The following is a 54,671-nucleotide window of genomic DNA, read 5'->3' on the forward strand; positions in this document are numbered from 1 at the left end:
ATGTCGCGTGGGTGCAAAATGAGCTCAACGAAACACCCCGACAAATCCTCGGCGGCGCAACCCCACGTGAAATACTTAACGAACTATTCAAGCGTGGCGCATCCACCGCTTGATTCCGCCCCCCCCCTCACCCGCTTATTTGCTTTCAATAAAGTCGACGACGCTATCGGCGGTAAGGGGGTACCCTCTATAATTAATTCCCCAAACTAAGATGCAAACGGAAACCAAAAGTTCCCCCTCTAAATTGAACTGATCCCCATTAGTCGGACTGAGAAATCAGTTACCTACTAGTGGGGAGCAGTTGTATGCGCGCACGGTTGTCTGCAGGACAACAGGAAGACTTAGTGGCCCTTTTGAGAAGGGTTTTGGTCACCGAGCTGCAGCTCATCATGTTGGTGTTGGTGTTGATCCAGTTCGTGCTTTGTTTCGTCAGTTCTTGTTACATGGCAAGCTGTGCCTTGTGGAAAAGCCTTCAAAGCAGCAGTACTCCTTCGAGGTCAAAAGGAAGTTGTCCAACGACATCTCACCAGCGAGTCAAAGATGATTCTTGCCCGTGAGCTTGGCCCGTCGTCGGACCAAGTGGTCGAATATTGGTTACGAAAATGGCGCAAAGGCGACGATGACGCGTTAAGGCCGAAGTCGAAGGGCAGGCCTAAAGGTTCAGCTAAGCCGAAGATGCTTACTGAAGAAGACAAACTGCGTCGCGAAAACGAACGGTTGCGGGCCGAGAATGTCTACCTAAAAAATTGCGGAACTTGAGAAATCGGGGACGCGCCTGAAAGGCCAGGCGATCGTCATCCTCAAGTCGCAACACCGCTTGGAGTATCTCCTCGCGGCAGACGGTATGCCACGGGCGACATTCTTCTCCCACCAAAAGCGACTCGGTAAGCCGGATAAGCATGCCGCGGTAAAGCAAGCAATCCTAGAAAGCTTCGAGGCCAACAAGCATCGCTACGGCTACCGGCAACTGCTGCTGGACTTGCGCAACAAGGGCTGGGTGGGTCAACCACAACCTCGTCTACAAGCTCTCTGAGCCTCTCCGAAAGGCGATATCTGCTACTCCAACGCCAAGGATAGAAAGCTTTTAAGGCAAGCCACAGAACTCATTACCAACGATTTAAATCCAGTAATCACCGAGAATAGCCCCGAAAGTCGAACCTTTTACGACGTTGCGTACTGGATTGTTCAACATATTGAACCCCAACACAACCCTAAAACATTTTGCCAACGGAGACCGAGAAGAACAAACAATAACCTTCCCAGAGCTCATAGGAAACTCATTCACAGTTCCTGATCAGAAATACGAACTCGACGAAGATTACGCCGGTAGCGTCTTCAATCAGTTTCACCAAGGAAAGATTCAAGACTAGCTTCTTCTTCCAGAACTGTTGCCCCTACGTAGAGCACTTAAAAAGCAATCTCCCAAAATAAAGGGCACCACTCCTAGACAATAGAGTACACCCTATTGTTACACGTGCCTGCGGCGGAATGTTTGCTGTAAAATAGGGCCGTTCCTAGAATTGTTTTACACATGTCTAGCAGGGTCTAGGCCTTATGTTTACAGAAAGTGGTGAGTGTGGTGTTGTCGTCTGATGGTTTCCATATTGAAAGTCATATTGACTCTGTGCCCGCGTTGGCGCGGGTGAAAGATCTGCATGGTGGACTCTCGTCGGGGCAGCAGGCGTTGGGCAGGATTGTGCAATCCTTGCTTGCTGACGCTGATGCTCTCGACGGCATTCAGCTGTACGCCCTTACGGACGCAATCGAGTCGTATCGTGATGCGGTCATCGCCCAGGAGAATGCTGCCTTTACGCCCTCGCGGGGCGAAGACTAATGGCCAAAAGCTCTGGTTCGCGTGGGCAGCGGGTGGGCTATATCCGTGTTTCGACGGTGGAGCAGAATAATCAGCGCCAGAAAGAACTACTCAATGCTTCCGGCAGGATCGATCGGTTCTTTGAAGATAAGATTTCCGGCCGCACTAAGACTGCCCGCCCTGGGCTTGTCGAGTGTATGGCGTATGTGCGCGATGGTGACGAACTCGTCGTGTCATCGATTGATCGTCTCGCTCGCTCTCTGACAGATCTGCGCGGTATTGTTGATGAACTCACCGGCAAAGGTGTGACTGTTACTTTCTTGCATGAGAATCTCGCGTTTGCGAAAGACACCACGGATCCGCGCGCGGATTTAATGCTGGGCATTTTAGGTTCGTTTGCGGAGTTTGAGCGGGCCATTATCCGCGAGCGGCAGGCGGAGGGGATTGCGTTGGCGAAAAAGGCCGGCAAGTACAAAGGCCGCAAACCCGCGCTTAGCCCGCAACAGGTAGCGGAGATTAAGCGGCGTGCATTGGCGGGGGAGTCGAAAACAGCCTTGGCGCGGGAATTCGGAGTTACCCGACCTACGGTGTATCGGGCGTTGAAAAACGCCTAGATACGGCGGGGCGTGCGGGTGAATATACTCCCCACAGTATGTGCCGTATGGCAGGACATATGTGTAGGCATATGGTAAGACATACGCTTTACCATATGTCTGTCCATATGTAGTTCTACCTGCTGCTTTCCGCTCAAACCCGACGCCGGTTCCGAGAAAGCTGGAATTGGCGATGTGATTATGGCACCACAGTTGGGACCTGGCCAATGGTTGCTTTCGCAGGCGATTATCTTCTTCCGCTCGGACACGCCACCGCGTTGTGTGACGTGAAAGTAGTGTTGATCAAAATATCGCTGCGCCAGCGGGGTGCCAGCGCAGCGATATGCAGGAATACGGACGAGGATTAGTCGTCCTTCAGGCCGCCGATAACCTTGTTGGCCTTGTCCTTGATGCCGTCGGCAGCGTCGGACAGCTTGTCCTTAGCCTCGGAGGTGACCTGGTCGGCCTTGCCCTCGTTAGCTACGTCCTCGTTGCCGGTAGCTTCGCCGTAGGCTTCCTTTGCCTTGCCTACGAGGCCGTCCTTCTTGTTTTCCAAATCGCCCATAATCACTCCTTTGATTAGACGGATAATGTATGGGCACCAGTGTACGCACTTTCAACGCAGGTCGTCGAAAAATTTTCTGAGCAACGCGGCGCACTCTTCTTCGAGAACGCCGCCGCGAACCTGCGGGGTAAAGGGCGCAGTGGGGGCACGAAGGACATCGATTAGCGAGCCGCACGCGCCGGTCTTGGGTTCAAAAGCGCCGAAGACTACCGAACCCACACGCGCCGCCTGCAAGGCTCCGGCGCACATGGCGCAAGGCTCCAAGGTGACGACAAGCTCGCAGCCGGAAAGGCGCCAACCGTCTCCATAGACGCGCACTGCTTGCCGGATGGCCTCTACCTCGGCGTGGGCTGTGGGATCGGCGCGTTGCTCGCGACGGTTTACTCCGGTGGCGAGTTCTTTTCCGGCGGCATCAAAAAGCACCGCACCCACCGGCACATCGCCTGCCGGGGTGCACTTGGCGACGTCCAGGGCGCGGCGCATGCGGGCCTCTGCGCGCAGGAGGGGCTCAGGCGTTATCAATGATGTCTTCCAGTTCATCGCCGAAGCCGAGCTCGCCGGCGATGCGCAGCAACATATCAGAAGGCCAGTCTTCGTCATTGTCGATGATGTAGCCCACCTGATCCTCGGATAGGCCGAGATCGGCGAAGATATCGAAATCGCCCTCACCATAAGGGTCGGCCTCTTCAGGGTCCACATCCGGGATTTCATGGTCGTTGATATCCATGAAATCGGCCGCAAAGTCATCATCAACGCCATAGGTGGCATCCGAAATGAGCATCTTCACCCCGCCCGGCACGGGGCGCACGGCAATGAAATAGGCATCCTCCACACACAGCAGCGCGAACGCAGCGCCCTCAGAGCGCAGGCTGCGCACCGCATTAATGGAGGTCTGCGGATCCTCGAAGTCATCGTTGAAGCTGCGCACCAGCCACTGGCCCGCAGTGCGGGCGACGGTTACCGCGAAGGAGTAATTTTCGTTGCTCATACCTCGTGAGATTAGTCGTGTTGTGCCACAATTGTCACCGTGAGTTCTCAAGATGTTCAACGCCCTATCTGCATTATTGGCCTCGGCCTCATCGGCGGCTCTCTGCTGCGCGATCTAGCCGGATATAAACACCCCGTTTTTGGATATAACCACTCCACTTCTGGCGCCCGCACTGCAGTAAAGCAGGGCTTTGACGTCACCGATGATCTTCCCGCTATTTTGACCCGCGCGGAAGCGGAAAACGCGCTCATTGTGATTGCTGTTCCCATGACCGCAGTGGGCGAGGTCCTCGTTGCCATCCAGGAGCACGCGCCTAGCTGCGGCATTACAGATGTGGTTTCCGTGAAGACCGCGGTACGCCAGCAGGTCCTCGAACGCGGCATGGAATCGCGCTATGTGGGCGGCCACCCGATGGCGGGCACCTCCAAGTCCGGTTGGGATAACTCCCAGCGGGACCTCTTCCGCCGTGCGGCGTGGGGCATTACTTATGACTATGCCGCAGAGTGCGAGGCGCGTGGGGAAAAGATTCCTAAGCAGTGGATTGAGACCTTTACCGAGGTTGTACGCATGACGCAGATGGTGCACGCGGAGGCGGTTCCTATTCGCGTAGCTAACCACGATGCTGCGGTGGCGCGCATTTCCCACCTGCCGCATGTCTTCGCCGAAATTCTCGCCGTGGTGGGCGATAACGGCGGAATCTTGGCGCAGTCCCTGTCTGCCGGTTCCTTCAAGGACGCCACGCGCGTGGCCGGTACGCACCCGGAGCTAGTGCAGCAGATGTGCGAAACCAATGCCCCGGCGTTGGTGGAGGCTTTGGACGAGGCCTTGGATTTGCTTCGCGACGCCCGCGAGAAGCTCGACTCCCCCGAGCCTTCCATCGCCGAGCTTTCCGACGCCGGTTATCGCGCCCGCACCCGTATCGATGCCCGTTCTGGCGCGCGCAAGGAATCGGTTTCCCCGATCAAGATTTCTTCCCGCCCGGTGCTGCGCCTGCACCCAGGCGGCCCGAACTGGGTGGCGCAGCTGCGCCAGTCCGAGTCCCTGGGCGGGCGCATCGAGATTTTCTAGCGCTTGCGACCCCGCAGGCCAGGAATCCGGGATACTACCGCGGCGGCAATAAGACCTAGCACTGCTATTCCGGCATAAAACCAAGCGTGGTCGGCGCTGGTCTGCGGGGTTTTCGGCGGTTCGGGAGTGGTTTCCGCGGTGAGAATCGCTTCCTTATCGCGTCCGCTCACTACTCCCTCGATCCACTCCTTGGTGCCGGCCAGCGTGGTAATAGCCGCACTAGGTGAAGGCAAGTCTGGGTCCCCGTTCGCGGTGCCCGCCGTGGCGAGTCCGGCGAGCTTACCGTCTACAAAGAAGGGGCCGCCGGAGTCACCACCCTGCATGCCGGCTCGGCCGGTGGAGTGTACGTCGAGGATGGCGCTTTCAATGAGTGGCATCGGGCCATCTGGCGCCCCACCCGGCATCGCCTCGCTGGCTGGCACGCTTTCTGTACCCTCCGGCATTTTAAGTCCCGGCATGGCCTCGGCCGCGGGAACGCTTTCTCCGCCATCGGCATCCGCACCGGCGCTCGCGGCAGCGTCCGCGCCAGCAGGTTCGGCGGGGCTACCGCCGAGGAGCTCGGCCACTTCCATTTCCGCTTGGGGCAGCTGACCGCGGCGCGCCATAGAAGAGCTACTGCTCCAGCCGTAGAGTGTGCCGCGTTTGCCTGGTTCAGGAACTTGGGTGGAAATCTCTGCGGGGTTTGTATCGGTGACAGGGGTGGTGAGGTGGAGAAGGGCGGCGTCGGAAAGCGGGGATAGCGCCCACGAATCGGCGTCGTAGGTGGTGCCATTGATGCGGGCCTGCGTGCCCTCGTTGTTGACGGACTCGAGGCAGTGGCGGGCGGTGAGCACCCACTGGGCGGCCACGAGAGTACCAGTACAATCACCGAAGCTACCCACGCGTCCTATCTTGAGTTGGGCGACAGTATGGGCCTCCGGGGAGTCCGTAGCTGGATCGCCGTGTTCGAGAGCAGTGGCCGGGGCGGCAGTCAGTGCCACGATGCTGGCGGCGAGCAGGGCAGGGAAAATTTTGTGCTGCATGATTAATCCTTCTTTCCGGCAGGAACGGCGATGGAAATAGCTTTGGCGACGGCCCATTCGGCCGGCCCCTTTCCTATCAGGCGGCGCCACAGGGTTGCGATAACGAGGAAGAGGGCAATGAAAGCGCAGGCCCAGGCGGTGTTGTGCAGGGCGATGTGGCTTTGCCAGTAGTAAGCGGTGAGCACGTGCAAGATGTAGATGCTCAGCGACATCGCACCTAGCGCAGCAAAGGGATAGACCAGCTTAGGCGCAGCTCGACCAGCAAGCAGGCAGAGGTGTAGGACGACTGCAGCGACGGCAATGGACAGCACGATCTCACCCACGACGCCGGTGTGGCCGGTAAAACGTAGCCAACCAGGAATGTCCGTAGTAAAGCGGAAGTAAAAACCGATAGCGGCAACGATGCCGGCTATAGCAGTGGAAGCCCACTGCGCAGCTGCGCGTTGCTTGCGAATATAGATTTCATAGAGCAGCATGCCGGCGAAGAAATAAGCGATATAGGCCAGCAGTGGGTAGACCTGCGGTAGGGTCAGCGGAGCGTATTTCACGGTCGCGGCTACGGTGGCCGCAGCGAAAAGGATTAGCTTCCAGGCCCAGTGCAACGGGGGAACCCAGCACAGCAACATCATGGTGATGCCAATTACTACTAGGACGACCTGAATCTCTCCTCCAAGGGGCAGTAGAGCAAGGCCGATGAGTGTAATTATGCAGCCTCGGGCGAGGATGCGCCGAAGCGCCGTCACCGTGAAATTGCGGGCAATGATCATCAATGTGATGCCCGCCAAAATGGCAAAAAGCGCGGCGGGCAGGCCGTTGAGAATGACTTTGGTATGCCACACGAGGGAGGCCATGTGCAGGACTACCATGCCAATAATGGCAAGTGAGCGGGCTATATCAAGCCCAACGATGCGCGAAGATGCGGACACCGGGCGTTCTCCTTCAAGACAGAGGGGAGCGCGTTGCCGCAGTCCCCTTATTAATAAAGACTTTCTTTTTCTACTAAGTCTGTCTGGGAGGTTACTGTGAACGTTTTATACGTGTCCTGCATTTTATAAAGGGGTTACATATGACTTATTGCGGCAGTGAAAATCCGCCTAATCGCGGAAGCTATCATCGCGATATTTGCGCGACCGAGAGGGATCAGCAGCAAGCTTGAGAAGCGGGGCGCATATTAGACTAAGCACAACTCCGCCCAGAAGGAGCCACAGGCTCCCAGAACCGAGCCATAGTGCGAGGCCAAGGACAATGCCGGCAATGAGACCCGGCAGCAATGAGGAAGACTTCATAGACGGGCACCTGCGAAATAGATTAGATACAAGAAAAGCCGCCCGAAGGCGGCTCATTTTGTGCGCCCGGAGGGATTCGAACCCCCAACCTTCTGATCCGTAGTCAGATGCTCTATCCGTTGAGCTACGGGCGCAGACCGTTGGTAAGCAGTGCGTGTGCTCTGCTGTGCAACGAGAAGTAACTATACCCACGGTCTGGGAAACTACCAAATCCCCAGTTCACTTGGTGTTTACCCACGAGAAGCAGGAAGGCTTTAGGAAGGAATGAGGGCGGCAACTTCGGCGTCGGAAAGCAGGGCGTCCCGGAAAGCTTGCAGGGTGGCCTCGTGGTCGAAGTCAATGCCGATGAGAACAATTTCAGCACCAGGGGTCACGCCATTGGCCGCCCAGAGGGACGCGGGCATGATCTGGAGGTTCGGGCCGGCTTGCTGCCAGGCGTGCGCAACGCGCAGATCGGTATCGATCCAGCAATAACCCTTGGAACGCACAAGACCGGTGCTGGCCCGCAGGGCGGCAAGTAAGCGCTCGCGATTAAAGGGCCGATCCGCACGAAAGACCACCGAGGAGATGCCATATTCCTCGGTCTCGGGAGTATGTGGGTTGGCCAGTTCTTCGGCGTAGCCGTGATAGGCGGCAGCGGTAGCTGTGTCATACAAGTGGGCATCGAGGACGAGTCGCGGGTCGATGACACCGTTGGTAACAATCACGACGCGGGCACGGGGGTTCATGGCGCGCACGGTAGCGATGACCCGTTCGGTTTCGGCAGCATCAACCAAATCAGTCTTGGTGATGAGGATAAGGTCAGCAAACTCAACTTGGTCCACTAGGAGGTCAGCCACGGTGCGGTCGTCGCCAGGCGTGGCTTCGATGTTCTGGGACGCGAGACTCTTGCCGCGGCGTAAGTGCGTCAGGAAGGTCGAGGCGTCAACGAGGGAAACCATGGTGTCGATAGACGCGGCTTCGGCAAGCGTCGTGCCATCCTCAAACTCCCACTCAAAGGTGGCCGCAACGGGCATGGGTTCGGAAATGCCAGTGGACTCGATGACAATCTGCTCGAAGCGGCCGGAGCGGGCGAGTTTGCCCACGGATTCGATGAGATCCTCGCGCAAGGTGCAGCAGATGCAGCCATTGGATAGCTCGACAAAGCGATCCTCGCCGCGCTCAAGGTGGCCCTCGCCGGCAACGAGGGCGGCGTCAATATTGACCTCGGAGAAGTCATTGACAATGACGGCCAGCTTGCGCCCCTCGCGGTTAGCAAGCAGGTGGTTTAAAAGCGTGGTTTTTCCGCTGCCCAAAAATCCGGACAGCACGGTAACGGGTGTAGCCATTCCCTAATGATAACGTTTTTCATTAGGGAATGGCTATGTCGCCTAGATTGAGAGGCCGAAGATAGGCACTGCCAGCAGATACACCGTAAGGGTAATGAGGAAGATGCCGATGATATTGAGTCCGAGACCGCCCTTGATCATCTCGCCAATCTTGACGTAGCCAGAACCATAGGCAATGGCGTTCGGCGGGGTGGCCACGGGGAGCATAAATGCACAGGTTGCCGCGAGCGCCACCGGAATGGTGAGCAGAAGAACGTTGATATCTCCCTCCGCGGTCAGGCCAATACCCACGGCAACGCCGCCCATGATTGGAATGAAAGTGGCAGCCGTTGCGGTATTAGAGGTGATCTCAGTCAGGAAGAGCACCAGTGCGGCTACGGCGCCGACGATAAGGACAACTGGGAGGACGCTCAGTCCCTTAGCCATCTCACCAATCCACAGGGACAGTCCGGAAGAATTAAAGACCGAGGACAGCGACAGGCCGCCGCCGAAGAGCAAGAGAACGTCCCACGGCATCTCATTGGCAGTCTTCCAGTCGAGCAGTCGAGTGCGACGCTGATTATCCGCCGGAAGAATAAAGAGCACGATGCCGGCAGCGATACCCACGATGGCATCGTCATAGTTCTCAAATTCCTTAAGCACCAGCGGCAGGATTACCCACGCTGCGGCGGCCAGAACAAAGATGATGCCGGTCATAATCTGAGGGCGGGTCCAAGGGCCGAGGGCCTTAATCTCATCGTCGATAAGCTCACGGCCGCCCGGAATATCCTTCATCTCTGGCTTGAAAATGGTGATAAGTAGTGCCCAAGCAATCAGCAGGAAGATCACGGCGAGCGGCACACCGACCGCCATCCATCGACCAAAGCCAAGGGTAACGCCCCAGGTATCGGCCATATACGCGTTCAGGAAGGCATTCGGCGGGGTGCCAATGAGCGTGCCCAGCGAACCAATGGACGCGGAATAGGCAATGCCCAGCATGAGGGCCGTGGCAAATTTCTTTTGCTTCTCCCAGCCACCTACGGTCTCTGCGGTCAGCGCGAGCACCGAGGTACCAATAGGCAACATGACCACGGCCGTAGCCGTATTAGAAACCCACATGGACAAAAATCCGGTGGCCAGCATAAAGCCCAAGATAAGGCGCTTGGGAGAGGTACCAATCACCTTCACCACATAAAGGGCCAAGCGGCGGTGCAGGTTCCAGCGCTGCAGGGACAGCGCGATGAGGAAGCCACCCATGAACAAGTAAATGGTGGCGGAGGCATACGGGGCGCCTACTTCCTTGATTGATCCGACGCCAGCTAGAGGGAAAATAACCAACGGAAGCAGCGCGGTGGCAGCGAGCGGAATAGCTTCAGTCATCCACCACACGCCCATAAGGATCGTCACCGCTGCAACAGCGCGGATGGCACCAAGCGTGTACTCGGCTTCCGGATCTGCGCCAGAGGAGCCTTGGACTGTCTCAATGGCATTGGAGGGGAAAATAAAGAAGACAAGTACCGCCAATGCCAAGCCCGCGAAGAGGCCAATAAACTGCCGGCGCCATTCGCCGCGTGGGACTTTAGGGGCTTCGTCACCTTCGGTGTGGGCGGTGGATTCGTGAGTATGCGGGGTGGTCATACCGCGCGCTCCTTCACTAAGAGAGGACTGTGCTGAGGGATATGCTCCGTACTTCCCAGGTTATTAGCTGGCCTAGACAGCAAATAGAAAGTTATCTAATTCACTGCGAAGCATGCACTGACCATACAAAACATGTGACGCAGAAACCATATCCCGTCACAATAAACCACCCCCGCACCCCCGAATAGCACACACCACACCTGCCTAAAACCAGAAATGGTTCCACCACTCCTCCACCCCCGATCGATGAAGGATGGGTTAAATGCCCAGGACGGTCTTAGCAATGAGGAAGTAAATAATGAGGCCCGTAGCATCACAGAAGGTAGAGATAAACGGGTTAGAAAAGACCGCCGGATCGGCACCGATGGTCTTAGCCACGATGGGCATCAGCCCGCCTACGGTCGCAGAAATCGAGCAAATCAAAAACAGCGTCGAACCGATGACCAGGCCGATGCTCATGCCATAAACCAGCGTAGCCAGGCCCAGTCCCGCCAAGCCGAGCACGGCGCCTAACAACATGCCGACGCGTAGCTCGCGCCACAAAACGGCAACGAGGTCGCGGGTGCGGACATCGCCCAGCGCCAAAGCACGAGTCACAGTGGTGGCAGCCTGATTGCCGGTATTGCCACCGGTGCCGGTCAGCAGCGGGATAAATAGTGAGAGAACCACGGCCTTGGCCAGCGTGCCTTCAAAGGAGTCCAATACTTGCACAGTCAACAGCGCAGAAACTGCCAGCACGAGCAGCCATACGATGCGCGAGCGCACCAGCTTGAGCAAAGGCGTGGATAGGTACGGCTGTTGAAGGGCCTCGGTACCGCCAGCACGAGCGGAGTCCTCGCTATCTTCTTCCTCCACAATGTCCGTAGCATCGTCCCACGTCAGCAGACCAACCAAGCGGTGCGAATCATCCACGATTGGCAGCGCAAGAATGTCCAATGGGAGGAACCAACGCGCGGTTTCTTCCGCATCAGCACTAGCACGGGCAAAAATGGGGTCGTGCATAATATCGGCCATGGTCAGCGCGGCATCAGCGGTGAAGATTTCGCGCAGGCTCACCACCCCCACAAGACGCCTATCCTCGCGGGTAATGGGCACGGTGTAGATAGTTTCCAGCTCATGTGCGGTCTCCCGCAGTTTAAACAGCGCGTCCCTAACGCTCATGTCCGGGTGGATTCCAGGCACCTCGGGTGACATTCGGCGCCCCACCGAACCCTTGACATAGCCCAACACCACGCCCGTGACATCGCGCTTGGATTGAGTCAGTGAGCGCAGCAGCCGGTCCGCAATCTCCGCGGGCAGCTCATCCAGCAAAGCCACGCGGTCTTCCGGGTCAAGCTCGTCGAAGAACTCATAGACATCAGCATTGCCCAGCTCATCGATGATATCGGCCTGATGCTTTGCATCGAGGGCATCAAAGACGACGATTGATTTCTGGCGCGGCAGCAAGCGCAGGGCCAAGGCCGACCGGACGGCATTTTGCCGCTCGACGACGGCGATGAGTTCCTGCAGGGGCACCCTCTCCAGGAGTTCCTGGAGGCGCGGGGCCTTGGTGGGGTCAATGGCGTCTTCTTGTTTGAGCCATGCCTCGACAATATCGCTAGCCCGCTCGGTGGTCTCCGCCATGGCCTACCCGCCTTTCCAGCCCCAGGTTATTGACTTCAGCCTTCTTAGACTACGTCATTTGCCCAGAAAATCCGCCAGAGATCCTCCCTGGCCGCATGACGACGCCCAGAAGCCACCTCAATGACGACACCGGGATGACTACAGGAATAGACCCCACAGGGCGAAGGCTGCCAGCAAAGACACCAGACCGGCGGTACTGGCCAAAATGATTGCATGCGGAAGGGGAGCCTGGGAAGACAGGGCGACGTCGACAAGCGAGGCACGTTGCCACACCGCCAAGACCAGCGCCAGCACCCCGGCGGCAAGGAGGACGAGCGGCAAGAAGACGCGCACACTCACCGCCCGCATCACGCCTAGCAACACTAAGGAAAGCGCCAAAAGGGTGCGCTGCCAAGACAGGCGCGTGCGCTCTGGTTGCAGACCAGGATCAAAGGGCTGGTTAGACAAGGAACTCGCCTACCAAAAGCGCACCAGCCACCACCACGATTACAGCAACAAGGACCGGAAGGCCGAAACTAAACGGTAGCGATCGATTCTCTCGCATTGCGCGCTCTGATTGCTTCCAATGCCCCCACGCCACCACGGGCAAGATTATGGCGACTATCAGCATGAAGACCGATACCGCGGCACGCAGGGTGCCTGGCAGCGGAACGTCAAAGGCCTCAAGTGCTACTCCGCCAGCAATCAACGCCAGGGAAGTGCGAATCCACGCCAGGAACGTGCGCTCATTAGCGAGCGTGAAACGCGGATCAGGGTCGGTGCCAACTGCAAACACCGAACGGGGAAACCTCGAGTCACTCATGGGCACCACTTTATATTCATTTGTCTCTTGCGTCGCGACAAGCCCACGCAACGCTTCGCCTTTCCGTAGCCTCATAGGCACAGGCCAGCCCCCTGAGCAAAGGAGCACCCATCCCCTATGAACCTGCGCTTATGCAACTACGCGCCATCCTCCCCGAACGAGGACGAGTTTTTCAGCAAAGAGAACATCAAGCGCGTCAGCACCCCAAATACCCGCCCCGATGCCACCGGCTTGCGCGAGACCGTTTTTAACAACGGCCCGTGCCCCTCCAAGAACCATACGAAATTCGACTTCCTCTTCCGGCTCTTCCATATGGGTAGCATCGTAATTCTGGGGCTCTTCCCCTTTGCTCTTACCGGACTCGATTTCCGCATCGCTTTGCTCATCAGCCCGCCTATCATCGCATTCGGCATTTCCAAGCCCGTTCGCTGGCTGACCTCGACCCACAATGAGCGCACTCTGCTCCGCACAGCGTGGGCCAATAACTGGCTCGAGTTTTATCCGGTACTGGTGGGAAACTTCTACCACTTTGACACCAAGGAAGAAAAGAACCTTATAGGCGATGACCACTATTACTTCCACCAGGCGCGCATCATGGTGTTCTTTCCTGATGGCTCCACGGAAGTACTACCAGAGCTCGCAACCGTGAAAGCTGTCGACTATCCGCCTGAATTGATGAGGTCAGATGGCACTGCCATTGCGGAAAACCCCGACGCTCTGCGTGTGAGCCCCACCGTTAATAATGGCTGGGCACTACTGGCCGTGCTCGCCGGTGACCCGGTATCCGCCGGTACTCCCGACATCGGCTTGAAAGAGCAACAAATAGAAGCAGCGCTTGCCCAAGTGGAGCGCGAGTGGGCACCCGGCATTCTGAATTAAACCGCCGCAGCGAGTTATAGTCGGGCCCATGATTGAAGTTGCCGCCGTAGTTTTCCGTAATTCCTTTGGCCATATCCTCACCGTGCGCAAAGATTCTTCCACCAAGTTCCAGTTACCTGGCGGCAAACTTGAGGCTGGCGAAACCCCTGCACAGGCCGCAGCCCGCGAGGTCGCAGAGGAAATCGGTGTGGAGGTCCGCCTCCCGGAGCTTTCCCTGCTCGGCACCTTCGACGCGCCGGCCGCCAACGAACCCGGCGAAACCGTGCGCGGCCACATTTTTACCTATCCGCGCCCAGTCCTTGCCCGCGCAGCCGCAGAGATTGCCGAACTCGCATGGGTAGACCCCACCAACCCAAAGCGGGAGCTCGCCCACCTGCTGTGCGACGAGGTCTTTCCTGCCCTAGAATCCTAAGGCCCTGCTTGATCCCTTAAGAATTTCCTATTGCAGCTCCTGGGAGGGCAACCTAGAGTTATTTTCATCAGAATTGAGTGATGAAAGGACTGACCTCCATGCCGCAGCAGTCCACACCGGGACCTATCGTGACGATTACTTTCCTCGTCCTAGGAGTCATTAGCTCTGTTATCGCCATTCTCATGGTGCCTGCCCTCTTCCACGAGGTCACTTCCCTGCGCGCTGCGGCTTTTACCGGAAGCTTCATCTTCGGCGTTGGCATGCTCACGCTCTTCCGCCGCTGCGCCAAGTACCAGCGCAAATAGCAGATTTCTCCGCTTTACGGAGCCGACGAGAATAGAAAACGCGAATTAAAAAATCCCGAGCGTGCGCGCTCGGGATTAGATGGCGGAGATGAGAGGATTCGAACCTCCGGACCCCAGAAGGGTCAACTCCTTAGCAGGGAGCCCCATTCGGCCGCTCTGGCACATCTCCACGGTTCACAAGGAACCTCGTTTGAGAATACCTGCCTGCCCCGCCGCTGCCAAACTAGCCCCCTGCTTTCGCTCCCGCAACAAAGGCGCAGGCCCTACAGTGGTAGGCATGATTCGCCCCGATCTGAAAGCCATCCCTGCCTATGTCGCTGGTGCGCGCAACGATGACGCACTCAAGCTCTCCTCTAACGAGGCGGCTCACCCGCCCCTGCCAGAAGCGGCCGCGGCCATGGCGGAGGCAGCCGCACAGGCTAATCGCTACCCGGATATTGCGGCCACCGCACTGCGCGAGGACCTAGCCGCGCACCTGGGCGTGGATCAGCAGCAGGTAGCGGTGGGCACCGGCTCCTCCGCATTGTGCCAACAGCTGGTAGAAATTGCCGCCACCCCTGGCGAAGAAATCCTCTTCCCATGGCGCTCCTTCGAGGCCTACCCCATCTTCGCCCAAGTCGTGGGTGCCCACCCTATCCCGGTTCCGCTCAGTACAGATCAGCGCGTGGATCTTCCTGCCATGGCGAAGAAAATCACGGATAAAACCAGGCTCATCTTCGTGTGCAATCCCAATAACCCATCGGGCACCACGATTACCAAGGCCGAGTTCGCCGCATTCATGGATGCCGTGCCTGCCGACGTACTCGTAGCCCTCGACGAGGCCTATATCGAATACAACCGCGCCACCGACACCCCGCTGGGCACGGAGCTGGTGGGTACCTATCCCAACCTGGTGTGCCTGCGCACCTTCTCTAAGGCTTATGGCCTGGCCGGGGTCCGCATCGGTTATGCCTTCGGCCCGGAAAATATCATTGAAGCCCTCAATAAGGTGGCTATCCCCTTCTCCGCCAGCACCGTGGCACAGGTTGGCGCCCGCGCGGCACTGGCGGCGCAGGATTCGCTGCGGGAGCGTACCGAGGAGACCGTCGTCCAGCGCGAGCGCCTAGAAGCAGCCCTGAAGGACTGGGGCGTGCCGCATTCCGAGGCGAATCACGTGTGGCTGCCGGCTAAGAATCTTGCCAGTCTGGGCACTCCACAGGAGATAGCCGCCCACCTAGCTGAACGCGGCGTGCTCGTTCGTGCCTTTAGCGAGGGCATTCGTATTACCGTTACCACCAGGGAAGAAACCGACGCCTTACTGCAGGCGTGGAACGCAACCATAGGAGGCTAAATGCGATCGCTCATTAACTTCGCCCTGAATGTCTTTGCCATCGCGGTGGCGCTGTGGGCCGTGGTCACTGTCATTCCCGGAATCTCCATCACTCCGGCTGAAACCGGAAATTTCATCGCCATTGCCATCGTCTTCATCATCATTAATGCCGTAGTCACGCCGGTGCTGCGCATCCTCGGCGCACCGCTGACGTGCCTGACACTCGGGCTTTTCTCCCTCGTCATAAACGGCGCAGCGCTCATCATCGTGGAGTGGGCGCTCAATACGCTTGACCTCGGAATTGGCCACCTTGTCATCGACTCTTGGGGCGCCGCGATTATCGGCGCCATCGTGCTTTCCATTGTCAGCAGCGTCATCAATTTCTTTACCAGTCCGCTGCGCCAGCGCGATTAGCCGCCCGCAAAAGGCGGCAGGACGTCCACGCGGGTCACGCCGGCCAGGGGGGAATCCATGACGGTGTTCCCAGCGCCGTCGATAAGAAAGCTACAGCGCCCCAGCACTTCTTTCAGGCTCATGCCGGCCGCAGTGGTGCCGGTATGGTCCTTGCCCAGCTGCACTACCAAATCACCCAAGGTAGCGGGAGCGTCTACCTGCTCAGAAGCCACCCCCGCGGCGGCGCGTGCGGCAGCGAAATAGTGAACGGTCAACATGCCTTCTACTATGCCTACGCACCCCTGCCGTGTCGAGACCGTGGGTAAACTAACCGTCATGCGCACACCTGAAACCCACGCGCGCGAGGTCGCCGCGGCCCTGCCCGTACGTCACGTGACCACCGTGGCCCTCAATCAGGCACAGGATATGGTCTTAGCTGCGGATATCCGCGCTGATTTCCCTTCCCCGCGCTTTGATAATTCACAAATGGATGGCTACGCCCTTCCCCAGTGTGCGGCCGGGACTTACCAGGTAGGCCCCACCATCGCCGCCGGCACAGAGCCCGCCCAAGTGCTCCACGGCTCACTCAACGCGGCCTGCCCCATCATGACCGGCGCCAAAGTTCCGGAAGCAACTGCAGCCATCGTGCCTATTGAGCACTGCGAACCACAAGAATTCCTCGCCCCGGGTGACCGTGTCACCGTGCCGGAGACCTCACCTGGGCAATTCATCCGCCGCGCCGGCTCGGACTTAGAAGAAGGCGCCCTCCTGGCAGCCCAAGGCGATAAGCTCACACCGGTCCGCTTGGCCGCCCTTGCTTCCCAAGGCATCGCCGAGGTGGAGGTCTACCGCCCCGCCCGGATCCTCATCTGCACCGGCGGAGCAGAGATTGGCAGTGGTAGCGCGGCCATTCCTGACGCCAATGCGCCGCTATTGACGGCATTGGCCCACCGCGCCGGCATCGACGTCGCGGGCTTTATCACCACCGATGATGACCCGCAGGCCTTAACCCACGCTTTGACAGAAGCCATTGCGCAGCATCACCCAGACGCCATCATTACCTCGGGCGGAATCTCTGCTGGGAAGTTTGAAGTAGTACGCCAAGTGCTCGATGGCTGGTTTGGTCATGTGGATCAGCAGCCTGGCGGGCCACAGGGTATCGCTGCTTTCCACGGCACGCCGGTGATCTGTCTGCCGGGAAATCCCATTTCCACGTTGGTATGTTTCCGCCTCTTCGTGGCCCCGGCACTGGGCTGGGCTCCGGAGCCATTCCGCGTTCCGCTCGCGGCAGGCATTGAAGGCCTCCCATGCAAGGACCAATTTCGCCGCGGGCGCGTCGATTCCCACGCCCATATCCTCGGTGGCGCTAGCTCCCATCTGCTCGCCCAAGCGGCCGATGCCACCCATCTCATCCGCATCCCTGCCGGCCAACGCCTTGCGGAAGGCCAAGAAGTCGAGGTTTACCCACTATGAGTCCGCAACGCACCGCCATCGTCATCGTCGCCTCTACTCGCGCCGCCGCGGGTATCTACGAGGACCGATCCGGCCCCATCGCGGTAGATTTCCTGCGACGCAAGGGCTTTGACTGCCCCGCTGCACGCATCGTCCCCGATGCCGATATTGCCGCCACCGTTGCTGCCGCCTTCGCCGAAGAACCCTCGGTCATCTTGACCTCTGGTGGCACCGGTCTGACCCAAGATGACAAGACGGTAGAGGCTGTCGCGCCGCATATCACCCGCGAGCTGCCTGGCATCGCAGTGGCCTTCTGGCAGAAAGGCTTGGAAAGCGTGCCCACCGCGGTGGCTTCCCGCGCGATTGCCGGTGTTAATGACTCCACCTTTGCTATGACGCTGCCTGGTTCCACCGGCGGGGTAAAAGACGGCTGTGCGGTTTTGGATAAATTAATTGTTCCGATCGTCGATATGTTAGAAGGAGTACATGAGCACTGATCCCTCCTATGTGGCCGAACAGACCGGCTGCACCATTGGCACGCTTTTGAGCGATCAGCCCCTTGAATCCCACCTTGCCGCTGCCAAGGAAGAAACCGCCACGGCCGCCATGGGTGCCGTTGTCACCTTTGAAGGCGTCGTCCGCGATCATGATGGCGGCCGGCCGAATGTCACCCTTCTTTCCTATAGCGCCCACCCTTCCGCGCCAGAGAAGCTGCAGGACATCACCGACGCCGTCTCCTCCAGCCATCCGGTGCGCCTCTGGGCCGCTCACCGCACGGGGGATCTTCAGGTCGGCGACATGGCCTTTGCCGTAGTTGCGGCCGCCGCGCACCGCGGCGATGCCTTCCGCGCGGCCGAAGAATGCGCCGATCGCGTCAAGGCAGAAGTGCCTATCTGGAAGGAACAAAGCCACGGCGATGGCTCCACTAACTGGGTGGGTCTGGAATGAGCATCCGCTATGCCCGCCAAGAAGCGCTCTGGGGCGAGGAGGGACAGCGCAAGCTCGCTCAAGCCCACGTAGCGGTTATCGGGGCCGGCGGCTTGGGTTCCCCCGCCCTGCTTTACCTAGCTGGCGCGGGCGTAGGCCGCATTTCGCTTTTCGACGACGACGTGGTCTCCCCCTCCAACCTGCACCGGCAGGTCATCCACAGCACCCCGACCATTGGCACCGCGAAGACCGAGTCGGCCGCGGCTGCCCTCCACGCGCTCAATCCTGAGGTAGAAATCAGCTGCCACGGCCGCCTCGAAACGGCCACCGCCCTCGAGCAATTGCGCGGCTGCGACGTGCTCCTCGATGGCACGGATAATTTCGACGCCCGCTACCTGTGCTCTTGGGCCGCCCGTAGCTTGGGCATTCCGCACATTTGGGCCTCTATCTTGGGATTCGATGCGCAAATGAGCGTCTTTTGGTCGGGCAAGGGCCCCGTGTACGAGGATGTCTTTCCCACTGCCCCTGCCCCAGGCGAGGTTCCTTCGTGCTCCCAGGCCGGCGTTCTGGGGCCGATCGTCGGCGTGGTGGGATCCGCGATGGCCTTGGAAGCCTTAAAAATCATTACCGGCGTCGGCACCCCGCTTATGGGCACGCTCGGCTACTACGAGGCCCTTTCTGGGACGTGGGAGTATATCCCCATCCGTTCCACCGGGGCGGAGCCTACCCAGCCGGACGATGCCCCCGAGGTCCGCGAGATCCCTGCTCACGCCATGCTTATCGATGTCCGCACCGACCCCGAGCGCGCCCGGTCCACCATTCCTAATTCAGCGCATCTGCCCCTCAACCGCATCCTCGCCGGTGAAAACCCCGATATCGCACCGGGCGAGGTAGCCGTTATATATTGCGCCAGCGGCATCCGCTCCGCCCAAGCCGTCCACGCTCTGCGCGAGCGCGGATACTCACAGGTGGTTTCCCTGCGTGGCGGCATTAACGCGTGGTTGGAACAACAAGGAGCGTGTTAACGCGCCCCCACTGCGAGCCGTCTAGACCCTTCTATTCTTGTCTTCTTTTCCGCGAACAAAGAGGAACCAGATCAGCGGTCCTAAGAAGGGCAGTGTGAAGGTAGCGACGATAAAGAGCACCTTCGCCGCAAGCGTGTACCCAGAAAAAATGATAGAAATTAAGGCCGCTATCCAGAACGCGACGAGCAAAAGGATGGGAAGGAACCCGAGGAACCACCACGTATCGTTAGGGTTAGTAGATTCCGCTGCTGCTAGGTAAAACTCCGAAGTGCTCATGGTGTCCTTTCGACGAGTAATTTTTATCTTCGCTACAGAGCTTGATCACAATCACATCTCACTTGCCCTGTACATTTCCAAGATTAAGTCTGCGCCGCACCAGGCGCGTCATCCCCCGGTATGAAACGCCGCAGCACCACAATAAGCAGGTTTTTACCCCAAGCCGTTTTCCGGTGCCCCGCCATGACCAAGTTCGGGTTAACACCATCCAGGGTGAGGCCTCCCGGGATAGCCGCACATAAGTAAAACGAGAAAACGGTAACTCCTAGCGTGAGCCAGAAGCTACCGAGGTATCGCCGAGCCATAAATTATGACGTTGGCGGAGACGGCGGGATTTGAACCCGCGGAGGAATAAACCTCGCCGGTTTTCAAGACCGGTGCATTCGGCCGCTCTGCCACGTCTCCATGGTGTTCTTCGAAAACACTCATCGTGTCTACGAAGCAACTTGGTCAGTGTACTAAATAGATAGCCCGGTTTCCCAAAAAGCCACCTGCAACACTGAATGTCGCAGTAGGTTACTCCGAATTTCATGGCACAGGACACACAAGGTTCGTTAGATTGGATCCATGACTACAACACACATGAAGGCCATCGTTCAGACCGATCCGCAGGATCGCCGGTCCTTAGAGCTCCGCGAAGTCGAGGTCCCTAAGCTGCGCTCGGGAGAAGTACTCGTCAAAGTGCAGGCAGCCGGCGTTAACCGCGGCGATATCCTGCAGACGATGGGTGCCTATCCGCCGCCACCGGGGGCATCGGAAATCTTGGGCTTAGAAGCAGCAGGCACCATCGCCGATGCCGGGGATACGAACTGGGAGGTAGGCACCGAGGTGGGCTGCCTGCTCGCGGGTGGTGGCTACGCCGAATACGTCGCGGTTCCGCAGGGCCAGCTGCTTCCCGTGCCCGAGGGGTTCAGCGTTGAGGAAACTGCAGCGGTGGTTGAGGTCGCGTGCACCGTGTGGTCCAACCTAGGCATTGAGGCGGGCCTTCACGAGGGCCAACGCGTCCTCATACATGGCGGAGGCGGCGGCGTTGGCACTTTTGCCATCCAGGTAGCCAAGGCGTTGGGCGCAGAGGTAGCGGTGACGGCCGGGTCACAGGAGAAGTTGGATCGTTGCCGCGAGCTGGGCGCCGATATTCTCATCAACTATAAGGAGCACGACTTCGTAGAAGAGTTGAAGGGAAGCTGCGACGTCATTTTGGACATCATCGGCGCGAAATATCTGGAAAAGAATATGAAATGCCTGGCTAAGGACGGCAAGCTCATCATCATTGGCATGCAGGGCGGTACTAAGGCGGAAATCAACTTGGGCGCCATGCTGCCCAAGCGCCTGACCATCCAGGGTACGACGGTGCGCGCCCGCGACTTAGAAGACAAGGCACGGATTGTGGCGGGCACGGTAGAAAATGTGTGGCCCATGCTGGAAGACGGCCGCGTAAAGCACGCGCTGCACGCTACTTACCCGCTTGCCGACGCCGCCCAAGCCCACACTGCCCTAGACAGCGGCGAGGTCACCGGCACCTTGGTGCTTGCCGTTTAAGCCAGCGAGGCTACGACGCGGATGAGATGCTCGACGTCGTGATAAGTGTTGAAGGGGCCAAGCGCAACGGTAACGGCGCCGCCGATTTCCTCCACGCCCATCTCCGTTAGCAACGGGGTCTGCGGGGCAAGCGTGGTGACCAGACCATTATCAAAGAGACGCTTGTACACGGTCTCCGCTGGAACACCCCTCACGGCAAAGGTAAGGCGCGGCAGGCGATCATCGGATGCGCCTGCGGCCGCCTCTCCCGTCACTCCGAGGATGTGTACGGCAGGCAGGGTGCTCAAGAAGGAATAAAGGTCCCCGCGCAGGTCCTCGAGGTAGGCGCTAAGCGCATCCATAGAGGTGCGCAGGCGCTTGCGACGGGAGCCATTCTCCCCACCGGCGAGGGCGGCAAGATGGTCCACGAGTGGTCCGACACCGCCGGCCAGGCCAGAGGAAATTGGCGTTTCCAGCTTGCGAGCGCCCTTGCTGGCATGCACCGGATCGAGGGCATCGAGGCGGCGGAACATACGGGTATCGCGGAATACCAAGGCCGCTAGCTGCGGGCCGCCCAGCAGACCAAGGTCGAGACCCAAGATATCGGCACCGAGCTCATCGAAGTTGATGGGGCGGTAGGGGGCGATCGCAGAGACGTCGAGAAGCGTCCAGGCGCGAGAGCGTTCATGCACGGTGTCTATGATCTCAGCCGTCGGGGAGACCGTACCCAAAAGCTCGTGGGCGGCAGAGAAAGCGACAAGTCGCGTGGAGCCGTCGACAAGCTCGGCGAATTGGAACCCCGGCAACTCACCCGTGCCTAAGTCCGGCTGGGCCCAGCGGGTTTCTGCTTTGACCTCAGAAAATGCTGAATACAGGGAAGGCGGGTCCAGCTTTGAGAGCACTAGTGAGGAATTGCTGCCGAGCAGCGGGCGCGCCGCATGCGCCAAGGACTGGTAAAGAACCGGCAGGGAGGGGCCGAGCACCACGCGGTCTGCTTTGGAACCGGTCAGATCCGCTACGGCCATGCGCGCAGCGGTGTAATTCCCATCTCCTTCCAAGCGCCCCGGCGCGGGTGTGGCAGAGTGGGCGCCGCCCGGCCCTTCCTGGGGCGCCACCGCAGTAGACATACGGAAAGAGCGGGCCACGCCGGAGGCTACTCGCTCAGAAATCTGGGGAACCGCGTGCGCGTTAAGGTAGGTCCAACCATCAGATAGCCCGGTGTATAAACCGCGCACACTGAATACGTCATAGTGCGCCGAAGCTCCTGCTGGCATTTCGGTCCCTTCTTTTTCGCGCTAGGCATCGCCACTCAGTGGCGGTCGATTCCCTACTGTATACGCGTTTGGCCCAAGTTTCCCAAATCTGGATTTTCGCTGAATACGGCCGTTTTCGCAGGCTAGCGGCGTGTAGTTCCCGTTTGCCCAGCCCGCGCGCTAGGGTGTTGAGCGTGCAAGATAACAATCAACTGCGCGCTGATATCGCCCGCATGACCTCCCAGCCAGACGGCGAGGCCACCCCAGCGTCCCAGTCCGAGACCCTCAAGGCCGCCTTCGCGGACCTTGCGCAGGGTGCACAGCAGCGCGAGCTGTGGTTCAAACTGGGTATTCAAGATATTAAGCAGCGCTACCGCCGCTCTGTCCTGGGCCCGTTTTGGATCACCATCGCCACCGGCGTGATGGCCCTCGCCTTGGGCCTTTTGTACTCCATGCTCTTCCAGATTCCCGTCGCGGAGTTCCTCCCCCACGTCACCGTGGGCCTTATTATGTGGACCTTCATTTCGGGCTGTATCAAGGAAGGCTCCACCGTCTTCATTGATAATGAGGGCTTGATTAAACAGCTTCCCGCCCCTCTTTCGGTGCACGTCTACCGCCTGGTGTGGCGCCAAACATTATTTTTGGGCCATAACCTCATCATCTGGCTGTTGCTTATCCTCATCTTCCCGCGCAGCCTGGGTTGGGAGTTCTTCCTCTTTATCCCAGGCTTGGCGTTGTTGTTGGTCAACGGCGTGTGGGTCACGATGTTCTTTGGCATCATTGCCACCCGCTTCCGTGACGTAGCCCCGCTGCTGGAGGCTTTAACCCAGCTCTTGTTCTACGTCACCCCGATTGTGTGGATGACTAATACCCTGAAGGATCAGGGCGGTGCTGTGGCCGGGCGAGCCCGCATCGCGGAGATCAACCCGCTCTATCACTACCTAGAAATCGTCCGCGCACCCATGATCGGTGAGCCGGTAGCCGCCTACCACTGGTGGATCGTTATCGGCTGCACCGTGCTCGGCCTGCTCATCGCCGGCTTGGTCATGCGCAAGTGGCGCTTCCGCGTCAGCTACTGGGTCTAAGCCCACGCCCTGTACTTGTGGAGATTCCTCGAAAGGATACTGACTGATGGTCTCGATTGATACGTATAACGCGTGCGTGGACTTTCCCATCTTTGATGCCAAATCTCGCTCACTGAAGAAGGCCATGCTCTCTTCTGCCGGTGGCGCCATTGGCAAAAATGCCCAAAACACCGTCGTGGTGGAAGCCCTGAAGGACGTTAACCTGCACCTGCGCGAGGGCGATCGCGTGGGTTTGGTGGGCCATAACGGCGCCGGCAAATCCACCTTGCTGCGCCTCTTGTCTGGGATTTATGAGCCCACCCGCGGTTCTGCCGATGTGCGCGGCCGGGTGGCCCCCGTTTTTGATTTGGGCGTAGGCATGGACCCGGAAGTTTCTGGCTACGACAACATCATTATCCGCGGCCTGTTTTTGGGCCAGTCCATCAAGCAGATGAAAAAGAAGATGGATGAGATTGCGGAGTTTTCTGAGCTCGGCGATTATCTCTCCATGCCGCTGCGCACCTATTCCACCGGTATGCGAGTGCGCTTGGCACTCGGCGTGGTGACCTCCATTGAGCCGGAAATCCTGTTGTTGGATGAGGGCATTGGTGCGGTCGACGCCGCCTTCATGGCCAAGGCACGCGTACGCCTGCAGGAGCTGGTGAAGCGCTCCGGCATCCTGGTCTTTGCCTCCCACTCCAATGACTTTTTGGCCCAGCTATGCAATACCGCCTTGTGGATCGACCACGGTGAGATCCGCTCGGTAGGCGAGGTTTCCGAGGTCGTCGGTGAGTACGAAGGACCTGAGGTGGGCGACTACGTCCGCGACCTGCGCGAGCGTTTTGAAAATGAGGACACCAGCGGCAACTAGCTGAGCATATGCAGCAGCGGGTCCCCCACACCCGTCACGTCCACCTGCACCCCTTCCGGCCGGTGATAGTCCGCAGCGCTTAGGCGCGCGCTGACCACCGGCCGGTTAATTTTTCCTGGGCCCGCAGGCTCTTCCTTTTCCTCGGTGCTAACGCGGTAGCCCAACTTTTCACTCACCCGGGCTGAGGCGCGGTTGGGTTTTATCCAACTGGTGCACAGCGAACCCGCATCGAGGTGCAAGAAGGAAAACGCCGCCATAGCCTGACGGATAAGCGTGCCATAGCCTTGGCCTTGAAAGCGGTGCAGCACCCATGATGCAGTTTCTATTTCCCGTGCGGCCGCAAAATTTTCTGCCGACAGGTCCACCACGCCTACTAATTCTTGGGTTTCTACCTGGCGAGCGATGAAATCCAAGGTCCACTTCTGGGGACACAGCTTCGCTCGGTGCTCCCATCGGTGCTGGGCCATGGCGGCGGGGGTATTCGTCTTCTCATCAAAAAGCCAGGGAAATGCATGTTCTGGAATGTCGTCGCCATAGATATCTTCCGCACACACCTGCGCTACCTGTGCGATGTCCTCATCGCGCATGACACGCAGGTCAACCCCGCGGCCCGTATCATCGCAGGCCCGAATGGTCACCGCAAAAGGCGGCCAGAAGTTTTCCATAGGCTTCACAGTATCCGCAAAGCTGCGCCTATATCCACTTTTCGCTCCACCAATGCGGAGTGTTTCTGCGCTGGTCCCCCACCCCGGTGGCAAGATGGAACCCATGACTGCCACCCTGACTTCTACCGGTTCTACCGCCGCCGTCATTGTTACCCATCAGCGCGCCGAACTGCTGCGGGCATCGCTCGAACAGGTGGTACACCAAACCCACCCCGTGCAGTGGGTGATCGTGGTGGATAATGGTGCGGAAAATGCAGTGCGTGAACTTGTCGAGTCCATGGCGGGAGACCGCGGCGTCTACGTGCCTTCGGAGACCAACCTGGGCGGAGCTGGTGGCTTTGCGCTGGGCTTTCTCACCGCCCTTTCTTTGGGGGCGGATGCCGTGTGGTGTGCCGATGACGATGGCCGCCCCGCCGATAACACTGTCCTTGCAGAGCTGTATCGGGTGGCCGAGGCCAACCGTTTGCATGAGGTCTCGCCAGCGGTATGCAATATCAACGATCCCGACCAGCTCGCCTTCCCCCTGCGCCAAGGCCTAGTGTGGCGCCGACGAATGGATGAGCTGGAGGGCGATTTCCTGCCTGGCATCGCATCGCTATTTAACGGCGCGCTGATTTCCGCAGCGGCCATGGAAATCATTGGTGTACCGGACTATCGGCTCTTCATCCGCGGCGATGAGGTGGAATACCACCGCCGGCTGGTTAATTCCGGGCTTTCTTTCGGCACGGCGCTGACCACAAGCTACCTGCACCCAGATGGATCGGATGAGTTTAAGCCCATTTTGGGCGGCAAGATGCACACCCAGTTTCCAGAGGGTGAGTTCAAGCGGTTTTTCACTTACCGCAATCGCGGCTACCTGCTGTGGCAACGCGGCATGCGCAAGCTACTGCCACAGGAATTCGCCCGCTTTGGCTGGTTCTTCCTGATCCAGCGCCACGATCCGGCCGGCTTTATCGAATGGCTCAAGCTTCACAACCGCGGGCGCAGGGAAAATTTCCGACGCCCTAGCTAGGCCGAAGCCGAACTGCAGGGGCTGGGCAAGGGGGCATCGATAAGCGCGGCACATACCCGCCACCACCGAGAGCTTGACACCCCGCGCGCAGATTGGTCGGGCTCGATTCCCGTGGTGAGGTTATTTTTCTTTAAAAATGAAGGCCCTCTGAATGGCAAAATTGGTCACTGTGGCCACGCCCTGGGCGATGACAAAGGCGATGGTGTCTTTAAGCACGCCTTCTAAGCCAAGGGATAAAAGCGGCTCATTGAGCACCCAGTATAGGAAGTTTTGAACCGCGAAAGTGGAGGCGTACAAGATCCCGACGGTGACGGCCGTACGGCCGGAGACCTTGGCCCCAAAGGTCCACCGTGCATTAGCCAGGTAGGCGGCAATGGTGCCAAAGACCCAACCGATGGCCTTGGCGGCGGAACGGTGCAGTCCCAAGTACGTCAATAAAAGCGTCAGGCCATAGTCAATGGCGGCGGCACCTACACCCACGGAAATAAATCGCACCAGTTGGGTGTGCAGCGAGGTGGACGAAGGTTTTACTTCTACGGCGTCATCAGCGGAGTTAGTCACGAGTGAGTAGCCTACCCGCGCAAGAGCGCTCGGTACATGTCCAACCGATCCACCGGCGCGGCGGATTCGGCACCATAGGCGCCTATCCCCGCCAATTGCTGCAACGATGCCGCACATAACTCCCGCACTTCAGCCCCGGTCAGCGCCGAGCCATCGTCATTGACCCAGCCGAGGGCATCCATGGTGGTCTCCACGACGGAATCGGTCAGCTCCGCGCCCCCCATGCACGATAGGGCTAGCGCCATGGACCAAAAGGCGTCTTTGCCTTCATGGGTAACCTCGCGCGGCAGGCTGGCGAGCACGCGGGCAGTTTGCGGTGACAATTCGGTACCCCTGCTCAGGTCCATCGCCTGCAGCAGCGGAACAAAGTCATAGAGCTTGGTGCGCTCAATCAAATCACGCACAGGGGACGCTACCGCGGAAAGGACCTCGTCGGTGACTTCTTGCCCGGTCAATTCCCGGTTGACGCTGGTTAATTCAAAGGGTGCAAAGAGCGAGCCCGAACCGCCTACGCATAGCGCTTCCGGGGTGCCATTATCGCGCGGATAAATTTCAGCTACCACCAGCTCGAAGTCCCATAGCCCCCAGGCGAAGTCGATTTGATCGCCTTCGCGCCAGAGGAATTCGGAGGCCTGACGTTCCGGATCGATGCGCGGGCCACGCGCCTCGGTGTGTTCATAAAAGTGCCAGGGGGATTCCTCCTCCGGCAGGCCAAAGCAAATGCGCAGCACACGGTGCAACTCGGTGAAGGTCAGGGCATCGCTAAAGCCAATCTGGCGGTGCACCTCGCCATCGGCGCGGATATTCGCAGCTTGGCAAATGATTGTTAGGGGCTCGCGTTTGAGGGATACCACGCTATTGGCGCGTTTGGCCCGCGCCTGTGCGATATCGGTGACCCCTGCGTTCATGAGCCCCACCATACGCAAGTTTTAGGCTGCTAGTTTTGCGATATCGCGCGCTTCCAACTCACTAATTAGGAACGTCAGTGCCGCACCAACGGCGCCCAACAGGGTCCAGGGCCGCTTGGCACCGCGCTTGCGCAGGAACTTTACCATTCGGCGCGAAAATGCAACGTTCATCCAGCCGCCTAGGATGAGCAGCAGCACCACTGCGGCAAAAATGGCCCAAGGTTTGAGGCCCTGATCGGATGCATCCTGCGGGGAGCGCGGCTCATCACCATCCTGTTCCGCGTGCGCGTTGGTATAGGCCACCAGGGCACCAAAACCAAAGAAAGACAAGGTATAGGCAGTAATCAAACCGCCTTTGGATGTGATCCAATCCGGATAAGAGGTCGCGATACCCACGGCAGCGGCTTGGGTAATGCGGCCCGCCAGGGTGTCATCGAGGGCGTAGTTGTCTTGGCGCTGATCTTGCGTCTCGTGGTTGTTGGTCATAGCGACCACTTTAAGCGGCGGTAAGCTAATGCGCATGTACTCGGATAAGACAGAGCACATGACGCCAGCGCAGCAGGCGGCTCAGGATGTGCGTGCGGAAGACGATAAGCGCAACGGCCACTTCGAGGCCACGGAACACACCGATGTGCCGTTGAGTCCTTTCATGACTCGCCTGATGGCAGAGGAATTGCCCATGCTGGATTCCTCCTCGCGCGCTCGTGTCTATGACCTTTTGCGGGAGTACGATGGCCCGATTATTGAATCTCAGGAAGAACTGCCGGAGGAAATCCGCGCGCTTATGGATCTATAAACGGACACATTCGGGCAGTACAAGCGTCCGTTTTGTTCTGAATATCACTCGCGTCACTCCGTCTACCCTCGTGTGAGCTAGGTAGGCTAGGGAGGCGACACAAATCCGTCGAGCAAAGAGTAAGAGATGGAATTACATACCACTGAAAAGTCCCTGCACGGCTGGGGCCGCACCGCCCCGACGACCGCCCATGTTCTCGCCACCGAAGACGTGGACGTGATCAAGAAGGCCGTGGCCCAGGTTGCAGAAGATAACTCGGATAAGCCCGCCCACCTGCGCCGTGGCGTCATTGCCCGCGGTATGGGCCGCTCCTACGGTGACCCCGCCCAAAATGGCGGCGGCCTGGTCATCGACATGCAAAAGCTCAATAAGATCCACTCCATCGACCCGGAGTCCGCTCTGGTGGACGTCGATGGTGGTGTCACCCTAGACCAGCTGATGAAGGCTGCCCTGCCTTATGGCCTGTGGGTTCCAGTTCTGCCGGGTACCCGCCAGGTCACCATCGGTGGCGCAATCGGCCCGGATATTCACGGCAAGAACCACCACTCCACCGGCTCCTTTGGTAACCACGTGGTCTCCATGGAGCTGCTCGTGGCCGATGGCCGCGTGCTGCACCTGACCCCGGAGGGCTCCGAGGACGACCCGAACGGCGACCTCTTCTGGGCCACCGTTGGCGGCATGGGTCTGACCGGCATCATTCTGCGCGCCACCATCCGCATGACCAAGACGGAAACCGCTTATTTCATCGCAGATACGGACCGCACCGATAACTTGGATGAAACCATCGCTTTCCACTCCGATGGTTCCGAGCACAACTACACTTATTCTTCCGCCTGGTTCGATGTCATTTCGCCAGAACCAAAGCTGGGTCGCTCCACCATTTCCCGCGGTTCGCTGGCCACCTTGGCACAGCTGGAAGAGTTAGCCCCGAAGCTGGCTAAGGATCCGTTGAAGTTCAATGCGCCGCAGCTGATGACGGTGCCGGATATCTTCCCGTCCTGGACCATGAATAAGCTTTCCCTCTCCGCTGTGGGTTTGGCCTACTACACCATGGGTGCACCGGCCAAGAACCAGGTCAAGAACCTGACGCAGTTCTACCAGCCGTTGGATCTCATCGGTGAGTGGAACCGCGGCTACGGTTCCAAGGGCTTCTTGCAGTACCAGTTCGTGGTACCGACCGAGGCCGTGGAGCCGTTCAAGGAGATCATCCGCGATATGCAACGCTCCGGCCACTACTCGGCCCTCAACGTGTTCAAGCTCTTCGGTGAAGGCAACCGCGCGCCGCTGTCCTATCCAATGCCGGGTTGGAACGTCTGCGTGGACTTCCCCATCCGTCCGGGCCTGGGCAAGTTCTTGGATGACTTGGACCGCCGCGTGATGGAATTCGGCGGCCGCCTCTACTTGGCCAAGGAGTCCCGCACTTCCGCGGAGAACTTCCACAAGATGTACCCGGGCATGGAGGGCTGGCTGAAGACCCGCAATGAAATCGACCCGACCGGCGTCTTCGCCTCCGATATGTCCCGCCGCCTCGAGCTGCACTAATCACTGGAAATAACACCTTTAAGGAGATTTACTGACCATGCTTAATGCAGTAGGCCAAGCACAACACATCCTGCTTCTGGGCGGCACCTCTGAGATCGGCCTCGGCGTCGTCTCCGAATTCCTGCAGCGCGGCCCCGCCAAGGTCACCCTGGCTGCCCGCCCGGAGTCCCCGCGCATCGCCCAGGCCAAGGCAGACCTGGAATCTCGCGGCGCTGACGTAGAGGTTCTAGACTTCGACGCCACTGACTTTGACTCCCACCCAGAGGTAATCAATAAAGCCTGGGCACGTGGCGACGTAGACGTGGCCATCGTTGCCTTCGGCACCCTGGGTGACCAGGAGGAGCTGTGGCAAAACCACGACAAGGCCGTCGCCTCCGCGCAGACCAACTACACCGCCCCGGTTTCCGTGGGCGTGCTTCTGGGCGAGAAGGTCAAGCACCAGGGCCACGGCACCATCGTCGCCATGTCCTCCGTGGCTGGCATGCGCGTGCGCCGTTCCAACTTTGTCTACGGTGCTTCCAAGGCAGGCGTGGACGGCTTCTACATCAACCTGGGTGAGGCCCTGCGCGGCACCGGCGCCAACGTGCTGGTTGTCCGCCCGGGCCAGGTTCGCACCAAGATGTCCGCCGAGGCTGGCGACGCCCCGTTGACCGTCAACGTCTCCGATGTTGCCGAAGCCACCGTGAAGGCCGTGCTCGATGGCAAGCAGTCCATCTTCGTGCACCCGCTGTTTGAATACGTTTCTTTGGCATTCAAGTTCATTCCGCAGGCCATTTTCCGCAAGCTGCCGTTCTAAATCACCGCGGTTTCTGCACTGGCGCCTGCCAGCCGCCTCGCCCCCGCCCCTCCCCGCCGCGCGCCCGCGGCGGGGAGGGGCGGGGGCGGTGGTGTATAAGGGGGCGTCGGAAAGCAAGTGTTTTCCTGCCCGCGCCAAATCTGGGTTGTAGCGCTTGGGTATGCGAAACTAATGGGCATGACAAGCACAGCTATACCCACCCAGTCAACGCCCGTGAGCGAAAATCCGCGCACCGAGGCCTACCGCGCCGATGCGCTGACTCATCGGGCGACCCTGCTGGGTATTGTGTTGACCGCCCTAGCCAGTGGTGTGCTCACGCTGCTGGGCTGGTTTGCCTTCAAGACGGTATCTCTGCCTTCTTTTAATACCTCCATGGTCACCCGCGCGCTGAGCACAGTGGGTGTGGTGGTCACGCTGGCTCTAGCCGGCGGGCTGTGCGTGTGGTGGCTTTATGACCACTACAAGGATTCCTTTACACGGCCGCGCTGGCGGGTCTGGCTGACCTACGCGGTCACCTATCTCTCCCCCGCGCTATTGACCTTGGCTGCCGTGGGCCTGCCGTTGTCCGCCTCCCGTTTGTGGCTCGACGGCGTGCAGGTGGACCAGGCTTTCCGCACCCAGTTCCTCACCCGCTCGGTGGATGAGATGGGCTATGCGGATATGAACTACCAGGATATGCCATCCTTTTACCCCATTGGCTGGTTCTGGTTGGGCGGCCGCTTGGGAGCACTATTGGGCATTCCGGGATGGGAGGTCTACCAGCCCTGGGCGCTTATCTCCATCGCTGTAGCCGGCTGCATTTTGGTGCCCCTCTGGCAGCGCCTCACCAGCTCCCTACCGGTCGCCACCGCCATCGCCCTAGTCACCACCGCGATTACGCTCACCATCGCGGCCGAGGAGCCCTACTCCGCAGTCATCGCCATGGGCTTGCCCACCGTCGCGGTGCTCAGCGCCCGCGCCTTCCGCGGCTCTTGGCTCTCCACCCTGGGTGTAACACTCTACCTGGGCATTTCCGCCACCTTCTACACGCTTTTCACCGGTGCGGCCGCGCTCACCGTGGTCAGCCTCATCGCGCTCTTTACCGCGCTATATGAGCATACGTGGCGACCCATCGTGCGACTGGCGGTAATGGCGGCAGGCTCCATTGCCATCGCGCTCATCGCCTGGGGACCCTATGTATGGGCGGTCATGCACTCGCCAGTACCGCTGCAGACCACCGCGCAGCACTACCTGCCGGAGGAAGGCACCCAGATTCCAGTGCCATTTTTGTCCTTTAGCATTGTGGGCTTCCTCTGCCTCATGGGACTTATCTACATGGTCATTCGTCTCAATGACCAAGAGGTGCGCGCGCTGGGAATCTCCCTCATCGGCAGCTATCTATGGATCGTTGTGTCTATGGTGGCAACGCTGGCCGGCACCACGCTGCTGAGCTTCCGCCTCGAAATCATCGTGGTACTCCTTTTTGCTACCGCCGGTGTCCTAGCCTTAGCCGAGGTTCGCCTCTTGGGCGTACACCGCCTCTACCCGGCGCGCTTCTCCCACACCACCAATAAGCAAATCACCGCGGTCTTGGGCATTATCCTCGCCCTGGCCGGCGTCTTCTATGCGCAGCAGATTCCGGAGGCCAACGAGGACGCCATCGACCACGCCTATAGCGATACCGATGGCTATGGCGAGCGCGCCGACCGCTTCACTAGCGATTCTGCTCATTACTACCTGGATATCCACAACTTCATCCAGGACCAGGGCTATACGCCGGATGGCACGGTGGTGCTTACTGATGAAAAGATCTTCATGTCTTACTACCCTTATTGGGGTTTCAACGCCTTTACCAGCCACTATGCCAATCCACTGGGTGAGTTCAGCACCCGCAATGAGCAGATTGAAACCTGGGCCAACGATTCCTGGGACATGAAGCCGGATGAGTTCCGCAAGGCCCTGGATTCCGCTGCGTGGCGCAGCCCGGATGTCATGATCTTCCGCGGTGATTTGGAAAATAAGGACGATGGTTTCAAGCTGCATTTGGCAGAAGATATCTACCCCAATCAGCCGAATATTCGCTATCGCGCGGTCTTCTTCAACGCCGATGTCTTTGACAAGGGCTGGAAGCTAAAGCAGACCGGCCCCTTCGTAACAGCCGTTCGTACCAAGTAAGTTCACCCACACTTCCCGCCCGTGGCAGGGTGTGCCCGCGGGCGGAGAGGGGTATCTGACGTAGACTAATCGCCGTGTCAGATAGCCTCACTACGAATACCACCCAAGCGCGACCTGCTAGCTCCCGCTTCGCCGCCGCCCCCGCGGGCCTGCGGTGGACCGCGATCATTGCCGGACTGATTGGTTTCCTGTGTTTTGTAGCCACCCCGCTACTGCCGGTGACCCAAACTCAGTCCTCTTATGACTGGCCGCAGCATGATTCCGTGCAGTCCATCAACGCGCCACTCATTTCCGTGGCGCCAGAGGATCTTCAGGCCACCATCCCTATCTCCGCAGTCGATGAGCTGCGTGAGGGACAGTCCATGGTCTACGGCACCGTCCCTCCGGAGTCCAAGAAAGCCTCCAACCGCGGCCTTTTTGTCCGCGCGAATGAGGAGGGCCTTTCCGTTGTCTCCTTGGATGAGGTTCTGCTTACCCTCAACTCCAAAGAGGTAGCCAAGCTCCCCAAGGACGCCAAGATTGAGATTTCTGCTACGGGCGATGGCACCAGCGTGCGCGTGGGGGATCATGAAAAGACCACCGAGGAGGATCTGCGCCCGCAGGTCACCGGTGTCTATACCGAAATCGACGATAAAGCGGACGTACAGGCCCTGCTTGACGACGGCCTCAATGTGCACGTCGATATCAACTCCCGCTTCACCTCCTCCCCGACGGTGCTCAAGACCATCGCCATGTGGCTGGGCAGCGCCATGGTGGTCGTATCCCTGTTCTGCCTATGGCGCATCGACCGCCTCGATGGCCGCCGCTTTGGCTTCATGCCTAAGACGTGGAAGAAGGTGCGCCCGCTCGATGGCGTGGTGGCCGCCGTCTTGGGATTTTGGTATATCTTCGGCGCCAATACCTCCGATGATGGCTTCATCTTCTCCATGAGCCGCGTCTTCGATCACGCGACCTACATGGCCAACTACTACCGCTGGTACGGCGTGCCAGAGGCGCCCTTCGGCGCCCCCTATTATGACCTGGTTGCCGTTCTCTCCCAGATTTCTACCGCCTCGGTCTTCGTGCGCTTGCCCGGCCTGATTTCTGGGCTCATCATCTGGTTTATCCTCTCCCGCGAGATACTCCCGCGCTTTGGCCAGCTTGTCGACGGCCGCCGGGTCGCTCACTGGACCGCGGCGCTTATGTTCTTGGCCTTCTGGCTGCCCTATAACAACGGCACCCGCCCCGAGCCCATCGTGGCGCTTGGCGTGATGTTTACTTGGGCCTCCTTTGAGCGTGCCATTTCCACCCACCGCCTGCTTCCGGCGGCCGTGGGCACCATCGCCGCAACCATCACCCTGGCCGCCGGCCCCACCGGCCTCTTTGCCGTGGGCGTTTTCCTGGTCAGCCTGCCGCACCTCTTCCGCGCCATGGCCGAGCGCGTGCCGTCCATGGGCGGTGGCACCTTGGGCTGGCTCGCGCTCATTGCGCCATTCCTTAGCGCTGGCACCGCCATCATGGTTGCCGCCTTTGGTGACCAGACGCTATCGACCGTGCTGGAGTCCACCCGCGTGCGCTCCGAGGTTGGCCCCTCCCTGCCGTGGTACGCGGAGTACGCGCGCTACTCCACCCTCTTCCAGGAATCGGTGGATGGCTCGCTCACCCGCCGCTTCGCGGTCTTCACCATGCTCTTCTGCCTAGTGCTCATCGTGGCGGCCTTCATCAAGGACCGCCGTGTCGTCGGTGCTGCCGTTGGCCCGACCCAGCGCCTGCTCATTATCGTGGCGCTGTCCATGTTCTTCCTCATGTTCACCCCCACCAAGTGGACCCATCACTTTGGCATTTACGCCGGCGTGGCCGGTGTCATCGCGGCGCTCGGTGCCGTGGTGCTCTCCCAATTCGCACTGCGTTCGCCGCGTGCTCGCACCTTCGCTATCGCCGCGGTGGTTTTCTTGCTGGCCATTTCCTTCGCCGGCTGGAACGCCTGGTGGTACGTTTCCTCCTTTGGCATCCCGTGGTGGGATCGTACGGTGCAATTCAAGGCCATCGAGGCCAATAAGGTGCTCCTCACCATCGCGCTGGTCATCTTCGCCATCGGCATAGTGCAGTCCCTGCGCCATAGCTACCGCAAGTCCCAAGCAGAAGAAGCCGGCACCCTGGCGGAATTTGAGAAAAATGCCGCCGCTAAGGTTTCGCGCTCCGCCGGTATCATGTCCGCGCCCATCGCCTTGGCCTGTGCCATCGTGGTAGCGCTATCGTGTGCTTCCTTTGCCAAGGCCACCGTCTCGCAGGCGGATTCCTACTCCGTGGGCAAGGGCAACGTGGCCTCCCTGCGCGGCAATACCTGCGCTCTGGCGGATCAGACCATGGTGGAGACCAACACCAATGATTCCTTCCTGACCCCGGTTGAAGGCGACTTGGGCGATTCCCTGGTGGACCAGGACGAGACCCACAAGGGCTTCGATCCAAACTTCATCCCTGAATCCATCGAGCCGGAAAACCAGAATTCCGCCTCAGTAGGTGCCATCGCGGATGGCTCCAGCGACTCCTCCTCCGATAGCGCGGAGACCACTACCTCGGGTGCGGATACCGAATCCGGCGGTAACAGCGATTCCGCTGATTCCCAGGAGACAAAGAATAAGCAAGACAAAAAGGACAAAAAGTCCAAGGAAACTACCAATACCTCGGAGGGTGGAGTACGCGGCACTGAGGGTGTCAATGGCTCTACCATGCACCTGCCGTTCAACCTGGATTACACCAAGGTCCCAGTGCTCGGCTCCTATTCCGAGGAGCAAGACTCCACCTCTGAGGTGACCACCAAGTGGTACAACCTGCCAGAGGCCAAGGACAATACTCCCGTGCTCGCCGTATCTGCAGCCGGCAATATCTACCACCACGACGTCAACGGGGTAGAGCAGGAAGGCATGAAGCTTAGCCTCGAGTACGGCACCATCGATGACTCCGGAAAGGTCACCAATACTGGCGAGGAAGAACTCTCCGCCGTCGGTGCCACGCCAAAGTGGCGCAACCTGCGCCTGCCGCTGGATAAGTTGCCAAAGGATGCCAACGTGGTGCGCCTGGTAGCAACGGATGACTCCACCGATGAGGATGACTGGCTGGCCTTTACTCCGCCGCGCGTCCCAGAGCTGGACACCATCAATAACCAGTTCTCCAAGGACACCCCGGCGCTATTGGACTGGGCCGTAGCCCTACAGTTCCCGTGCCAGCGCACCTTTGACCACTTCGCTGGCGTTACCGAAATTCCGCAGTACCGCATCCTGCCGGACTCCTCGGCACAGACCTCGCTGACGGATTTCCAGTCCTTCTCCGGCGGTGGCGCCATGTCCACCGCGGAGGCGGTCAACTACTCCTATGAGATCCCAAGCTACCTCAATAATGACTGGGCCCGCGACTGGGGTGCCATCGAAAAGTACGAACTGCGTACCGATTCACAGGGCAATGCCCCAGTCCCAGCCGAGATTGATTATGAGGACATTACCCGTTCCGGACTGTGGAAAGACTCCGAGATGAAGATTCGCCCCGAGGGCGAGGAGTAACCTCCCCAGCGGCCGCGCCCCGTTCCTGCTTCGGGGCGCGCAGGCGCCGCACGATCCAATCACCTACGAAAAAGAGCAATAGCGAAGCGCCAAAGAGCGGCGCGATGATTGAGTAGGCCACCACCCCCGCCAGCACGGCGGGGGTAATTTTTAGCTCGGGCAGGCTGCGGCGCGGTTTCTTCCACCACATCCACAGGCCCGCAATGCTCACCACGAGCAGGCCGAGGGCGAGTACCGCCAATGCAACCTGGCTATAGATTCCAAAAAGCGTCCCCATGTGCAGCTGGATGAGCCACGAGGTTAGCTGTGCCGCAAGCGGCCAATCGGCCGAATTGATGCGGTCGATGACCTCCCCGTTCGGAGTAACCGCCACGGCGTCGCTGCGTAACTTGAAGGCCGCACGAGCCTCCCGCACGCCCCACGCATCGCCGGGCTTTTCCGGCGGAGTCATTTCCAGCACCCCGGTCAAACCCTGGCTACGGGCGGTCGATTCTGCAGTTTGGGCTCCGGCGAGTTCTGCAGCATCGTGGTGTCCCGTATGCCCGGCGTGACCCGCGTGCCCGGCGTGGTTGGCATGCTCCCCTGTCCCAGTGCTAGCCCCCGCTTCTGCAACGGAGGTGGCCACGGACGGTTCCTTCCAATTAAGTTCCTCACGCACCTTGCCAATACTTGTGCCCGCTACCAGTGACCATGTCAGGCCGGTAACCGTAAGAAAGAGGAAGCCCGGCAACAACCAGGCACCCACGCGGGCGTGCAGCGCCAGTACTTTAGAGGGCTGCTTCTTATTCCTTTGTTTACGCTTGAGCCACAGGTAGAGACCGAGGATGCTCAGCGCGCCGAGCCACGAGGCCGCAAGTTCGGCATAGAGGCGGCCAGGCTCGCCCAACCATAGGGTGCGGTGGCCATTAGAGGCCCACGTACGGAAGGGCAGCGCCCGCGAGCCGCCATATTGTTGTAGTTCGCCAGTGATGTGCAGGTCCACCGGGTCTACAAAGACAGCGTGAGTATAGCTGGAACTGGGGGCGGTGGGGTCGTCGAAAAGCACGCGGGTGGTCTCCTGCGGGTCTTCGGAAGGCTCGACTCGAACCACGGTCCCATCCGGGTGCTGGCGCTGGGCGGCTGCAATCTGTTCATCGAGGCTGCGCGGGCTGCCTTGCGCGGTGGCTGTCACCTCATCGTGGTAAATCCACGGTTCAAAGGTGGGCGCCAAGGCGTAGAGAAACCCGCTTAACGCTGCGACGATGAGAAAGGGCGCAATGATTACGCCGGCGAATTTATGCAGGCGCGATAGCGCGCCATGAGTGGATATGGTCATGCGGAACTAGTCGCGAGCCTATTGAAACTAGTTCCCTTTTAGCATGGAACCGCCAGGGAATTGTTATTTTTCCAACTCTCCTGCCAGGAACGCGGCCGCATCCCGCACGCGCTGACGGGCAACTGCCGGGGTAGACACGCGGTGGGTGGAAACATAATCGCGCGCCACGGCGCCGGGCACAGAAACACGCGCAGCAATCTCATCCTCGGTCGCGGTCTGGACGAAAGTCACCGGGCAGAGATTAGAAAGGTCCGCCGGGATTGCATAGCCGGCACGGAGGTCCTCAGGCAGATTCGCCAAGGCACCGAAATCGGGGAAGCTGAGCAGGAGGGCGTCGGCAGGCGCAAGCGCCGCCAGAGCGCCGCCGGAGGAATATCCCCAGGTGGTGACGTTGGAAGCACCCTGCTTGCGGGCATAGTCGATGGCGTTCTGTACGGCATTAACCATCTCCGCCACGGTGTGCGCGGGTGCAAGCGGATAGTCCACATCGATGATGGTGGTGCCAGATAGTTGCGCGGCGGCGGCTACCTCAGGGCGCCATTGCATCTCTAGTGCCTGGCCAGCACCGCGCCACCAGCCGCCCGAGTGGAGCGACACCGCCCAGCGGCCGGTGGGCTTTGTGGGCCGAAAAATGGTTCCCACCTCGGATTCTTCCACGCTGATGCCCTCCGTATAGGCGGTGCCCGGCAACGCATGATCCGCCGCAGTGCCGAGCACCATCATTGCCGCGTGTGTAATCCGGTCCGGCAAGAGCGCGCAATATTGATCCGCCTCAGGAGAGCCGCCCCCAGCCCACGGCGGGCGGAAATCCGGGGTGTCATAGTGGGCATCGATATAGGCAACGAGCTGCTCAAGCTGCTCCTTGTCGTCCATCTGACGGTCCTGGCCGCCGATGTGCCACTCCTGTCCCGGCTCCAGCGGGCGGTGCGGATCCTGGTTAGCATCTGCGTTAGTCATGCCACCGAGCCTACGCGCACCGCCTACCGGCGGAAAGGGCTACCAAATGGTGACGCGATCCTCCGGCGCAATGTACATGGCGGAATCCTCTGCCACGTCAAAGGCCTGGTAGAACTCCGCAATATTGGCCGCAATGAGGTTGCAGCGGAACTCCGCCGGCGAGTGCGGGTCAATGGCTAGGTACTGCGTGGCCATCTCCGGACGGATGGCGGTGCGCCATACGCGGGCCCAGGACAGGAAGAAGCGCTGCAGACCATTGTAGGTGTGCTCAGCCAGCTCTGGCTCGGCACCGTCTACCTCGAACTTTTCCTCCTTGCCCTGCAGGTCGATGCCCTTATCGGCACAGTAGTTCTTAAAAGCCACCACGGCGATACCCAAGCCACCCAGGTCACCGATATTCTCGCCCAGGGTAAAGCTGCCGTTCACCCCAGTAGATTCGATGCCGGCCTCCTTGAGCACCGTCGGTACCTGGCCATTGAACTGCTCCACCAGCTTGGCGGTGAGCTTTTCAAAGGCGGCGCGATCCTCATCGGACCACCAGGAGTTCAGGTTGCCCTGACCATCAAACTGCGAACCCTGGTCATCGAAGCCGTGGCCGATCTCGTGGCCAATGACGGCACCGATGGCGCCGAAGTTTTCTGCGGCATCGGCCTCCGGGTTATAGAACGGCGGGCGCAGGATTGCCGCCGGGAAGGTGATGTCATTGACCACTGGGTTATAAAAGGCGTTGACCGTTTGCGGGGTAGTCACCCATTCATCGCGATCGGCCGGCTTGCCAATCTTGGCCAGCTCGAAGTCGTGAGAAAAGGCAGAGCCGGCACGCGTATTAGCCAACAGGTCCGCGCCCTTGCCGGAGACCTCGAGGCCGGAATAATCGCGCCAGGAATCCGGGAAGCCAATCTTGGCCTTGAACTGGGAAAGTTTCTCCAAGGCACGCTCGCGGGTGGTCGGGGTCATCCACTCCAGCTGAGAGATGCGCTCGCGGTAGGCAGCAATGAGGTAGGCCACCAGCTCATCCATCTCGCGCTTGGAGGAAGCCGGGAAGTGCTTATCCACGAATACCTGGCCAATCTCTTCGCCCACGAGGGACTCAGCCAGGCCTACCGCGCGCTTCCACCGGTCGCGCTGCTGGGTGGCGCCGGAGAGCTTGGTGCCGTAGAACTCAAAGTTCTTCGCGCCGACTTCCTCCGGAAGCATGGCCGCGCGGGAGCGCAGGATGTGCCAGGTAGCCCATAGCTGCCAATCGGCCATGCGCTCGGAGGTAAAAAGGTCCTCGAAGTGCTCGAGGTAGGACGGCATCATATTGACTACGCGGTGCTCCGGCAGGTTGCCTCCGGAGAGCACGGCGCGAGCCATGGTGGGCAGCTCACCAAACTCACACGGGTTATAGGTTTTCACCGCATCGCGAGTGGAGACCACATCCCAATGGCCAGCGGCAAGTTCCTTTTCCAGGCCCACGATGCGCTGGGCGGCTACCTCGGCACCTAGGCCGAAAAGGCGGGCTGGGTCGAGGAACTCCAGCATCTCTGCCACATGCTTTTCATAGGCGGCCAGCGTTTCGGCGTGAGCTTCCTCGCGGTAATAGGCTTCATCCGGCAGGCCCAAGCCGGATTGAATGACATAGGCAATGGCGTCCTCGGAACCAGAGTCCTTGGATACCCAAAAGGTCACCGGGGAGCCGACACCGGTGCGCTCGAGTTCACCCAGGCGTTGCGCTAATTCCTCTGGGTCGGCCGCACTCAGGCGGTCCAGATCCGCATCCAATGGAGCCATGCCGGCCGCATTAACCCCTTCGGTATCCATAAAGGAGGCATAGAGCTTGCCCGGTCGGCCGGTGTCCTTTTCCACGATTTCGTGGACGAGTTCTTCGGCTTCGTCGCGCAGCGCGTGGAAGGTGCCATCCACGCCGCGATCATCGGGAATGACGTGGCTTTCCAGCCAGGGTCCATTGACTAGTTGATAAAGATCTTTCATGCCTGCCACTCTAGGGCAAAGCGGCAAGATAAGGTGTGGTCCATGAAATTTTATCGCTTTCCTCCAGCGCATCCGCAGCGCCTTTTCTGCGCCGTCATTGCGTTCGTGGCGGTGGTTCTTGCCCTCCCCATGCTCGTGCAGGCGGCGCTGGGGGATTCTTCCGCAGACGTCGAGCAGGTCACCCTAGCCGAGCCCAGCCAGGACTGGGAGATTGACGTTCCCGATCTTTATTGCGAGCGCGACTATGAATCCCTCGCCAGCATCGGCTGGAACTGCGGCGATGTCAGCGTACAAGCCACCCTTACCGAGGATGCCAAAGACGATGCCACCACCTTGCGCCGCATGGTCCGCGCCCTAGCCATGGCGCCTTTGCCGGCCGATGCCCCTACCTTCGACGGCACCAACGGAGCGCTCCTGCTTGCCGACGCCCCCTCCTCCACCGCCGCCCTCTCCCTCGACGGCACCGGCGAGGACGAAAACAAGGATTGGGTGGTCACCGTGACCGGCAAGGGTGAGCAGGCCCGCGCCACCGCCTCTCGCATTTGGCATGCCTTCGGCCAAAAGGATCTACCCGCCGATGCCGATTCAGAATTCGCTGATTTCTCCGGGGAGTTGATGTTCTAGATGTCTAAGCTCTTTCGCACCACGCTGTGGATCTTATCCGGCATTGGACTCATCGCCTTCTTTTTCCAGACGCTAAGCACATTTTTGATTTCTCCCCTGATGGGCCTGCTCAGCCTGCTCATCGCCGCCATACTCGTGGCGCTGGTCATCTACCTGCTGCAACGCAGCCCCATGTGGGCCCGCCCGGCGCGCCTATGGGCCACGCTGGCTTTCCTTTGGGGCGGCGGAGTAGCCGTTGCCTTGGCGCTTATCAGCGCTGGGCCGGTCATGCAGCTCGCCATTGGCTCCGGCTGGGTCGACGCCATGATGTCGTGGAGCGGTGCCTATCCGGAAGAAATTTCTAAGGCCACTGGCGTAATCTTCGTGCTCATGTCCTTCCGCCAGCTCAACCGCCCATGGCATGGCTGGATGGTGGGCGCAGTGGTGGGCCTTGGCTTCGAGGCCTGCGAAAATATCCTCTACGGCGCCATGGGCGCCACCATGCATCCTGATAGCGATATCCAGGGGCTTTTTGAAATGTGGGGCCTGCGCCTTATCGCCGGTCCTGGCCTACACGTATTGCTCACCGCGCTGGCCGGCTGGGGCATCGGCTGGGCGCTCTATGCCGCCGCCAAACCCGGGTGGTGGCGCATCGGAGTCTTCCTCGGCGCCCTAGCCGCCTCCTTTACACTGCACTTTTGCTGGAATTACCTGCACGATTCCGAGGTGGCCTCGATCATCCAAGCCGTTGTCGTGGCGCTTATTCTTTACCCGCTGAGCATCTGGCTGGTGCTGCGCGGTAATAAGCTCGCCAAAACCGACGAGAGCTATAGCCACAGCGCCGCCGAAGATGCCCTCGCCTTCATCCGCTAAAGCCGCCTGCGCCATCCAACCCCAGCACGCTTTGTAGTTCTGTCGAGCTCTGCAAGTCCTAGTTGCACACACGCATCGGCGTTACCTGCGCCAATGCCTGGTTCGCGCTCGCGCAGGCTTGACGCTCATAGCTCGCTGCCGTGCGGGTGGCATCGCGGACGGCCTGTCGCGCGGGGCCTTGTAGATTCAAATCGCGTTCGATGCGCGCGCCAATAGCTTGGCTAGAACCGCCCGCTGCGGGTAGTGCGCCTGGGGCATTATGTACGGCCCGGGTGACATCTGCGGTATGAGTGCCCGCGTCACCGTAGGTATTGGCGGCGACGGTAAAACCAGGGGCGGTGGATACCGAGGCATGGATGCGGCGATTATCGGACCAGCCAAACTTGGTACCGATAACGCCCGGAATTCGTGAGGTACCAAAATCTTGGCGGTAGCCATCGGCAGCCACAGGGGCGGCGTTAGCCATGCCGGTCATGATGGGTGCGGCAATGGGATCGTGCTGGATACGCGAGGTGAACCGCGCTACATCTTCAGTAGAGGTTGTGGTCGTTCCCCAATACCCTGTGTAGTGCGTTTCGCGCAGGCCAAACTCGTGGATGGTGCTGGGGATGGCTTGCGGGTAGCGGGGATCCAAGTCGGTAGCCACGTTGTCATCGCTCACGCGGATCATGTGCTCCACGCGGGCTTTGTCGGCCGGCGCACCGTATTTTAGGACCCAATAGCCCAAGTAGAGCTTGCTCAATGACAGCGCGGGACGAGACTCATGGGCATTAGCGGTGGACACAGTCGCGCCAGAATCATGCCGGACGGTGATCTGGGTGCGCGCGGGCACAGCGTGCGGATCGAGAGTGACAGCCTGGGCGGCAGGGGCGATTGCGAGGGAGAGTGCGGTAACCAGGGAACCTACCGCCAACTTTTTCATCATGAAAATATAGTAGCGCCCCAGCAGGTGCTACGCACCAGCTTCTACCAGCAGCACTCCCCCGACAATCAGAACCACACCGAGGGATTTTAGCCAGGTAAACGGCTCCTTAAACAGGAGATACGAGGCGATGGCGGTAAGCGCAACGCCGGTAGCCGCCCAGATGCCATAAGCCACGCCCAAATCCATGCCGGCCTTGAGCACGAGCGCCAAGAAACCATAGGCGCTGACATAACACAGGGCGACGAGCACAACCCAGAAGCGACGACCGGTCACCGCGGACATGCGCAGGCACAGCGTGCCGGTGACCTCAATGGCGGTAGCGAGGAAAAGCAGAAACCAGATCATTGCGGTGCCACCTCCACCGTGCGGTCTTCATCCTCGTCTGGTTTAGCGCCCACTTCCACGCAGAATACGCCGGCCATAATGAGCGCGATGCCAGCGAGTTTTACTGCTCCGAGCGGCTCGCCAAAGAGCGCGGCGGAAAGCAGCGCGGTGGAAATGACTCCACCGGATGCCCAGAGACCGTAGGCCACGCCCACGTTGACGCCTTCTTGCATGACGCGGTGCAGGAGCACGAAGGCGAGGATGAAACAAAGAGCGGCCACACCGTAGATCCAGAAATGGTCCACGGCGTATTTCAGCGCGATGGTACCCACGACTTCGCTCGCAATCGCGAGAAAAAGGATGACCCAGGCCCTCACTCCATCAACTCCTGTAATTCGCGGGCGTCGATTCCATGCTCGTGCATCTTAACGCGGCCGCCAGCGTGGGCGATTGCCTCCCGGTCCCAGTAGTCCTCCGCACGGACGGGATCATGAGAGGTGCCATCGGCGCGGACCACGCGCCACCAGGCAGTATCGGCACCGTGGCGCTTTAACACGGTACCGACATTGCGCGCACCGCAACCGGCCACCTTAGCCACCTCACCATAGGAGGTGACGTTGCCGGGTGGAATCACGGCCACGACCGCCAATACGCGCTTGACCAGTGGCGACTCACTCATCGCGATTACTGCGGGTCGAGCCCCAGCACGTCATCCGCTTCGGTTGGCTCCTCTTCAGGGGCGTCGTCGACCTCGGTGAGGGTGATGGTCGCACCGGTGGAATCGGCCAAAAGGCACATGCGGCCAAAGGGCGAATCCCATGGTTCGCGGATGACCTCGCCGCCTAGTTCCACGGCCTTCTTCGCAGCGGCGTCGATATCGCGCACGCCCAAGTAGGTCTGCCAGAAGCTCGGCACCTGGGGCGGGAACTGGCCCTCGGCGTTCCACAGGCCAGCAAAGGGCGCACCGTCTTCTTCCGCGGTGGCGTAAATGAAGTTCTCATCCTCGGACTGCATGGCGCGAATTTCCCAATTGAAAAGCTCGCCATAAAAGTCCATTGCGCGCTGGAAACCCGAGGTTGCGGTGAGCTCGTGCCATACCGGGGTGCCGGGCTCGCCGGCGGCGACGAAGTGTTCCGGGCCGGCGGGTTGAATGAGGCCGAACATGCCGCCGGCGGCGTCGGCAAGCAAGGCCATATGACCTAGCTGTACTTGCTGCGGCTCCACCAGGATGCGCCCGCCCAGGCTCTCGGCGCGCTGGCAATCACCAGCGATGTCCTTGGAGAGGAAGTAGGTCACCCAAGTATCCGGCATGGGTGCTTCTTCCGGTTGCGGGATAAGTCCGGCGATGGGCAGGCCCTGTAAGCGCGCCATCTGATAAGGCTTTTCCTCCGCGGACTCGGCGGAAATTTCCCAGCCCAGCACCTGCTCGTAGAAGTGCGCGGACTTGCGCGGATCCGAGGTAGTCAGGTCAATCCAGTAGGGCATGCCCACTTCAGCTTCGAATGCTGGCATCTACATATTCCTCCACTTTTCCGGATCAAAGTCATCATCGGCCGTGGCCTCGTCAAAGTAATCATCGTCATCGTCCGGCTCGCCCACCCGCGCGCAGGCATCCTCGATGCACACTTCGTCACCCGGGTGGAGCGTTGCACCCCGGCGCGTCTCGGGCTCGCCATTGACCGTAACCACGCCTTCCGCGATGAGTTCCTTGGCCTCGCCGCCGGTAGCCACCAAGCTGGCCAGCTTGATGAACTGCCCCAATTTGATGGAGTCGCCGTTGATAGGAATGTCTAGCATGCCGCCCAGCTTACCCAGCCCGCGCGCTGCGCTGACTACGGGTGGGCAATATGGAAGAAATCCAGCACCGTATCGGTGGTCCATTCTGCCTTAACTAAGCCGGAATGGTCCGTGGCCCCACCGTTCCACGTGTGCGTGCCGCCGTGGATGGTGTACTGCTCGGTGCGCGCATCACATACCCGCCAGCTAAAGTGCTCCACCGCTTCTTTCCGACGCCTCTTTGGAAACGGATTGCACCCATTCTCCTTCGCTATCCCGCGTAGCGATTGTTTGACCGAGTGGTAGTGCGCACCGTGCTGGCGCCCACCGCCATACTTCATCAGCGCGTCCTTAGTGCCGTGGATATCCAGGTAATCGGTGGGCTCGGTGGCGCAGTCTTTTTCCACGCGGTCATATTTTGCCGCCGAGACCGTGGCCACCGCATCGAATAGACCCGGCCGCTTGCAGGTCACCGCGCGGGCGAATCCGCCGCCATTGGAAAAGCCCACGCCATAGGTGGTGTCCGTGGCGGGATAGTGGCGGCGGACGAAATCAATCGTGTCATCCACGTATTTGAGATCTTCTTCCAAGCTAGTCACCGCATAGGGTGCCGGTGCCCACGCCTTGCCCGCACCTTGGACAAAGACGGTAATGGCATCGCCTTGGGAAAGGTCAGTGCCTTTGAACATATTGCCGGCGTCCATCTCATAGCCGTGCATGGCCATGACCACGGGCAGGCGGTGGTGCTTATCCGCATTGAACGGCACGTGGACTACAAAACTGCGATGATTTTGTAGGTTAATGATCTGGTAGCGGCCATTGGCCGTTGTGCCCTGGTCCGGCAGCGTGGTGATATAGCCATCGGGCGCGCCTTGCGATTCATTTGGCACGCTGCCCGGCTGCGGCGGTTCTTCCTCGCACCCCGCCATGAGTCCGGCGGCCGCGCATAACCCAGCGCACAGGGCCAGTGTTTTCTTGCCGATTTTAATCACGAGCGCGCAGCTTCACCGCCGTGCCGGTGGCCGTGACCATCAGCATGTCATTCGATGTTCCCATGGGCGAATAATCGAAGGCGATGCCCACCACACCATCGGCCCCGAGCTCCTGCCCGCGCCGCCACAATTCATCGAGCGCCGCCTCGCGCGCCTTGATGGCCTCGCTTTCGTACCCGGCGGAGCGCCCACCGGTGATATTGCGGATGGATGCCCCGAAATCCTTCAGCATATTAATACCGATGACGGTTTCCCCGGCGATGATGCGAATATAGTCCGTAATCTCATAGCCATCAACGGTATTAGTAGTGGTAAAAATCATGGCCCCAGATTACATGGCTATAAGACCACGCACTCCCTCAAAAAGGATGATGACACCCAGCAGAAGGAAGACCGCACCGCTGACAATATCCACCCAGGCGGAGTTCTTAGCCATCCACTTCGAAACCGCGCGGGTGCTTAAAGCCACGCCTACAAACAGCACGAGGCTTTCCAGAATCAATACGGCACCCACCATGAGATTGGCGCCGATGCCCATGCCGGGATCAATGAAATTGGCAAAGATGGCGCCAAAGAAGATGACCACCTTGGGGTTCGAGAGATCGCAGATGAACCCCATGCGATAGGCGGTACCCGCCTTAATGATGCCGTCCGGCGTAAACCCGCGCGGCTGCGGGGCGCGGGTTTCGGTGCCCACTACGGTTGCGGGCGCGCGACGCTCCTTGATGCCACCGGTAATGGCAGTATAGGCCATCCACAGCAGGTAACAGCCACCGAGAACCTGCAGCGCCACGAGGATGCCAGGGTGCGCGGAAATCAGCGCGGACAGTCCCGCCAAGGAGGCCACAGTCCAAATGGTAAGGCCGGTGGTACTACCAAGCGCCGCCCATACGGCTGCGCGCGTAGAACGCGCACCTAAGCGAATGATTTGCACTACGTCTGGCCCCGGCGAGGCCATCGCCGCGAACCACACGCCCATCAGAGTCACGAGGGCGCTAATAGCCACCTAACACCTCCATACTCGCATGCTATTGGATTAACGCATGCCACTATAAGGGCCCTCTCACCTGCAGCGAAACAGGTAAGTTCTGTGATTTAGGTAGCTCCTATATCAGTTCTTTTATGGAAATCCGCCACCTGCACTAACCGAAGAGCTCGATAGCGCCCTCGACGGCCATAACGAGTCCCAGCACCGCAAAGATAAGACCGGAAACGATATCGATGGCCGTGGAGTGATGCGCAATCCAGCGCGATGCCGCGCGCACAATGAATGTAAAAGTAGAAAACCAGGTCACCGACATCGCCACGAGGATTACCGCCACCGCAACGGTCCACGTGGGCGACATATCGAGGCGAATAAACTGCGCGAAAACCGCACCGAAGAAAACGAGCGCTTTCGGATTGGATAGGGTCGTGACCACCCCGAGCTTATAGGCGCGTCACCCAGTCATGTCATTAATACCGCCGGCCGCGATGGCCTGTTCGGTGTAATCCTCGGTACCCACCACCACGGTGGGTGCGCGGCGGGAAGCAAAACCGGAGCGGACCGAAGATACACCCATATAAATAAGGAATAGCCCGCCAATGAGTTGCAGAGCGCCCAACACGCTCGGCCGCGCGGCAATCACCGCCGAAAGGCCAGCCAATGAAGCAGTCACCCAAAACACGGTGCCGCTGCATACCCCCAACGCACACATCAACCCGGCGCCGGTCGACCGCGGGGCCACGCGGATGACTTGAACCAAGTCGAGTTCAAGTTCAACGTGTAGCTAGGCCCCGGGGTCACCCACGCAGAACTCGTTGCCTTCCGGGTCCTGCATGACGGTCCACACCAATCCCGGCGCTTCGTGGGTGGTGAGTTCGGTGGCGCCTAGGTCTTTGAGGCGTTCTACTAAAGTTTCGCGCTCCGCCCCGCCAACGTCGACGTGCATGCGGTTTTTCCCAGGTGTCGGCTCCTCAACGCGCTGAAATCCCAGCGCCGGGGTGGAATCAACCATCACGAAATCGCCGTAATCCGCGGCGATTTCGCAGGCGGTTGCGGCAGACCAAAACTTGGCGAGCTTTGAGGGATCGTGGCAGTCGAAGGTGATCTGGCGGATCGTGAAGTTGGGATCGCTCATGGTTTCCATGATGGGCGCGCGTCAGCGCGCCTGCAACAATGCGGGGTGTTTCTGGTGGGGGTATCAGACCAGTTCTCTCCGGCCATGTCAGCCCCATACGTCATAATGGAGGCATGGCCGAGCTGGACCCCGAGTGGGCGATCAATGAGATAGACGCGTTCCTGCAAGTCACAGCGAAGGTAGTCCCCGACATGGGCCCGGGCATCGCCTACCTTGGAACCGTTATGAGTGGATCGCCGACTGAGGCTGCGGCACGCGCCCATGTCGTTGAAATGATCCTTGACCGAGTGCTTCCCGGGTGGAAACAAGGACTCCCAGTCCAGGACAAGGAGTATAGCTGGCTGAGGGGTCAAGCGGCCCGGGCCAAGACAGCGCTTGAACGTCGGTCTGAACTCGCTGAAAAGCTCGGAGAGAACACGCCAGACTTAGATGCAGCCAATCTGCATCCGTGGGCGTGGGAAAATGGCAAGGGTTACTGGAATCACGGACACTACCATCAAGCCGTGATGCAGGCTGCCATCCGCGTCAATGCAGAGACCCAAGCGAAACTGAACCGCCTAGACGTATCTGAAACAGCACTTTTCAACGAGGCGTTTTCACTCCATGATCCGAAGCGTAATGCGCCGCGCCTTCGGCTTATGGAAAATGATGGCAGTAAGACGTTTGAGAACCTGCATCGGGGCGCCCGCGCCTTTGCAGAGGGCTTGTACGCGGCTATCCGCAATCCCGGGATGCATGTTCCACACGACGGTGGTGAGGAGCAAGTCGCGTTGGAGCAGCTCGCGGCTTTCAGTCTATTGGCTCGCTGGGTTGATAAGGCTACCGTCCTGGAAGGGTGACAACATCGGTTTACGGGATAGCAGTCCGCTTGAGCGAAGGATGTGGGGAGCACGAACGCCTGTAATGGAGGTGCCGGGTGCTCAGTCAGCAAGGCCGTCTAGGACCATCGCCGTAGTTTTGTGCAAGGTTAACGCCAGCGACTGGGCTGGGTCCAAGAATGAATCTCGCACACGTTAAGCTGCGCCGACACTCTGTGGAGTTCAAATTAAACGTGTAACGCGGGGCGTTGATGGCGCTTCGCGTTATTGGGGGGGTAGGTTGAAGCGCGGGCTGTTCGTTCGCCGACGCGGCCGCCGCCAGATGCTCGGCGGCGATTCCGGCCCGAACCTCGGGGACATCCCCCCATCTTCGATAGCTTTAGTGAGCACGACCACGACCATCTGATCTGGTGCGCTGGTTTTCGTTCGGCTCTCGGTCTATTCCGCCACCTCATGCGCGGCCGCGAAACCGCGGTGAAGAATCTGCATCTAGTCGGTTACGGCAACTGGAACGGCGAGGGCTCGTCAATGCTGATGAGGGTGGGGTCCTTTGTCAAACACACTGCCCAGGTAGTCACGGGCTGTGTAGATGAGACTCGGCAGCACTCCGAATGGATGTCCGCGGTATCAAGGCCGCTGAACTATTCAAGTTGCGGGACGAAAAGAGTCTCGCAGTGACGCCTGGTCCCTGAGCAAGTTCGATCCTTCCACGATCTGCGCTGGAGACGCCGAGCGCTCGGGGCCCTTGACCGGCTGGGGCACGTGCCGGGTGGTGGCTCGCCCACAGCCCCCATGCCCACACGCACCGAGAAGGGACAGGTCACCGAGTACGGTCCCGATTCCACGGAGACGGACCGTGAACTCGAATGACGTGCCTGGCCCAAGGTGTGTCCGCTCGGCGTGTGGTTTAACCCTTATGAGACTTGCCGGTCACAGCCTCAGCGCTTCGCTTGCGCAGCCCGCAGGCCGTTCAAGATCACGATCACTTCGGCGACCTCGTGAACCAACACGACGGCAGCCAGGCCCAGCACGCCGCTGATCGCCAGTGGCATCAACACGATGATGATGGCCAGAGACAGCACGATGTTCTGGTTGATGATCCTGCTTCCTCGACGGGCGTGCTGCAGCGCCTTCGGGATTAGCCGAAGGTCGTGGCCGGTGAAAGCGACGTCAGCGGACTCGATCGCGGCGTCAGAGCCGGTCGCTCCCATCGCTATGCCCACCGTCGCGCCCGCCAGTGCCGGCGCGTCATTGATGCCGTCGCCGATCATCGCCGTCGGCGTCTTGGAGGAGAAATCGGCGACGATGCTTGCCTTGTCCTCAGGGCGCAGCTCGGCGCGCACGTCGTCGATTCCGGCGATTCCAGCCAGCGCCCGGGCGGTGCGAGTGTTGTCGCCGGTGAGCATGCTTACTTCCACGTCGTTGGCGTGCAGGGCATGCACGGCTTCGGGCACCTCGGTCCGCAACTCGTCACGGACCCCGATCGCCCCGGCGAGAGCGTCATCGACGGTGACCAGGACGCAGGTCTGGCCCTCGGACTCCATGCGCTCAACGTCTGCTTTCAGTGGTCCGGCGTCGATCCATCGGGGGCTGCCCACCAGCACCCGTCGGCCTTCGACGGTGCCGCCGATGCCATGCCCAGCTTCCTCGCTGATGTCCGAGACGGTGGGCGCTTCGGGCCCCGCTGCCGCGATCGCCGCAGCGAGGGGGTGTGTCGATTGCTGTTCAACTGCCGCCGCGAAGGAAAGCACCTGCGCCCGATCGAATCCGTCTGCCGGGACCACTCCGGTAACCTCAGGCTGGTTGCGGGTAAGGGTTCCGGTTTTGTCCACTGCCAGGTGACGGATGCCGCCGAGTCGCTCGAACGCCGCGCCGGACTTGATGACCACTCCGAACTGGCTGGCCGCGCCGATCGCGGCCACGACCGTCAGCGGCACGGAGATTGCCAGCGCGCACGGCGACGCTGCGACCAGGACTACCAGCGCACGGGTGATCCACGTCTCAGGGTCGCCCAGCAGCGAGCCGATCACGCCGACCAGCACCGCCAGGATCATCACCCCGGGCACTAGGGGTTGGGCAATCCGGTCGGCGATCCGGGCGCGGTCGCCCTTTTCCGCCTGCGCTTGCTCGACTAGGTCCACGAGTGTGGTCAGCGAGTTGTCCGTTCCAGCTGCGGTCGTCTCGACCTCCAGCACCCCGGCGGAGTTGATCGCTCCCGCAGGCACTTCGTCGCCGGGCGCAACCTCCTCCGGAATGGATTCTCCGGTGATCGCTGAGGTGTCAAGGCTGGAGCGCCCGGATCGAATGATGCCGTCCGTGGCGATCCGCTCCCCGGGGCGCACGAGCATTAGCTCGCCAACCTCGAGGTCCTTCGCTTCGACCTCGGCCGCTGTGCCGTCGCGCAGCACCGTCGCGGTCTGCGGTACCAGCTTCAACAGCGCCCGCAGTCCGCCTTGGGCCCGGTCCATCGCCTTGTCTTCCAGTGCCTCGGCGATCGAATACAGGAACGCTAGCGCCGCGGCCTCTCCGACGAATCCGAGGATCACCGCACCGACCGCGCTGATCGTCATTAGCAAGCCAATGCCGAGCTTGCGCTTCGTGACAAGGTTCCGGATCGCTCCAGGCGCGAACGTGTAAGCGCCCAACAGCAGCCCAACCCAATACAGTACCGTCGCGAGCGTCTCCAAGTCGGACCAGTCCAGCGCCAATCCTGTTATGAGGGCTACGCCGGAGAAGATCGGCAGCAGTAGCTCAGGGTCCTTCCACCATGGCCGATCGAGCTCGTCGATCTCCGTGGCGGGTTCGTGTTCGCATCCACATGCTGAACTCATACGTCCGCTCCTTTCTCGCCGCAGCCGGGCACCGAGCACTCAGTGTCGATGCAGGGGGCATTCTCGTCGACGGCCAGTGTCGCGTTGACTAGCGCTTCGAGCGCTGCCGCGAGGTGGGGATCGGCGATTTCGTAGCGGGTCTTGCGGCCCTCCGGCTCAGCGACGACAATGCCACAATCGCGCAGGCAAGACAGGTGGTTCGAAACGTTCGAGCGGGTCAGATCCAAGCTTTGCGAGAGCACAGCCGGGTAGCTCGGACCGTCTAGTAGGGTTAGCAGGATTCGGGAGCGCGTCGGATCAGCCATGGCCCGGCCGAGCCGGTTCATGACGTCGAGGCGCGAAGCAATAGTCAGCATGTGCTGAACTATACAGTGTGCGATGAACTATTTAAAATGGGCTGAACTAACAGTCACGCGAAGGTCCTGCGACCTGCAAGAATTAGTCGATGGGATAGCCGATGACTAGTCCTTCACGGTTCGGCTGCCAACCCAACGAGGGGCGACGTGGGCGGCGAAATTCTCCAGAATCTTCACGTGGATGTCCACACCCACCCCTGTGGGGATGGTGATGAACAGGGTGTCGGCGGACATGACGGCGGCGTAGGTGCGGCCAGCGACACTGACACCAGGTTCTCCATCAAGAGCTAGACACTCACGGACATTGCGTACGGGTCAAACCACACGTAGCGAAGCTTTCTAATAGCCAAATGACTATCTCTTTTCGCTGGTATCCAGGAATGATACTTCCTTGAAGTCGGCAGTGTTGGCTACCCCGCGTACGAAGTACTGGAACTGCTGCTTGGAAACCACTTTGCTCCATGAAGCCATAGCCCTTCAAGCTACATCGCAGGAAAATTCCATTTCACGGTCGGTATGGGCCTTTTGCAGTTGGTTAATTCGAAATTTGTTCACCGTCTCCTTAGCCACCCGCACGATTAACGCGCTGTTTCGCCATCTTCGCGCGAGGAGAGCAGCTCCTTCAGGTGCGTATCGATGTCATCGAGCTTTTTAATAACGGCAACGGCGAAAACGATACTAATGACTAAAGCGATAATGCTGAGCATCAATGCCTTCCTTTACTCTGGCGCCCCAATACAGTGGACCTGGTTCCTTGCGAGGCGATTAAATCATGGTTCTGGTCAGGCGGAGGGGCGCGCGGTGGGAAGGGGGGACGTCGGCAAGCAAAAGCGCCGCGCCCCAAGAATGGGAAACGCGGCGCTAGAGCAATCCGGCGGGAGGGTGCTTAGTGGTCAGCGCCCTGGATGGAGTGCTTGTGATCGCGGACTGCTTCGCCCTCAGCGTAGAGCGGCATATCCTGCTTAGCCTTGTACCACTCGGCGTGGTTTGGCTCCAGCGGGGTGCGGCCGGCGATGAGGTCGGCAGCCTTCTCGCCCACCATCATGGTTGGGGAGTAGATATTGCCGTTGGTCACGGATGGGAAGACGGAGGCATCCGCAATGTAGAGGCCCTCAACGCCCCATACGCCCATGGTGTCCGGATTAACGACGGCCATCGGGTCAGACTCCGCGCCCATCTTGGCGGTACAGGATGGGTGCAGCGCGGTCTCGCCATCGTTGCGGACCCACTCCAGGATCTCCTCGTCGGTCTGGACATCCGGGCCCGGGCTGAACTCGCGGGCGCCTACCTCTTCCATGGCCTTGGTATCCAGCAGGGAGCGGGCAACGCGTACGGCCTCCACCCACTCGCGGCGGTCCTGGTCGGTCTTCAGGTAGTTGAAGAGGATGGACGGCTTGTCGTGGATATCGGCGCTCTTGATGTGAACGTGGCCCTTGGTATCGGAGAACATCGGGCCAACGTGCCACTGGAAGCCGTGCTTGACGTCCGCCTTCTGGCCGTCATAACGCACGGCCATCGGCAGGAAGTGGAACATGAGGTTCGGGTAGTCCTCATTCTCATTGGAGCGCACAAAGCCGCCGCCTTCAAAGTGGGAGGTAGCAACCGGGCCCTTGTGGGTCAGCAGCCATTGCAGACCCATGAATGGCCAGCGCCACTTATCCAGGTAAGGCTGGGAGGAAGCGGTGGACTTGGTGGTCTCGTACTGGATGTAGACCTCGAGGTGGTCCTGCAGGTTCTCGCCCACACCTGGCAGGTGCTTGACGACGTCGATGCCATGCTTCTCCAGAATCTCGCGGTCACCAATGCCGGAGATCTCCAGCAGCTGCGGGGTGTTAATGGCACCGGCGGACAGCACGATCTTCTCGGCATAGACGCGGTGAACGCCGCCCTGCCACTCATACTCGACGCCGACGGCCTTCTGGCCCTCGAAGAGGATCTTGGTGGTGAAAGCGCGGGTGCGGATCTCGAGGTTCTCGCGATCCATGTTGGGGTACAGGTAGGCGCGGGCAGCGGACCAACGCTTGCCGTTCTTAATATTGCGATCGAACGGAGCGAAGCCTTCCTGGCGGTAACCATTGACGTCATTGGTCAGGTTGTAGCCGGCTTCCTGCACAGACTTGAACAGGGCCTGGAAGAGCTCGGAGGTAGCCGGACCGCGGGAGAGGTACAGCGGGCCATCGTGGCCACGGCGCGGATCGTTTGGCTCAGCCGCAGCGGCGGTTTCCATGCGGTTGAAGTACGGCAGGCAGTGGGCGAAGTCCCAGTTCTCCATGCCCGGGTTCTGGCCCCACTTCTCGTAGTCCATCGGGTTACCGCGCTGGTAGATCATGCCGTTGATGGAGGAAGATCCGCCAAGGACCTTGCCGCGAGCATGGTAGACACGGCGGCCGTTCATCTCTGGCTCTGGATCGGACTCATACATCCAGTCATAGTTCTTTGCGCCGATTG

General features: G+C 59.8%; 60 protein-coding genes, 3 tRNA genes and 2 pseudogenes (1 of these 65 running past the window's edge). 25 read left to right on the forward strand and 40 right to left on the reverse strand.

Annotated elements, in window-relative coordinates; all coding sequences use genetic code 11:
* Nucleotides 1-451 precede the first annotated feature (451 nt).
* The 3 genes and pseudogenes from MHK05_RS09260 to MHK05_RS09270 all read left to right on the forward strand — a co-directional run.
* A pseudogene (locus MHK05_RS09260) lies at nt 452-1,040 on the forward strand (IS3 family transposase); the annotation flags it as partial.
* 656 nt (nt 1,041-1,696) lie between these two features.
* Nucleotides 1,697-1,834 (forward strand): hypothetical protein, encoded by a 138-nt coding sequence (locus MHK05_RS09265; RefSeq protein WP_239206276.1) that lies wholly within the window; start codon nt 1,697-1,699, stop codon nt 1,832-1,834.
* On the forward strand, nt 1,834-2,427 hold the full coding sequence (locus MHK05_RS09270) for a recombinase family protein (protein ID WP_239206278.1): 594 nt from the start codon (nt 1,834-1,836) through the stop codon (nt 2,425-2,427). Before MHK05_RS09265 ends, MHK05_RS09270 begins: the two co-directional genes overlap by 1 nt.
* 343 nt (nt 2,428-2,770) lie before the next feature.
* Here the strand turns inward: MHK05_RS09270 and MHK05_RS09275 are convergent, their stop codons facing one another.
* The 3 genes from MHK05_RS09275 to MHK05_RS09285 are packed head-to-tail and all read right to left on the reverse strand — an operon-like array spanning nt 2,771 to nt 3,959.
* Nucleotides 2,771-2,971 carry a CsbD family protein gene (locus MHK05_RS09275; protein ID WP_023022030.1) on the reverse strand — a complete coding sequence of 67 codons (201 nt, stop codon included), beginning with the start codon at nt 2,969-2,971 and terminating at the stop codon, nt 2,771-2,773.
* Nucleotides 2,972-3,022: 51 nt separating this feature from the next.
* Nucleotides 3,023-3,454: a nucleoside deaminase gene (locus tag MHK05_RS09280; protein WP_239206353.1), complete on the reverse strand. Its 432-nt coding sequence runs from the start codon at nt 3,452-3,454 to the stop codon at nt 3,023-3,025.
* Between the two features lie 25 nt (nt 3,455-3,479).
* Nucleotides 3,480-3,959, reverse strand: a complete 480-nt coding sequence (locus MHK05_RS09285) for a tRNA adenosine deaminase-associated protein (protein WP_239206280.1) — start codon at nt 3,957-3,959, stop codon at nt 3,480-3,482.
* Nucleotides 3,960-3,998: 39 nt separating this feature from the next.
* Here MHK05_RS09285 and MHK05_RS09290 point away from each other — a divergent pair, with 39 nt between their 5' ends.
* A complete protein-coding gene (locus MHK05_RS09290) occupies nt 3,999-5,027 on the forward strand; it encodes a prephenate dehydrogenase (protein ID WP_239206282.1) in 1,029 nt (342 codons plus the stop codon).
* Here MHK05_RS09290 and MHK05_RS09295 read toward each other — a convergent pair.
* From MHK05_RS09295 to MHK05_RS09335, 9 genes are all read right to left on the reverse strand, one after another.
* Nucleotides 5,024-6,049, reverse strand: coding sequence for a trypsin-like serine protease (locus MHK05_RS09295; protein ID WP_239206284.1), 1,026 nt, complete (start codon nt 6,047-6,049; stop codon nt 5,024-5,026). The two genes, MHK05_RS09290 and MHK05_RS09295, sit on opposite strands and share 4 nt — an antisense overlap.
* Before the next feature lie 2 nt (nt 6,050-6,051).
* Nucleotides 6,052-6,975: a DUF418 domain-containing protein gene (locus tag MHK05_RS09300; RefSeq protein WP_239206286.1), complete on the reverse strand. Its 924-nt coding sequence runs from the start codon at nt 6,973-6,975 to the stop codon at nt 6,052-6,054.
* A gap of 168 nt (nt 6,976-7,143) precedes the next feature.
* The gene (locus tag MHK05_RS09305) at nt 7,144-7,335 is read right to left on the reverse strand and encodes a hypothetical protein (RefSeq protein WP_239206288.1); all 192 of its coding nucleotides are present in this window, start codon (nt 7,333-7,335) and stop codon (nt 7,144-7,146) included.
* Nucleotides 7,336-7,396: 61 nt separating this feature from the next.
* Nucleotides 7,397-7,469, reverse strand: a tRNA-Arg gene (locus MHK05_RS09310).
* Nucleotides 7,470-7,589: 120 nt separating this feature from the next.
* Nucleotides 7,590-8,663, reverse strand: coding sequence for a GTP-binding protein (locus MHK05_RS09315; protein ID WP_239206290.1), 1,074 nt, complete (start codon nt 8,661-8,663; stop codon nt 7,590-7,592).
* A gap of 42 nt (nt 8,664-8,705) precedes the next feature.
* Nucleotides 8,706-10,280: an SLC13 family permease gene (locus MHK05_RS09320; protein WP_239206292.1), complete on the reverse strand. Its 1,575-nt coding sequence runs from the start codon at nt 10,278-10,280 to the stop codon at nt 8,706-8,708.
* A 258-nt stretch (nt 10,281-10,538) separates the two neighbouring features.
* Nucleotides 10,539-11,903: a magnesium transporter gene (mgtE, locus tag MHK05_RS09325; RefSeq protein ID WP_023020367.1), complete on the reverse strand. Its 1,365-nt coding sequence runs from the start codon at nt 11,901-11,903 to the stop codon at nt 10,539-10,541.
* A gap of 138 nt (nt 11,904-12,041) precedes the next feature.
* Nucleotides 12,042-12,350: a DUF202 domain-containing protein gene (locus MHK05_RS09330; RefSeq protein WP_049358905.1), complete on the reverse strand. Its 309-nt coding sequence runs from the start codon at nt 12,348-12,350 to the stop codon at nt 12,042-12,044.
* On the reverse strand, nt 12,343-12,705 hold the full coding sequence (locus MHK05_RS09335) for a YidH family protein (protein ID WP_049359000.1): 363 nt from the start codon (nt 12,703-12,705) through the stop codon (nt 12,343-12,345). The genes MHK05_RS09330 and MHK05_RS09335 overlap by 8 nt, the downstream gene beginning before the upstream one ends.
* Nucleotides 12,706-12,822: 117 nt before the next feature.
* On the opposite strand from MHK05_RS09335, the gene MHK05_RS09340 reads away from it, so the two are divergent.
* The 3 genes from MHK05_RS09340 (at nt 12,823) to MHK05_RS09350 (ending at nt 14,301) form a co-directional block, all read left to right on the forward strand.
* A complete protein-coding gene (locus tag MHK05_RS09340) occupies nt 12,823-13,584 on the forward strand; it encodes a hypothetical protein (protein WP_023020364.1) in 762 nt (253 codons plus the stop codon).
* Between the two features lie 28 nt (nt 13,585-13,612).
* Complete coding sequence (locus MHK05_RS09345) at nt 13,613-13,996, forward strand: NUDIX hydrolase (protein ID WP_023020363.1); 384 nt, start codon at nt 13,613-13,615, stop codon at nt 13,994-13,996.
* Nucleotides 13,997-14,076: 80 nt separating this feature from the next.
* Nucleotides 14,077-14,301, forward strand: a complete 225-nt coding sequence (locus tag MHK05_RS09350; RefSeq protein WP_200288390.1) for a hemolysin III family channel protein — start codon at nt 14,077-14,079, stop codon at nt 14,299-14,301.
* 80 nt (nt 14,302-14,381) lie between these two features.
* Here the strand turns inward: MHK05_RS09350 and MHK05_RS09355 are convergent.
* A tRNA-Ser gene (locus tag MHK05_RS09355) sits at nt 14,382-14,470 on the reverse strand.
* Between the two features lie 108 nt (nt 14,471-14,578).
* On the opposite strand from MHK05_RS09355, the gene hisC reads away from it, so the two are divergent.
* Complete coding sequence (gene hisC, locus MHK05_RS09360) at nt 14,579-15,631, forward strand: histidinol-phosphate transaminase (RefSeq protein ID WP_034656168.1); 1,053 nt, start codon at nt 14,579-14,581, stop codon at nt 15,629-15,631.
* Complete coding sequence (locus MHK05_RS09365) at nt 15,632-16,024, forward strand: phage holin family protein (protein WP_023020361.1); 393 nt, start codon at nt 15,632-15,634, stop codon at nt 16,022-16,024. It begins immediately after the preceding gene.
* On the opposite strand, the gene MHK05_RS09370 is transcribed toward MHK05_RS09365, so the two are convergent.
* Nucleotides 16,021-16,281 (reverse strand): MoaD/ThiS family protein, encoded by a 261-nt coding sequence (locus MHK05_RS09370; RefSeq protein WP_023027795.1) that lies wholly within the window; start codon nt 16,279-16,281, stop codon nt 16,021-16,023. The genes MHK05_RS09365 and MHK05_RS09370 overlap by 4 nt on opposite strands.
* Nucleotides 16,282-16,339: 58 nt before the next feature.
* Between MHK05_RS09370 and MHK05_RS09375 the strand changes: the two genes are divergently transcribed.
* From MHK05_RS09375 to MHK05_RS09390, 4 genes are read left to right on the forward strand one after another with little or no spacing between them, the layout of a single operon-like run.
* Entirely contained in the window at nt 16,340-17,476 is a 1,137-nt protein-coding gene (locus MHK05_RS09375; RefSeq protein ID WP_239206294.1) for a molybdopterin molybdotransferase MoeA, read from the forward strand.
* Nucleotides 17,473-17,952, forward strand: a complete 480-nt coding sequence (locus tag MHK05_RS09380) for a MogA/MoaB family molybdenum cofactor biosynthesis protein (RefSeq protein ID WP_023020358.1) — start codon at nt 17,473-17,475, stop codon at nt 17,950-17,952. Before MHK05_RS09375 ends, MHK05_RS09380 begins: the two co-directional genes overlap by 4 nt.
* Complete coding sequence (locus tag MHK05_RS09385) at nt 17,942-18,403, forward strand: molybdenum cofactor biosynthesis protein MoaE (protein ID WP_239206296.1); 462 nt, start codon at nt 17,942-17,944, stop codon at nt 18,401-18,403. Before MHK05_RS09380 ends, MHK05_RS09385 begins: the two co-directional genes overlap by 11 nt.
* Complete coding sequence (locus MHK05_RS09390) at nt 18,400-19,407, forward strand: ThiF family adenylyltransferase (RefSeq protein ID WP_239206299.1); 1,008 nt, start codon at nt 18,400-18,402, stop codon at nt 19,405-19,407. Before MHK05_RS09385 ends, MHK05_RS09390 begins: the two co-directional genes overlap by 4 nt.
* Before the next feature lie 21 nt (nt 19,408-19,428).
* Here the strand turns inward: MHK05_RS09390 and MHK05_RS09395 are convergent, their stop codons facing one another.
* Both MHK05_RS09395 and MHK05_RS09400 read right to left on the reverse strand, forming a co-directional pair.
* Nucleotides 19,429-19,683: a PLD nuclease N-terminal domain-containing protein gene (locus tag MHK05_RS09395; RefSeq protein WP_023020355.1), complete on the reverse strand. Its 255-nt coding sequence runs from the start codon at nt 19,681-19,683 to the stop codon at nt 19,429-19,431.
* Nucleotides 19,684-20,000: 317 nt separating this feature from the next.
* Nucleotides 20,001-20,088, reverse strand: a tRNA-Ser gene (locus MHK05_RS09400).
* Nucleotides 20,089-20,265: 177 nt separating this feature from the next.
* Between MHK05_RS09400 and MHK05_RS09405 the strand changes: the two genes are divergently transcribed.
* Nucleotides 20,266-21,222, forward strand: a complete 957-nt coding sequence (locus tag MHK05_RS09405; protein WP_239206355.1) for an NAD(P)H-quinone oxidoreductase — start codon at nt 20,266-20,268, stop codon at nt 21,220-21,222.
* On the opposite strand, the gene MHK05_RS09410 is transcribed toward MHK05_RS09405, so the two are convergent.
* Entirely contained in the window at nt 21,219-22,475 is a 1,257-nt protein-coding gene (locus tag MHK05_RS09410) for an aminotransferase class V-fold PLP-dependent enzyme (RefSeq protein WP_239206301.1), read from the reverse strand. The two genes, MHK05_RS09405 and MHK05_RS09410, sit on opposite strands and share 4 nt — an antisense overlap.
* A 212-nt stretch (nt 22,476-22,687) precedes the next feature.
* On the opposite strand from MHK05_RS09410, the gene wzm reads away from it, so the two are divergent.
* Together wzm and wzt are read left to right on the forward strand one after the other, a co-directional pair.
* Nucleotides 22,688-23,539: a galactan export ABC transporter permease subunit Wzm/RfbD gene (wzm, locus tag MHK05_RS09415; protein ID WP_051138321.1), complete on the forward strand. Its 852-nt coding sequence runs from the start codon at nt 22,688-22,690 to the stop codon at nt 23,537-23,539.
* A gap of 46 nt (nt 23,540-23,585) precedes the next feature.
* The gene (gene wzt, locus MHK05_RS09420; protein WP_023020351.1) at nt 23,586-24,389 is read left to right on the forward strand and encodes a galactan export ABC transporter ATP-binding subunit Wzt/RfbE; all 804 of its coding nucleotides are present in this window, start codon (nt 23,586-23,588) and stop codon (nt 24,387-24,389) included.
* On the opposite strand, the gene MHK05_RS09425 is transcribed toward wzt, so the two are convergent.
* Nucleotides 24,386-25,054 carry a GNAT family N-acetyltransferase gene (locus tag MHK05_RS09425; RefSeq protein WP_023020350.1) on the reverse strand — a complete coding sequence of 223 codons (669 nt, stop codon included), beginning with the start codon at nt 25,052-25,054 and terminating at the stop codon, nt 24,386-24,388. The genes wzt and MHK05_RS09425 overlap by 4 nt on opposite strands.
* 94 nt (nt 25,055-25,148) lie before the next feature.
* Between MHK05_RS09425 and glfT1 the strand changes: the two genes are divergently transcribed.
* The gene (glfT1, locus tag MHK05_RS09430) at nt 25,149-26,066 is read left to right on the forward strand and encodes a galactofuranosyltransferase GlfT1 (protein ID WP_239206357.1); all 918 of its coding nucleotides are present in this window, start codon (nt 25,149-25,151) and stop codon (nt 26,064-26,066) included.
* 120 nt (nt 26,067-26,186) lie between these two features.
* Here the strand turns inward: glfT1 and MHK05_RS09435 are convergent, their stop codons facing one another.
* Genes MHK05_RS09435 through MHK05_RS09445 form a run of 3 tightly spaced genes read right to left on the reverse strand, consistent with a single transcriptional unit; the run spans nt 26,187 to nt 28,021 of the window.
* Entirely contained in the window at nt 26,187-26,627 is a 441-nt protein-coding gene (locus tag MHK05_RS09435) for a GtrA family protein (RefSeq protein WP_208612471.1), read from the reverse strand.
* 11 nt (nt 26,628-26,638) lie between these two features.
* On the reverse strand, nt 26,639-27,547 hold the full coding sequence (locus tag MHK05_RS09440) for a plasmid pRiA4b ORF-3 family protein (RefSeq protein ID WP_239206303.1): 909 nt from the start codon (nt 27,545-27,547) through the stop codon (nt 26,639-26,641).
* A 9-nt stretch (nt 27,548-27,556) separates the two neighbouring features.
* Entirely contained in the window at nt 27,557-28,021 is a 465-nt protein-coding gene (locus MHK05_RS09445; RefSeq protein WP_023020346.1) for a hypothetical protein, read from the reverse strand.
* 34 nt (nt 28,022-28,055) lie between these two features.
* Here MHK05_RS09445 and MHK05_RS09450 point away from each other — a divergent pair, with 34 nt between their 5' ends.
* The 5 genes from MHK05_RS09450 (at nt 28,056) to MHK05_RS09470 (ending at nt 36,359) form a co-directional block, all read left to right on the forward strand.
* Entirely contained in the window at nt 28,056-28,331 is a 276-nt protein-coding gene (locus MHK05_RS09450) for a hypothetical protein (RefSeq protein ID WP_034656156.1), read from the forward strand.
* A gap of 126 nt (nt 28,332-28,457) precedes the next feature.
* Nucleotides 28,458-29,873 (forward strand): decaprenylphosphoryl-beta-D-ribose oxidase, encoded by a 1,416-nt coding sequence (dprE1, locus tag MHK05_RS09455; RefSeq protein WP_239206305.1) that lies wholly within the window; start codon nt 28,458-28,460, stop codon nt 29,871-29,873.
* A gap of 37 nt (nt 29,874-29,910) precedes the next feature.
* The gene (dprE2, locus tag MHK05_RS09460) at nt 29,911-30,669 is read left to right on the forward strand and encodes a decaprenylphospho-beta-D-erythro-pentofuranosid-2-ulose 2-reductase (RefSeq protein WP_239206307.1); all 759 of its coding nucleotides are present in this window, start codon (nt 29,911-29,913) and stop codon (nt 30,667-30,669) included.
* 177 nt (nt 30,670-30,846) lie between these two features.
* Entirely contained in the window at nt 30,847-32,823 is a 1,977-nt protein-coding gene (locus MHK05_RS09465; protein ID WP_239206309.1) for a galactan 5-O-arabinofuranosyltransferase, read from the forward strand.
* Between the two features lie 74 nt (nt 32,824-32,897).
* Nucleotides 32,898-36,359 carry an arabinosyltransferase domain-containing protein gene (locus tag MHK05_RS09470; protein WP_239206311.1) on the forward strand — a complete coding sequence of 1,154 codons (3,462 nt, stop codon included), beginning with the start codon at nt 32,898-32,900 and terminating at the stop codon, nt 36,357-36,359.
* Here the strand turns inward: MHK05_RS09470 and MHK05_RS09475 are convergent.
* The 3 genes from MHK05_RS09475 to MHK05_RS09485 form a co-directional block, all read right to left on the reverse strand.
* A complete protein-coding gene (locus tag MHK05_RS09475) occupies nt 36,298-37,674 on the reverse strand; it encodes a PepSY-associated TM helix domain-containing protein (RefSeq protein ID WP_239206313.1) in 1,377 nt (458 codons plus the stop codon). The two genes, MHK05_RS09470 and MHK05_RS09475, sit on opposite strands and share 62 nt — an antisense overlap.
* Before the next feature lie 63 nt (nt 37,675-37,737).
* Nucleotides 37,738-38,631: an alpha/beta hydrolase gene (locus MHK05_RS09480; protein ID WP_239206315.1), complete on the reverse strand. Its 894-nt coding sequence runs from the start codon at nt 38,629-38,631 to the stop codon at nt 37,738-37,740.
* Between the two features lie 39 nt (nt 38,632-38,670).
* Nucleotides 38,671-40,605, reverse strand: a complete 1,935-nt coding sequence (locus MHK05_RS09485) for a M13 family metallopeptidase (protein WP_239206317.1) — start codon at nt 40,603-40,605, stop codon at nt 38,671-38,673.
* Nucleotides 40,606-40,647: 42 nt separating this feature from the next.
* On the opposite strand from MHK05_RS09485, the gene MHK05_RS09490 reads away from it, so the two are divergent.
* Together MHK05_RS09490 and MHK05_RS09495 are read left to right on the forward strand one after the other, a co-directional pair.
* Nucleotides 40,648-41,229 (forward strand): hypothetical protein, encoded by a 582-nt coding sequence (locus MHK05_RS09490; RefSeq protein ID WP_239206319.1) that lies wholly within the window; start codon nt 40,648-40,650, stop codon nt 41,227-41,229.
* Nucleotides 41,230-42,081: a PrsW family intramembrane metalloprotease gene (locus tag MHK05_RS09495; RefSeq protein WP_239206321.1), complete on the forward strand. Its 852-nt coding sequence runs from the start codon at nt 41,230-41,232 to the stop codon at nt 42,079-42,081.
* Nucleotides 42,082-42,139: 58 nt separating this feature from the next.
* Here the strand turns inward: MHK05_RS09495 and MHK05_RS09500 are convergent, their stop codons facing one another.
* The 11 genes and pseudogenes from MHK05_RS09500 to MHK05_RS09550 form a co-directional block, all read right to left on the reverse strand.
* Nucleotides 42,140-43,006, reverse strand: a complete 867-nt coding sequence (locus tag MHK05_RS09500; protein ID WP_239206323.1) for a hypothetical protein — start codon at nt 43,004-43,006, stop codon at nt 42,140-42,142.
* Nucleotides 43,007-43,033: 27 nt separating this feature from the next.
* Nucleotides 43,034-43,351 (reverse strand): DMT family transporter, encoded by a 318-nt coding sequence (locus MHK05_RS09505; protein WP_239206325.1) that lies wholly within the window; start codon nt 43,349-43,351, stop codon nt 43,034-43,036.
* A complete protein-coding gene (locus MHK05_RS09510) occupies nt 43,348-43,707 on the reverse strand; it encodes a DMT family transporter (protein WP_239206327.1) in 360 nt (119 codons plus the stop codon). Before MHK05_RS09510 ends, MHK05_RS09505 begins: the two co-directional genes overlap by 4 nt.
* Nucleotides 43,704-44,009, reverse strand: coding sequence for an MGMT family protein (locus MHK05_RS09515; protein ID WP_239206329.1), 306 nt, complete (start codon nt 44,007-44,009; stop codon nt 43,704-43,706). Before MHK05_RS09515 ends, MHK05_RS09510 begins: the two co-directional genes overlap by 4 nt.
* A gap of 5 nt (nt 44,010-44,014) precedes the next feature.
* Complete coding sequence (locus tag MHK05_RS09520) at nt 44,015-44,842, reverse strand: VOC family protein (RefSeq protein ID WP_239206331.1); 828 nt, start codon at nt 44,840-44,842, stop codon at nt 44,015-44,017.
* Nucleotides 44,843-45,127, reverse strand: coding sequence for an RNA-binding S4 domain-containing protein (locus MHK05_RS09525; RefSeq protein WP_150851437.1), 285 nt, complete (start codon nt 45,125-45,127; stop codon nt 44,843-44,845).
* A gap of 35 nt (nt 45,128-45,162) precedes the next feature.
* Complete coding sequence (locus MHK05_RS09530) at nt 45,163-46,098, reverse strand: CE1 family esterase (protein WP_239206333.1); 936 nt, start codon at nt 46,096-46,098, stop codon at nt 45,163-45,165.
* Entirely contained in the window at nt 46,091-46,420 is a 330-nt protein-coding gene (locus MHK05_RS09535) for a YbjQ family protein (RefSeq protein ID WP_049358954.1), read from the reverse strand. The genes MHK05_RS09530 and MHK05_RS09535 overlap by 8 nt, the downstream gene beginning before the upstream one ends.
* A 9-nt stretch (nt 46,421-46,429) precedes the next feature.
* Entirely contained in the window at nt 46,430-47,104 is a 675-nt protein-coding gene (locus MHK05_RS09540; RefSeq protein ID WP_239206335.1) for a LysE family translocator, read from the reverse strand.
* Nucleotides 47,105-47,240: 136 nt separating this feature from the next.
* Nucleotides 47,241-47,825: pseudogene (locus MHK05_RS09545) on the reverse strand (LysE family translocator).
* Between the two features lie 42 nt (nt 47,826-47,867).
* The gene (locus MHK05_RS09550; protein ID WP_324291869.1) at nt 47,868-48,218 is read right to left on the reverse strand and encodes a VOC family protein; all 351 of its coding nucleotides are present in this window, start codon (nt 48,216-48,218) and stop codon (nt 47,868-47,870) included.
* A gap of 113 nt (nt 48,219-48,331) precedes the next feature.
* Here MHK05_RS09550 and MHK05_RS09555 point away from each other — a divergent pair, with 113 nt between their 5' ends.
* Nucleotides 48,332-49,057 carry a TIGR02391 family protein gene (locus MHK05_RS09555; RefSeq protein WP_239206339.1) on the forward strand — a complete coding sequence of 242 codons (726 nt, stop codon included), beginning with the start codon at nt 48,332-48,334 and terminating at the stop codon, nt 49,055-49,057.
* A 917-nt stretch (nt 49,058-49,974) separates the two neighbouring features.
* On the opposite strand, the gene MHK05_RS09560 is transcribed toward MHK05_RS09555, so the two are convergent.
* The 5 genes from MHK05_RS09560 to betA form a co-directional block, all read right to left on the reverse strand.
* A complete protein-coding gene (locus MHK05_RS09560) occupies nt 49,975-51,867 on the reverse strand; it encodes a heavy metal translocating P-type ATPase (RefSeq protein WP_239206341.1) in 1,893 nt (630 codons plus the stop codon).
* A complete protein-coding gene (gene cmtR, locus MHK05_RS09565; protein WP_005329783.1) occupies nt 51,864-52,223 on the reverse strand; it encodes a Cd(II)/Pb(II)-sensing metalloregulatory transcriptional regulator CmtR in 360 nt (119 codons plus the stop codon). Before cmtR ends, MHK05_RS09560 begins: the two co-directional genes overlap by 4 nt.
* A gap of 105 nt (nt 52,224-52,328) precedes the next feature.
* Nucleotides 52,329-52,457 (reverse strand): hypothetical protein, encoded by a 129-nt coding sequence (locus tag MHK05_RS11870; RefSeq protein WP_275436598.1) that lies wholly within the window; start codon nt 52,455-52,457, stop codon nt 52,329-52,331.
* Nucleotides 52,458-52,801: 344 nt separating this feature from the next.
* Nucleotides 52,802-52,930 (reverse strand): chemotaxis protein, encoded by a 129-nt coding sequence (locus tag MHK05_RS09570; protein WP_239206343.1) that lies wholly within the window; start codon nt 52,928-52,930, stop codon nt 52,802-52,804.
* 179 nt (nt 52,931-53,109) lie between these two features.
* Nucleotides 53,110-54,671, reverse strand: the 3' portion of a protein-coding gene (gene betA, locus MHK05_RS09575; RefSeq protein WP_225746137.1) for a choline dehydrogenase. 214 nt of this gene lie beyond the right edge of the window; the window shows 1,562 of its 1,776 coding nt (coding positions 215-1,776); its start codon lies beyond the right edge, outside the window; the stop codon is at nt 53,110-53,112.

Origin of the sequence: Corynebacterium nasorum (assembly GCF_022347325.1) — a bacterium.
Lineage (GTDB): Bacteria > Actinomycetota > Actinomycetes > Mycobacteriales > Mycobacteriaceae > Corynebacterium > Corynebacterium kefirresidentii.

Excerpts from the sequence above, each read along its gene's own strand:
- MHK05_RS09270 (WP_239206278.1), top strand. The coding sequence starts at position 1,834 with ATGGCCAAAAGCTCTGGTTCGCGTGGGCAGCGGGTGGGCTATATCCGT.
- MHK05_RS09275 (WP_023022030.1), bottom strand. The coding sequence starts at position 2,971 with ATGGGCGATTTGGAAAACAAGAAGGACGGCCTCGTAGGCAAGGCAAAG.
- MHK05_RS09280 (WP_239206353.1), bottom strand. The coding sequence starts at position 3,454 with ATGCGCCGCGCCCTGGACGTCGCCAAGTGCACCCCGGCAGGCGATGTG.
- MHK05_RS09285 (WP_239206280.1), bottom strand. The coding sequence starts at position 3,959 with ATGAGCAACGAAAATTACTCCTTCGCGGTAACCGTCGCCCGCACTGCG.
- MHK05_RS09295 (WP_239206284.1), bottom strand. The coding sequence starts at position 6,049 with ATGCAGCACAAAATTTTCCCTGCCCTGCTCGCCGCCAGCATCGTGGCA.
- MHK05_RS09305 (WP_239206288.1), bottom strand. The coding sequence starts at position 7,335 with ATGAAGTCTTCCTCATTGCTGCCGGGTCTCATTGCCGGCATTGTCCTT.
- MHK05_RS09315 (WP_239206290.1), bottom strand. The coding sequence starts at position 8,663 with ATGGCTACACCCGTTACCGTGCTGTCCGGATTTTTGGGCAGCGGAAAA.
- MHK05_RS09320 (WP_239206292.1), bottom strand. The coding sequence starts at position 10,280 with ATGACCACCCCGCATACTCACGAATCCACCGCCCACACCGAAGGTGAC.
- mgtE (WP_023020367.1), bottom strand. The coding sequence starts at position 11,903 with ATGGCGGAGACCACCGAGCGGGCTAGCGATATTGTCGAGGCATGGCTC.
- MHK05_RS09335 (WP_049359000.1), bottom strand. The coding sequence starts at position 12,705 with ATGAGTGACTCGAGGTTTCCCCGTTCGGTGTTTGCAGTTGGCACCGAC.
- MHK05_RS09340 (WP_023020364.1), top strand. The coding sequence starts at position 12,823 with ATGAACCTGCGCTTATGCAACTACGCGCCATCCTCCCCGAACGAGGAC.
- MHK05_RS09345 (WP_023020363.1), top strand. The coding sequence starts at position 13,613 with ATGATTGAAGTTGCCGCCGTAGTTTTCCGTAATTCCTTTGGCCATATC.
- MHK05_RS09350 (WP_200288390.1), top strand. The coding sequence starts at position 14,077 with ATGAAAGGACTGACCTCCATGCCGCAGCAGTCCACACCGGGACCTATC.
- hisC (WP_034656168.1), top strand. The coding sequence starts at position 14,579 with ATGATTCGCCCCGATCTGAAAGCCATCCCTGCCTATGTCGCTGGTGCG.
- MHK05_RS09365 (WP_023020361.1), top strand. The coding sequence starts at position 15,632 with ATGCGATCGCTCATTAACTTCGCCCTGAATGTCTTTGCCATCGCGGTG.
- MHK05_RS09370 (WP_023027795.1), bottom strand. The coding sequence starts at position 16,281 with ATGTTGACCGTTCACTATTTCGCTGCCGCACGCGCCGCCGCGGGGGTG.
- MHK05_RS09375 (WP_239206294.1), top strand. The coding sequence starts at position 16,340 with ATGCGCACACCTGAAACCCACGCGCGCGAGGTCGCCGCGGCCCTGCCC.
- MHK05_RS09380 (WP_023020358.1), top strand. The coding sequence starts at position 17,473 with ATGAGTCCGCAACGCACCGCCATCGTCATCGTCGCCTCTACTCGCGCC.
- MHK05_RS09385 (WP_239206296.1), top strand. The coding sequence starts at position 17,942 with ATGAGCACTGATCCCTCCTATGTGGCCGAACAGACCGGCTGCACCATT.
- MHK05_RS09390 (WP_239206299.1), top strand. The coding sequence starts at position 18,400 with ATGAGCATCCGCTATGCCCGCCAAGAAGCGCTCTGGGGCGAGGAGGGA.
- MHK05_RS09395 (WP_023020355.1), bottom strand. The coding sequence starts at position 19,683 with ATGAGCACTTCGGAGTTTTACCTAGCAGCAGCGGAATCTACTAACCCT.
- MHK05_RS09405 (WP_239206355.1), top strand. The coding sequence starts at position 20,266 with ATGAAGGCCATCGTTCAGACCGATCCGCAGGATCGCCGGTCCTTAGAG.
- MHK05_RS09410 (WP_239206301.1), bottom strand. The coding sequence starts at position 22,475 with ATGCCAGCAGGAGCTTCGGCGCACTATGACGTATTCAGTGTGCGCGGT.
- wzm (WP_051138321.1), top strand. The coding sequence starts at position 22,688 with ATGACCTCCCAGCCAGACGGCGAGGCCACCCCAGCGTCCCAGTCCGAG.
- wzt (WP_023020351.1), top strand. The coding sequence starts at position 23,586 with ATGGTCTCGATTGATACGTATAACGCGTGCGTGGACTTTCCCATCTTT.
- MHK05_RS09425 (WP_023020350.1), bottom strand. The coding sequence starts at position 25,054 with ATGGAAAACTTCTGGCCGCCTTTTGCGGTGACCATTCGGGCCTGCGAT.
- glfT1 (WP_239206357.1), top strand. The coding sequence starts at position 25,149 with ATGGAACCCATGACTGCCACCCTGACTTCTACCGGTTCTACCGCCGCC.
- MHK05_RS09440 (WP_239206303.1), bottom strand. The coding sequence starts at position 27,547 with ATGGTGGGGCTCATGAACGCAGGGGTCACCGATATCGCACAGGCGCGG.
- MHK05_RS09445 (WP_023020346.1), bottom strand. The coding sequence starts at position 28,021 with ATGACCAACAACCACGAGACGCAAGATCAGCGCCAAGACAACTACGCC.
- MHK05_RS09450 (WP_034656156.1), top strand. The coding sequence starts at position 28,056 with ATGTACTCGGATAAGACAGAGCACATGACGCCAGCGCAGCAGGCGGCT.
- dprE1 (WP_239206305.1), top strand. The coding sequence starts at position 28,458 with ATGGAATTACATACCACTGAAAAGTCCCTGCACGGCTGGGGCCGCACC.
- dprE2 (WP_239206307.1), top strand. The coding sequence starts at position 29,911 with ATGCTTAATGCAGTAGGCCAAGCACAACACATCCTGCTTCTGGGCGGC.
- MHK05_RS09465 (WP_239206309.1), top strand. The coding sequence starts at position 30,847 with ATGACAAGCACAGCTATACCCACCCAGTCAACGCCCGTGAGCGAAAAT.
- MHK05_RS09475 (WP_239206313.1), bottom strand. The coding sequence starts at position 37,674 with ATGACCATATCCACTCATGGCGCGCTATCGCGCCTGCATAAATTCGCC.
- MHK05_RS09480 (WP_239206315.1), bottom strand. The coding sequence starts at position 38,631 with ATGACTAACGCAGATGCTAACCAGGATCCGCACCGCCCGCTGGAGCCG.
- MHK05_RS09485 (WP_239206317.1), bottom strand. The coding sequence starts at position 40,605 with ATGAAAGATCTTTATCAACTAGTCAATGGACCCTGGCTGGAAAGCCAC.
- MHK05_RS09490 (WP_239206319.1), top strand. The coding sequence starts at position 40,648 with ATGAAATTTTATCGCTTTCCTCCAGCGCATCCGCAGCGCCTTTTCTGC.
- MHK05_RS09495 (WP_239206321.1), top strand. The coding sequence starts at position 41,230 with ATGTCTAAGCTCTTTCGCACCACGCTGTGGATCTTATCCGGCATTGGA.
- MHK05_RS09500 (WP_239206323.1), bottom strand. The coding sequence starts at position 43,006 with ATGATGAAAAAGTTGGCGGTAGGTTCCCTGGTTACCGCACTCTCCCTC.
- MHK05_RS09505 (WP_239206325.1), bottom strand. The coding sequence starts at position 43,351 with ATGATCTGGTTTCTGCTTTTCCTCGCTACCGCCATTGAGGTCACCGGC.
- MHK05_RS09515 (WP_239206329.1), bottom strand. The coding sequence starts at position 44,009 with ATGAGTGAGTCGCCACTGGTCAAGCGCGTATTGGCGGTCGTGGCCGTG.
- MHK05_RS09520 (WP_239206331.1), bottom strand. The coding sequence starts at position 44,842 with ATGCCAGCATTCGAAGCTGAAGTGGGCATGCCCTACTGGATTGACCTG.
- MHK05_RS09525 (WP_150851437.1), bottom strand. The coding sequence starts at position 45,127 with ATGCTAGACATTCCTATCAACGGCGACTCCATCAAATTGGGGCAGTTC.
- MHK05_RS09535 (WP_049358954.1), bottom strand. The coding sequence starts at position 46,420 with ATGATTTTTACCACTACTAATACCGTTGATGGCTATGAGATTACGGAC.
- MHK05_RS09550 (WP_324291869.1), bottom strand. The coding sequence starts at position 48,218 with ATGAGCGATCCCAACTTCACGATCCGCCAGATCACCTTCGACTGCCAC.
- MHK05_RS09555 (WP_239206339.1), top strand. The coding sequence starts at position 48,332 with ATGGCCGAGCTGGACCCCGAGTGGGCGATCAATGAGATAGACGCGTTC.
- MHK05_RS09560 (WP_239206341.1), bottom strand. The coding sequence starts at position 51,867 with ATGAGTTCAGCATGTGGATGCGAACACGAACCCGCCACGGAGATCGAC.
- cmtR (WP_005329783.1), bottom strand. The coding sequence starts at position 52,223 with ATGCTGACTATTGCTTCGCGCCTCGACGTCATGAACCGGCTCGGCCGG.
- MHK05_RS11870 (WP_275436598.1), bottom strand. The coding sequence starts at position 52,457 with ATGTCCGCCGACACCCTGTTCATCACCATCCCCACAGGGGTGGGTGTG.
- MHK05_RS09570 (WP_239206343.1), bottom strand. The coding sequence starts at position 52,930 with ATGCTCAGCATTATCGCTTTAGTCATTAGTATCGTTTTCGCCGTTGCC.